General features: G+C 45.1%; 38 protein-coding genes, 1 other RNA gene and 7 pseudogenes. 16 read left to right on the top strand and 30 right to left on the bottom strand.

Annotation, left to right across the window (positions count from 1 at the left end; translation table 11 throughout):
- From eno to rlmD, 5 genes are all read right to left on the bottom strand, one after another.
- Positions 1-1,272: phosphopyruvate hydratase (gene eno, locus BLO31_RS18805; RefSeq protein ID WP_070970434.1), on the bottom strand; the 1,272-nt coding region annotated here is incomplete at its 3' end.
- A 77-nt stretch (positions 1,273-1,349) separates the two neighbouring features.
- A complete protein-coding gene (locus BLO31_RS18800) occupies positions 1,350-2,987 on the bottom strand; it encodes a CTP synthase (protein ID WP_070970431.1) in 1,638 nt (545 codons plus the stop codon).
- A gap of 198 nt (positions 2,988-3,185) precedes the next feature.
- Positions 3,186-3,998 (bottom strand): nucleoside triphosphate pyrophosphohydrolase, encoded by an 813-nt coding sequence (gene mazG / locus BLO31_RS18795; RefSeq protein ID WP_070970428.1) that lies wholly within the window; start codon positions 3,996-3,998, stop codon positions 3,186-3,188.
- A gap of 74 nt (positions 3,999-4,072) precedes the next feature.
- Positions 4,073-6,292 carry a GTP diphosphokinase gene (gene relA / locus BLO31_RS18790; RefSeq protein WP_070970424.1) on the bottom strand — a complete coding sequence of 740 codons (2,220 nt, stop codon included), beginning with the start codon at positions 6,290-6,292 and terminating at the stop codon, positions 4,073-4,075.
- A gap of 83 nt (positions 6,293-6,375) precedes the next feature.
- The gene (gene rlmD, locus BLO31_RS18785) at positions 6,376-7,692 is read right to left on the bottom strand and encodes a 23S rRNA (uracil(1939)-C(5))-methyltransferase RlmD (protein WP_070970437.1); all 1,317 of its coding nucleotides are present in this window, start codon (positions 7,690-7,692) and stop codon (positions 6,376-6,378) included.
- Between the two features lie 158 nt (positions 7,693-7,850).
- Between rlmD and barA the strand changes: the two genes are divergently transcribed.
- Positions 7,851-10,652 carry a two-component sensor histidine kinase BarA gene (gene barA, locus BLO31_RS18780; protein ID WP_070970421.1) on the top strand — a complete coding sequence of 934 codons (2,802 nt, stop codon included), beginning with the start codon at positions 7,851-7,853 and terminating at the stop codon, positions 10,650-10,652.
- 45 nt (positions 10,653-10,697) lie between these two features.
- Here the strand turns inward: barA and BLO31_RS18775 are convergent, their stop codons facing one another.
- Positions 10,698-11,585 carry a LysR family transcriptional regulator gene (locus BLO31_RS18775; RefSeq protein WP_070970418.1) on the bottom strand — a complete coding sequence of 296 codons (888 nt, stop codon included), beginning with the start codon at positions 11,583-11,585 and terminating at the stop codon, positions 10,698-10,700.
- Positions 11,586-11,709: 124 nt separating this feature from the next.
- Between BLO31_RS18775 and BLO31_RS18770 the strand changes: the two genes are divergently transcribed.
- On the top strand, positions 11,710-12,378 hold the full coding sequence (locus tag BLO31_RS18770; protein ID WP_070970415.1) for an NADPH-dependent F420 reductase: 669 nt from the start codon (positions 11,710-11,712) through the stop codon (positions 12,376-12,378).
- Between the two features lie 40 nt (positions 12,379-12,418).
- On the opposite strand, the gene acpS is transcribed toward BLO31_RS18770, so the two are convergent.
- The 11 genes and pseudogenes from acpS to rpoE form a co-directional block, all read right to left on the bottom strand.
- Positions 12,419-12,805, bottom strand: a complete 387-nt coding sequence (gene acpS / locus BLO31_RS18765) for a holo-ACP synthase (protein WP_070970412.1) — start codon at positions 12,803-12,805, stop codon at positions 12,419-12,421.
- Positions 12,805-13,536: a pyridoxine 5'-phosphate synthase gene (gene pdxJ, locus BLO31_RS18760; protein ID WP_070970409.1), complete on the bottom strand. Its 732-nt coding sequence runs from the start codon at positions 13,534-13,536 to the stop codon at positions 12,805-12,807. Before pdxJ ends, acpS begins: the two co-directional genes overlap by 1 nt.
- Positions 13,533-14,260 (bottom strand): annotated as a pseudogene (recO, locus tag BLO31_RS18755) (DNA repair protein RecO). Before recO ends, pdxJ begins: the two are co-directional and overlap by 4 nt.
- A 73-nt stretch (positions 14,261-14,333) precedes the next feature.
- Positions 14,334-15,308 carry a GTPase Era gene (gene era, locus BLO31_RS18750; protein ID WP_070970404.1) on the bottom strand — a complete coding sequence of 325 codons (975 nt, stop codon included), beginning with the start codon at positions 15,306-15,308 and terminating at the stop codon, positions 14,334-14,336.
- Positions 15,301-15,978 (bottom strand): ribonuclease III, encoded by a 678-nt coding sequence (gene rnc, locus BLO31_RS18745; RefSeq protein WP_070970398.1) that lies wholly within the window; start codon positions 15,976-15,978, stop codon positions 15,301-15,303. Before rnc ends, era begins: the two co-directional genes overlap by 8 nt.
- Before the next feature lie 15 nt (positions 15,979-15,993).
- Positions 15,994-16,890 (bottom strand): signal peptidase I, encoded by an 897-nt coding sequence (gene lepB / locus BLO31_RS18740; RefSeq protein WP_070970394.1) that lies wholly within the window; start codon positions 16,888-16,890, stop codon positions 15,994-15,996.
- 84 nt (positions 16,891-16,974) lie between these two features.
- Entirely contained in the window at positions 16,975-18,768 is a 1,794-nt protein-coding gene (gene lepA, locus BLO31_RS18735) for a translation elongation factor 4 (RefSeq protein WP_070970391.1), read from the bottom strand.
- A gap of 102 nt (positions 18,769-18,870) precedes the next feature.
- Positions 18,871-19,341 (bottom strand): SoxR reducing system RseC family protein, encoded by a 471-nt coding sequence (locus BLO31_RS18730; RefSeq protein ID WP_070970382.1) that lies wholly within the window; start codon positions 19,339-19,341, stop codon positions 18,871-18,873.
- Positions 19,341-20,300 carry a sigma-E factor regulatory protein RseB gene (gene rseB, locus BLO31_RS18725; RefSeq protein ID WP_070970379.1) on the bottom strand — a complete coding sequence of 320 codons (960 nt, stop codon included), beginning with the start codon at positions 20,298-20,300 and terminating at the stop codon, positions 19,341-19,343. Before rseB ends, BLO31_RS18730 begins: the two co-directional genes overlap by 1 nt.
- Positions 20,297-20,914 (bottom strand): sigma-E factor negative regulatory protein, encoded by a 618-nt coding sequence (locus tag BLO31_RS18720; protein ID WP_070970373.1) that lies wholly within the window; start codon positions 20,912-20,914, stop codon positions 20,297-20,299. The genes rseB and BLO31_RS18720 overlap by 4 nt, the downstream gene beginning before the upstream one ends.
- Positions 20,915-20,941: 27 nt before the next feature.
- A pseudogene (gene rpoE, locus BLO31_RS18715) lies at positions 20,942-21,519 on the bottom strand (RNA polymerase sigma factor RpoE).
- 346 nt (positions 21,520-21,865) lie between these two features.
- Here rpoE and nadB point away from each other — a divergent pair.
- Positions 21,866-23,475, top strand: a pseudogene (gene nadB, locus BLO31_RS18710) (L-aspartate oxidase).
- Positions 23,476-23,887: 412 nt separating this feature from the next.
- Here the strand turns inward: nadB and BLO31_RS18705 are convergent.
- Positions 23,888-24,148 (bottom strand): FAD assembly factor SdhE, encoded by a 261-nt coding sequence (locus BLO31_RS18705; RefSeq protein ID WP_070970369.1) that lies wholly within the window; start codon positions 24,146-24,148, stop codon positions 23,888-23,890.
- A 181-nt stretch (positions 24,149-24,329) separates the two neighbouring features.
- Here BLO31_RS18705 and ygfZ point away from each other — a divergent pair, with 181 nt between their 5' ends.
- The 3 genes from ygfZ to BLO31_RS18690 all read left to right on the top strand — a co-directional run bounded on the left by ygfZ (position 24,330) and on the right by BLO31_RS18690 (position 26,557).
- Positions 24,330-25,301 (top strand): tRNA-modifying protein YgfZ, encoded by a 972-nt coding sequence (ygfZ, locus tag BLO31_RS18700; protein WP_070970366.1) that lies wholly within the window; start codon positions 24,330-24,332, stop codon positions 25,299-25,301.
- Positions 25,298-25,765, top strand: coding sequence for an aminoacyl-tRNA deacylase (locus BLO31_RS18695; protein ID WP_070970362.1), 468 nt, complete (start codon positions 25,298-25,300; stop codon positions 25,763-25,765). The genes ygfZ and BLO31_RS18695 overlap by 4 nt, the downstream gene beginning before the upstream one ends.
- Before the next feature lie 585 nt (positions 25,766-26,350).
- Positions 26,351-26,557 (top strand): DUF1107 domain-containing protein, encoded by a 207-nt coding sequence (locus tag BLO31_RS18690; RefSeq protein WP_070970359.1) that lies wholly within the window; start codon positions 26,351-26,353, stop codon positions 26,555-26,557.
- A 45-nt stretch (positions 26,558-26,602) separates the two neighbouring features.
- Here the strand turns inward: BLO31_RS18690 and BLO31_RS18685 are convergent.
- The 3 genes and pseudogenes from BLO31_RS18685 to BLO31_RS18675 all read right to left on the bottom strand — a co-directional run bounded on the left by BLO31_RS18685 (position 26,603) and on the right by BLO31_RS18675 (position 29,604).
- Positions 26,603-27,816, bottom strand: a pseudogene (locus BLO31_RS18685) (FAD-dependent 2-octaprenylphenol hydroxylase).
- A 19-nt stretch (positions 27,817-27,835) separates the two neighbouring features.
- On the bottom strand, positions 27,836-29,014 hold the full coding sequence (gene ubiH / locus BLO31_RS18680; RefSeq protein WP_070970356.1) for a 2-octaprenyl-6-methoxyphenyl hydroxylase: 1,179 nt from the start codon (positions 29,012-29,014) through the stop codon (positions 27,836-27,838).
- 14 nt (positions 29,015-29,028) lie between these two features.
- Positions 29,029-29,604 (bottom strand): YecA/YgfB family protein, encoded by a 576-nt coding sequence (locus BLO31_RS18675; RefSeq protein ID WP_070970353.1) that lies wholly within the window; start codon positions 29,602-29,604, stop codon positions 29,029-29,031.
- Positions 29,605-29,927: 323 nt separating this feature from the next.
- Here BLO31_RS18675 and BLO31_RS18670 point away from each other — a divergent pair, with 323 nt between their 5' ends.
- The 5 genes and pseudogenes from BLO31_RS18670 to serA all read left to right on the top strand — a co-directional run bounded on the left by BLO31_RS18670 (position 29,928) and on the right by serA (position 33,276).
- Positions 29,928-30,236 carry a cell division protein ZapA gene (locus BLO31_RS18670; RefSeq protein ID WP_070970352.1) on the top strand — a complete coding sequence of 103 codons (309 nt, stop codon included), beginning with the start codon at positions 29,928-29,930 and terminating at the stop codon, positions 30,234-30,236.
- A gap of 20 nt (positions 30,237-30,256) precedes the next feature.
- Positions 30,257-30,439, top strand: a non-coding RNA gene (gene ssrS, locus BLO31_RS18665) — 6S RNA.
- A gap of 37 nt (positions 30,440-30,476) precedes the next feature.
- Positions 30,477-31,066, top strand: a pseudogene (locus BLO31_RS18660) (5-formyltetrahydrofolate cyclo-ligase).
- A gap of 61 nt (positions 31,067-31,127) precedes the next feature.
- On the top strand, positions 31,128-31,784 hold the full coding sequence (gene rpiA, locus BLO31_RS18655) for a ribose-5-phosphate isomerase RpiA (protein WP_070970349.1): 657 nt from the start codon (positions 31,128-31,130) through the stop codon (positions 31,782-31,784).
- A gap of 262 nt (positions 31,785-32,046) precedes the next feature.
- Positions 32,047-33,276 carry a phosphoglycerate dehydrogenase gene (gene serA, locus BLO31_RS18650; protein ID WP_070970346.1) on the top strand — a complete coding sequence of 410 codons (1,230 nt, stop codon included), beginning with the start codon at positions 32,047-32,049 and terminating at the stop codon, positions 33,274-33,276.
- Between the two features lie 65 nt (positions 33,277-33,341).
- On the opposite strand, the gene ilvN is transcribed toward serA, so the two are convergent.
- The 9 genes and pseudogenes from ilvN to BLO31_RS18605 form a co-directional block, all read right to left on the bottom strand.
- Positions 33,342-33,836, bottom strand: a complete 495-nt coding sequence (gene ilvN / locus BLO31_RS18645) for an acetolactate synthase small subunit (RefSeq protein ID WP_070970344.1) — start codon at positions 33,834-33,836, stop codon at positions 33,342-33,344.
- Positions 33,837-33,838: 2 nt separating this feature from the next.
- Positions 33,839-35,563 carry an acetolactate synthase 3 large subunit gene (locus BLO31_RS18640; protein ID WP_070970341.1) on the bottom strand — a complete coding sequence of 575 codons (1,725 nt, stop codon included), beginning with the start codon at positions 35,561-35,563 and terminating at the stop codon, positions 33,839-33,841.
- A 449-nt stretch (positions 35,564-36,012) separates the two neighbouring features.
- Positions 36,013-37,818 (bottom strand): AMP-dependent synthetase/ligase, encoded by a 1,806-nt coding sequence (locus BLO31_RS18635; RefSeq protein ID WP_070970338.1) that lies wholly within the window; start codon positions 37,816-37,818, stop codon positions 36,013-36,015.
- 166 nt (positions 37,819-37,984) lie between these two features.
- Positions 37,985-38,944, bottom strand: a complete 960-nt coding sequence (leuO, locus tag BLO31_RS18630; RefSeq protein ID WP_070970336.1) for a transcriptional regulator LeuO — start codon at positions 38,942-38,944, stop codon at positions 37,985-37,987.
- Positions 38,945-39,287: 343 nt separating this feature from the next.
- Positions 39,288-40,331: an MJ1255/VC2487 family glycosyltransferase gene (locus BLO31_RS18625; RefSeq protein ID WP_070970333.1), complete on the bottom strand. Its 1,044-nt coding sequence runs from the start codon at positions 40,329-40,331 to the stop codon at positions 39,288-39,290.
- Position 40,332: 1 nt separating this feature from the next.
- Positions 40,333-40,863, bottom strand: a complete 531-nt coding sequence (locus tag BLO31_RS18620) for a phosphatase PAP2 family protein (protein WP_070970330.1) — start codon at positions 40,861-40,863, stop codon at positions 40,333-40,335.
- Positions 40,864-41,004: 141 nt separating this feature from the next.
- Positions 41,005-44,111, bottom strand: a pseudogene (locus BLO31_RS18615) (efflux RND transporter permease subunit).
- Positions 44,108-45,418 carry an efflux RND transporter periplasmic adaptor subunit gene (locus BLO31_RS18610; RefSeq protein WP_070970327.1) on the bottom strand — a complete coding sequence of 437 codons (1,311 nt, stop codon included), beginning with the start codon at positions 45,416-45,418 and terminating at the stop codon, positions 44,108-44,110. Before BLO31_RS18610 ends, BLO31_RS18615 begins: the two are co-directional and overlap by 4 nt.
- The gene (locus BLO31_RS18605; RefSeq protein WP_070970324.1) at positions 45,415-46,071 is read right to left on the bottom strand and encodes a TetR/AcrR family transcriptional regulator; all 657 of its coding nucleotides are present in this window, start codon (positions 46,069-46,071) and stop codon (positions 45,415-45,417) included. Before BLO31_RS18605 ends, BLO31_RS18610 begins: the two co-directional genes overlap by 4 nt.
- A gap of 399 nt (positions 46,072-46,470) precedes the next feature.
- Between BLO31_RS18605 and leuA the strand changes: the two genes are divergently transcribed.
- The 5 genes and pseudogenes from leuA to BLO31_RS18580 all read left to right on the top strand — a co-directional run bounded on the left by leuA (position 46,471) and on the right by BLO31_RS18580 (position 52,159).
- Positions 46,471-48,018, top strand: a complete 1,548-nt coding sequence (leuA, locus tag BLO31_RS18600; protein ID WP_070970322.1) for a 2-isopropylmalate synthase — start codon at positions 46,471-46,473, stop codon at positions 48,016-48,018.
- Between the two features lie 86 nt (positions 48,019-48,104).
- A complete protein-coding gene (leuB, locus tag BLO31_RS18595) occupies positions 48,105-49,196 on the top strand; it encodes a 3-isopropylmalate dehydrogenase (protein ID WP_070970319.1) in 1,092 nt (363 codons plus the stop codon).
- Between the two features lie 71 nt (positions 49,197-49,267).
- Positions 49,268-50,667 (top strand): annotated as a pseudogene (gene leuC, locus BLO31_RS18590) (3-isopropylmalate dehydratase large subunit).
- Positions 50,668-50,677: 10 nt separating this feature from the next.
- A complete protein-coding gene (gene leuD, locus BLO31_RS18585; protein ID WP_070970316.1) occupies positions 50,678-51,280 on the top strand; it encodes a 3-isopropylmalate dehydratase small subunit in 603 nt (200 codons plus the stop codon).
- Between the two features lie 93 nt (positions 51,281-51,373).
- Positions 51,374-52,159 carry a DUF547 domain-containing protein gene (locus BLO31_RS18580; protein WP_070970313.1) on the top strand — a complete coding sequence of 262 codons (786 nt, stop codon included), beginning with the start codon at positions 51,374-51,376 and terminating at the stop codon, positions 52,157-52,159.
- The last annotated feature ends 210 nt before the right edge of the window (positions 52,160-52,369 follow it).

Genomic DNA, 52,369 nt, shown 5'->3' with positions numbered 1-52,369 from the left:
ATTGTAAGGTGCACGTTCACCTAGCGCTTCCTCGATACGGATTAGCTGGTTGTACTTAGCAACACGGTCAGAACGGCTCATAGAACCAGTCTTGATTTGGCCTGCAGCTGTACCTACCGCTAGGTCAGCGATAGTTGCATCTTCAGTTTCACCACTACGGTGAGAGATAACAGCAGTGTAACCAGCGTCTTTAGCCATCTTGATTGCAGCTAGAGTTTCAGTTAGAGAACCGATCTGGTTGAACTTGATAAGGATAGAGTTAGCAACGCCTTTCTCGATACCTTCAGCTAGGATCTTAGTGTTAGTAACGAATAGATCGTCACCAACTAGCTGGATCTTACCGCCTAGAAGTTCAGTCTGGTGCTTGAAGCCATCCCAGTCAGACTCGTCTAGACCGTCTTCGATAGAAACGATTGGGTACTGCTCAACTAGACCTGCTAGGTAGTGGTTAAACTCTTCAGAAGAGAATACTTTACCTTCGCCTTTCATGTTGTAGTTGCCAGCTTCTTTGTCGAAGAACTCAGATGCAGCACAGTCCATCGCTAGAGTAACGTCTTTACCTAGCTCGTAACCTGCTAGCTCAACTGCTTCTTTGATTGCAGCTAGTGCAGCAGCGTTAGATTCTAGGTTAGGAGCGAAACCACCTTCGTCACCAACTGCAGTGCTCATACCTTTGCCTTTTAGTACTTTAGCAAGGTTATGGAATACTTCAGCACCTACACGTAGACCTTCTTTAAGAGTCTTAGCACCAACTGGTTGGATCATGAACTCTTGGATGTCAACGTTGTTGTCTGCGTGCTCACCACCGTTGATGATGTTCATCATTGGTAGAGGCATAGAGAATTGACCTGGAGTGCCGTTTAGCTCAGCAATGTGCTCGTATAGAGGCATGCCTTTAGCAGCAGCTGCTGCTTTAGCGTTTGCTAGAGAAACTGCTAGGATTGCGTTAGCACCGAACTTAGATTTGTTGTCAGTACCGTCTAGGTCAATCATTACTGCGTCGATGTCAGCTTGAGCTTTAGCGTCTTTACCTACTAGAGCTTCAGCGATTTCGCCGTTTACTGCTTCAACAGCTTTAAGAACACCTTTACCTAGGAAACGTGCTTTGTCACCATCACGTAGCTCAAGAGCTTCGCGAGAACCAGTAGATGCGCCTGATGGTGCAGCTGCCATACCTACGAAACCGCCTTCTAGGTGTACTTCAGCTTCTACAGTTGGGTTACCACGTGAGTCGATGATTTCACGACCTAGAACTTTAACGATCTTAGACATTAATGTTTCCTCTCGTTCAAATATAAATGTCAAATTTAAAGGGCAGCCGCACTAGATTGGCAACTGCCCGTATCCTTTTACTTCAGTTCGCCGCGGGCGTTCTCACCTGCTGCTTTCACAAAACCCGAAAACAGTGGGTGGCCGTCGCGTGGCGTTGAAGTGAACTCTGGGTGGAACTGAGCTGCAACAAACCAAGGGTGGTCTGGGTTCTCAATCATCTCAACCAACTTCTTGTCCGCTGACAGACCAGATACTTTTAAGCCTGCTTTTTCAACTTTTGGACGAAGAATGTTGTTCACTTCGTAGCGGTGGCGGTGACGTTCATGAATCGTCGCGCTACCGTATAGCTCACGAGCTTTAGTGCCCTTTTCTAGGTGACACAATTGTGACCCTAGACGCATAGTACCACCAAGATCTGACATTTCGGTACGTTCTTCAACCTTACCTTCTTCGTCAACCCACTCGGTAATTAATCCTACCACTGGGAACTTGGTGTCTTTGTTAAATTCTGTTGAATGTGCACCTTCCATGCCCGCTACATTACGCGCATATTCAATCAGTGCAACCTGCATACCTAAGCAAATACCTAGATATGGAATTTTGTTTTCACGCGCGTGTTGTGCCGCGAGAATTTTACCTTCGATACCGCGGTCGCCAAAGCCACCAGGTACCAAAATTGCGTCAAGTCCTTGAAGTGCTTCAGCACCTTTTGATTCAACGTCTTGTGAGTCTACATATTTAATGGTGACGCTCAAGCGGTTTTTCAAGCCTGCATGTTTAAGCGCTTCATTTACTGACTTATATGCATCTGGAAGCTCGATGTATTTACCAACCATTCCGATAACCACTTCACCGGTTGGGTTCGCTTCTTCATAGATAACCTGCTCCCACTCAGACAAGTTAGCTTCAGGTGCAGTAATGCTAAAACGATCACAAACGAGATCATCCAAACCTTGCGATTTGATCAACTGAGGGATCTTGTAGATAGAATCTACGTCCTTCATTGAAATAACCGCTTTCTCAGGTACGTTACAGAAAAGAGAAATCTTCTTGCGTTCATTTGCCGGTATCGTGCGATCACTACGACAAACAAGAATATCTGGCTGAATACCGATCGATAGCAACTCTTTCACCGAGTGCTGAGTCGGTTTAGTTTTCACTTCACCTGCGGCTGCAAGATAAGGAACTAGAGTAAGGTGCATAAACATTGCACGCTCACGGCCAAGCTCTGCTGCTAGCTGACGAATCGCTTCCATAAATGGTAAAGATTCGATATCACCAACCGTACCACCGACTTCAACAATAGCAACATCATGGCCTTCACCACCGGCAATGACACGATCTTTGATCGAGTTAGTGATGTGCGGAATAACCTGAATCGTTGCTCCTAGGTAATCACCACGACGCTCTTTGCGCAGTACATCTGCGTATACGCGACCAGCTGTAAAGTTATTACGCTTAGTCATCTTGGTGCGAATGAAACGCTCATAGTGACCTAAGTCTAAGTCAGTTTCTGCACCATCTTCAGTCACGAATACTTCACCGTGCTGAGTCGGGCTCATTGTACCCGGGTCAACGTTGATGTATGGGTCAAGCTTCATGATGGTCACTTTAAGACCACGAGCTTCTAGAATCGCTGCAAGTGATGCTGCTGCAATACCTTTACCTAGAGAGGATACAACCCCGCCAGTAACAAAAATGTAATTTGTCGTCATGTTTAACCTGAAATTGGTTGAATGAGGGAAAAGGAGTTCTTCTGGACGGGACGTAAATATACCAGAAGACCCTTACCGTCACAACGTGAAATCTATCACACTGCGATTTTTTATTTTTTGCTTCAAATCAAACTGCAACCGACCAGTTGCAGAGATCACATTTTCACTAGAGTCAAAAGTGACTCAATCAACAGGGCGCTAACCTTGTTCTTTTTTTACCTGCTCCCAGAACTGATCCAACTGAGGCAAAGTGTAATCTTTCAGGGCCTTACCCTGATCACTCGCTTTTTTCTCCACCCCTTTAAATCGGCGGGAAAACTTGAGGTTAGCCTTACTTAAAGCCACTTCGGGGTCTTTGCCTAAATGTCTGGCTAAATTGACAGTGGCAAACAGTAAATCCCCCAGCTCTGACTCAACTTTGTCTTCATCCACTTCGACTTGAAGTGCCTCTTGCATGACTTCTTCCACTTCTTCTTGTACTTTCTCGACCACTGGCCCTAAGGAGTCCCAATCGAAGCCGTGCTTAGCCACTTTTTTCTGGATCTTTGTAGCACGCGAAAGCGCAGGTAAAGAATTTGGTATTGAGTCTAGAATACTTTGTTCAACTTTTCCTGCCGCCGCTTTCTCTTTGGCTTTTTCTCGTTCCCAATTGGCATGAAGCTCTTGTTCAGTGATGCTGTCATCACTTTCAAATACGTGTGGATGACGGCGAACGAGTTTCTCATTTACCGCCTCGACTACCTCTTCAAAATCAAAGAGGTCCTGCTCTTTGGCAATTTGACTGTAGAAAATAACTTGGAAAAGCAGGTCTCCCAGTTCTTCTTTTAAGTTACTCCAATCGCGGTTTTGAATTGCATCGACCACTTCATAGGTTTCTTCAATGGTATAAGGCACAATGGTATCGAAATCTTGCTTTTTGTCCCAAGGGCAACCTGTTAAGGGATCTCTGAGACGAGACATGATCTGTTGCAACTCTTCAATTGGGTGAGTTTGGCTTTTCTCTTCTGACATCATTGTTTCCTTAAATCTCAATAAACAAAGCGAGGCCACTGGACCTCGCTTTACTCTAGATAATTGTTGATGAGTTAACCCAGTCGTTTTACCGACATTACGTCTTTAATCTGCTCGACGCGCTTCATGATCCGGCTTAACACTTCGACATTCGTCACTTCTAAATCAAAGTCTAGGATAGAAAGCTGACTGCGATAATCGACACGGCTCTTCATACTGGTGACTTTGAGTTTTTCATTGGCGAACAAGGTGGTGATATCTTTTAAAAGTCCGCCACGCTCCATTGCCTCTACGCGTACAGTAAGAATGTACGAACCAACAAAACCACTACCCCACACCGTATCTATGATTCTCTCCGGCGCGTGGTGGCGCAGCTCTTCTAACTGCTCACAATCACTTCGGTGAACTGAGATACCACGCCCTTGCGTAATGTAACCACAAATTTCGTCACCCGGAATCGGTTGGCAGCAACGGGCGAGGTGTGTCATCAGGTTGTCGACGCCTTCCACAACAACCGCATCTTTCTTCGGTCGGCTTTGCGCTGGGGCTTTATTCTCTGCTTCTTGCAGCTTTTCTAGGGCTTGCTGGTCTTCCTCTTCCGCGGTGGGTTTGTTCACCAATGCATTGATGTGATTAATGATCTGGTTGATCCTTAAATCACCACTGCCTACCCCGACAAACAACTCGTCAGCACTGTTGACATTAAAGCGTTTGAGCGCATAAGACTCGGCGTCTTTCAGTGTTGCACCGATTTTTGCAATTTCAGCTTCTAAAATTTCTCTGCCCGCTTCGAGGTTCTTTTCTCGGCTCTGCTTGCGGAACCAAGCATTAATTTTTGCCCTAGCTCGCCCTGAGTGAACAAAGCCCAAACTTGGGTTTAGCCAATCTCTAGATGGATTAGGTTCCTTAGAGGTGATGATTTCTACCTGATCGCCCATATGCAGCTTATGTGTAAATGGAACAATACGCCCAGCGACCTTAGCACCAATACAACGATGGCCCACTTCTGAGTGAATGTGGTAGGCAAAATCCAACGGCGTTGCCCCCATTGGCAAATCGACCACATCGCCGCGTGGGGTGAAGGCGTAAACCCGGTCATCAAATACCTGACTGCGCAGCTCATCCAGCATTTCACCAGAATCTGACATCTCTTCCTGCCAATCGAGCAGTTTGCGCAGCCAAGTGATCTTCTCGTCGTAACCACTTCGACCGCTGCCCCCTTCTTTATATTTCCAGTGGGCTGCGACCCCAAGCTCCGAATCCTCATGCATCTGTTTAGTACGGATCTGGATTTCAATCGTTTTACCTTCCGGACCAAGGATCACCGTATGTATGGATTGGTAGCCATTCGGCTTAGGGTTGGCGACATAGTCATCAAACTCATTGGGAAGGTGCTTATACTTGGTATGCACCACACCAAGCGCCGCATAACAGTCTTGCAGTTGATCGGCGATAATTCGCACTGCACGCACATCAAAAAGCTCATCAAACGCCAAGCTTTTCTTCTGCATCTTGCGCCAAATGCTGTAAATATGTTTGGGGCGACCACTGACTTCGGCATTAATGCCGCAGACTTGCATCTCATTAGTCAAATCGTCGACAAAATCGGTAATGTACTGTTCGCGAACAATGCGTCGCTCAGACAACTGCTTGGCAATCTGTTTGTAGGTCTCTGGTTGTTGGTAACGAAAAGCGTAATCTTCGATTTCCCACTTAAGCTGACCTATACCTAAACGGTTAGCGAGAGGAGCATAAATATTGGCACACTCTTTTGCCGCTGCTGCTCGCACTTCGTCTGAGGCTTTTTTTACTTCGATAAGGTTACAAATGCGCTCCGCCAGCTTGATAACAACACAACGGAAATCATCGACCATCGCCAACAACATACGGCGAACATTATCCACTTGAGCAGAAGCCGCACCACCAGCCATAGTGACATTGAGCTGTCCAATCGCCGCCATCTCTTCGACACCATCAATCAGTTTGATGATTTCTTTGCCGTAAGCTTCTTCTAATGCTTCTCTATCAAACAGGCCACTTGTCACAATAGGGAAAAGCTGAGCTGCAACGAGTGTTGCTTTATCCATCGACAGAGTCACTAAGATCTCTATCATTTCTCGGCCGCGCCACAACAAAACACCCGCGTCTTGATGATCGGCTAGTAAGGTTTCACATTGGCGGTATACTTTGCTTAATGCATTGGCAGTTTTGGGTTCTTGTTTTAATTCGCCAATCCATTTTTCTAGCTCAAACTGCTCGTCTTGATTCAAGTGTGCGCTTCGTACCGCAACCATGATTTTGCCCCGTTATTCTTTCATCTTCGGTTTTGCTCTAGCAAACTTCGTCTGCGCGAACAAAACCGCTTTACTATAAATTCTTAAGCCTTAGTAAATAGAGCCATCGATTCTAAATGGCTAGTGTGGGGGAACATATCCAGCATACCGAGTTTGCTCAAACTGTATCCTTGCTTTAGCAAACTTTGACTGTCTCTTGCTAATGTTGCTGGATTACAAGAAACGTAAAGCACTTGTTTTGCCCCCAAAGTGCTCATCTGCTCGATTATACCACTTGCTCCCGCTCTTGCGGGATCTAGAAGTACTTTATTAAACGTCTCTTTTATCCAAGGTTGCTCAATCAATGCCTGCTCTAGATTGGCGTGATAAAACTCGACGTTTTCGAGCTGGTTTAGTTTAGCGTTTGCTCTCGCGCTGACAACCATCTCGTCAATACCTTCTACACCGACCACATGTTGGGTCGCTTTGGCAAGCGGTAATGTGAAGTTGCCCAAACCACAAAACAGATCGAGTACTCGATCTTGTGGCACTAGCTCTAACCACTCTATGGCTTGCTCAACCATTTTTTGGTTCACTTTCTGGTTAACTTGAATAAAGTTTTCTGGCGTAAATGGAACTTGCACACCAATTTCTTGGTAATAAGGTGTCTCTCCGAATGCCTTAACGGCACCTTCACCATGGTTTAAAAACAGAGTGAGATTTTTTTGCTTAGCGAATGCTTCAATACGCTCTTTGTCGACACCTGACAGCGACGGGGTATGTCGCAGAAGCAATACTAGACCGTTATCTCCTTTCACCAACTCTACATGGCCAAGACTAGACAAAGGCTTAACGGTTTTCAGCAATTGGTATAGATCTGGAAGTAACTGATTGAGTTCGGGTTCCAATACTGGACAGTCGGTGATTTGGACAATTTGCTTGCTCTGTCTTTTTCTAAAACCGAATTGCAATGTCTGCGTTTTTTTATCTTGCAGTAAACTAAATCGCGCTCGGCGGCGATAACCCTTTTCTTGCTCTGAAATGGAAGAGTTAAGAGCGATTACATCCCCAGAGAATTTCTTCATCAACTCTGATAGAGATTGCTCTTTATACTCTATCTGACTCTGGTGATTGAGGTGCTGCATATTGCATCCTCCACATTCGCCAAAGTGCTGACAAAATGGGGTTTGTCGCTGCTTAGAAGGCTTTAACACCTTGATCAAGCGAGCTCGTGCATATTTGCTTTTGCTCTCAGTCAGCTGCGCTAAAACATCTTCTCCTATAAGAGCACCGTCTATAAATACAGGCTTTTTACCAGAGAATGCTATCCCAGCGCCGTGATGGTCAATTTTTTCAATTTTAAAGGCCTGATGTTTGGTATTCAGATCTGTTTTTTTCTTCGCTTGATAAAAGCGTGCCATTGTCTTGCTCTCAATTGCTGTCCAAGCTTCACCTTTTGTCGCTTGAATCATTGTATGAGCCGTGCGTCTTGATTATGCTTATCGTTTCGACGGCTATTGTATTTATACTTATATTAATGGTCATTTTCCCATATCCACACCGTGATGTTTAGATCAGAATGACAAGATATGGCTTAAGAGCCCGTGTAATTACTCTCACCTTAGCACCAACATTGATTATTGGTTTGCTATTAAGTGCCTTTTTCTCTTTTAATCGCTACCACGATCTTGAACGACAAGTTATCAATTCGGGAATGAGCATCATTGAGCCACTCGCTATCGCCAGTGAAGAGGGGCTTAAAAACAATAGCCGCGAATCGGTAAGACGCATCATTAGTTATGCCCACCGCAAGAATTCGAAATTCGTGCGCAGTATTGCGGTTTTCGATTACAAGCACGAACTGTTTGTTACCTCGAACTTTCACCCCAACTTTGAAGCGCTGACTTTTCCGCGCAATGAACCTATACCACTAAGTATTTCATCACACTTAGTAGACAATACACTCATCCTTAGAGCTCCTGTTATTGCCGAAAGCGGTTTAGTTGCGTCGCCTCAAGGACCTGCAACCAACCCTGCCATGGGGTATGTGGCGATTGAACTGGATCTCTCCTCCTTGCGACTCCAGCAATATCAAGAAATCTTTTCGGCGTGCTTAGTACTGTTAACGGGGCTGGGACTCTCCGCTGTCTTTGCGTTTCGATTAATGCACGACGTTACGCGCCCTATCTCTCATATGAAGAATATGGTGGATAGAATTCGCCGCGGTCACCTAGATGTTCGTATCGAAGGAAAAATGCATGGCGAGCTCGATTCGCTGAAAAACGGTATCAATGCAATGGCGGTTTCCCTGTCGGAATACCACGTTGAGATGCAGCACAGTATTGACCAAGCCACTTCGGATCTTCGTGAAACATTAGAACAGCTTGAAATCCAAAACGTCGAGCTAGATATCGCCAAAAAACGTGCTCAGGAAGCGGCTCGGGTAAAATCTGAGTTCTTGGCGAACATGTCCCACGAGCTGAGAACGCCATTAAACGGCGTCATTGGTTTTACTCGCCAGATGCTAAAAACCAAGTTAACTAATAGCCAGACGGACTATCTGCAAACCATAGAAAAATCCGCCAATAACTTACTCAATATTATTAATGACATCCTCGATTTTTCTAAGCTTGAGGCGGGCAAACTTGCCCTGGAAAATATCCCATTTGAGTTCCAAGAAACCTTAGAAGAGGTGGTCTCTCTTCAAGCCACTAGTGCCCATGAGAAAGGTCTAGAAATCACGCTAAAAGTCGACCCTAAGATCCCTACCGGTTTAGTTGGCGACCCACTTCGAATTCAGCAAGTACTTACTAACTTAGTTGGAAACTCAATTAAGTTTACTGAGCGAGGTAATATCGATATCAGCGTAGAGCTTCGCTCTCAAAAAGAAGATTCCGTCGAGCTTCAGTTTATGGTTCGCGATACTGGCATCGGGATTTCAGAGCGTCAGCAAGCACAGCTTTTCCAAGCCTTTAGTCAAGCCGATGCCAGCATATCGCGTCGATATGGCGGAACGGGGTTAGGTTTGGTTATTACCCAGAAACTGGTTAGCCAGATGGGAGGAGAGATTAGCTTAACCAGCCGCCTCCACCAAGGTTCCACCTTCTGGTTTACCATTAAGCTTCACGCGACTGATATGCCAGTAAGTGAACTTATCGAAGCTGCTTCTTTGGCTCAGCGCACGCTGATGTTGGTTGAACCTAATATGCAAGCCGCATCGGTAACTCAACAAATGCTGGTACAAGCTGGCTTAATTGTCACTTATCGCTCTTCAATTCCCGAAGAGCCAGAAGCGCACGACTATGTGCTGCTCAATCTCTCCCCTAACCGTTCTGAGGAGTACCAACTGGTTGAGGAGTGGGTAGTTAAAGCACAATCTTGCGCACCTCAAGTCGTAGTGGGTATGCCTAGCACCGCTTTGGCAATGTCAGATCACTTGATTCAGACGTTTGGGGTGGACTGCATCACCAAGCCACTTTCGCGCAGAAAGTTGTTGCAAACTCTTGCCTCTAACCAAGAGCACCTATCGTTACCAGAGGTAATAGAAGAAGTCGCTGAACACGAAAAACTGCCATTAACGGTTATGGCCGTCGATGACAATCCAGCTAACTTGAAGCTTATCAGCGCTCTTCTTCAAGAGCGCGTTGAACGAGTGGTCACTTGCACCAACGGTTTAGAAGCGGTGGAACAGGCGAGTAAAACGCACTTTGATATCATTCTTATGGATATTCAGATGCCGCATATGGATGGCGTCACGGCATGTAGAAAAATCAAAGCGGAGACTCTTAATAGCGAAACGCCGATTATCGCCGTTACCGCCCATGCGATGAGTGGTGAACGTGATCGCCTGTTAAGCGCGGGGATGGATGATTATCTGACTAAGCCGATAGAAGAGCACGTCTTACAGCAAGTTTTATTGCATTGGAGCCCCCAAGCCATCACCGGTGACGTTGAGAAACTTGATCTGCACAAGACACCTGAACCCATACTCCAGACTCAAGTCATTCCAGAAGAGCACAGCAATATCATTATTGATTGGCAAGCTGCTTTGAAGCAGTCGGCCAACAAAGAAGATCTTGCTAAGGATATGTTGCAGATGCTGGTCGATTCTATTCCAGAAGTCAGTTCGATTGTCGAGCAGGCTCTGGATCTAAATAATTTTGATATCGACACCCTTGTCCACCACATCCACAAGCTACACGGAAGTTGTTCATACTCTGGCGTGCCTAGGTTGAAAAAGGTGTGTGCAGAAGTCGAAAAAGCATTGCGCAGTGGCTCTGCTATCACTGATATAGAGCCAGAGCTGTTTGAGCTTCAAGATGAAATGGAAAAAGTAGCAGCCAGTGCTGAACCTTATCTAGATGGAAATCAAATTTCGTAGTCCCTATCACCCGCCTTTGATGCCGAGCGCTTCAAAGGTGGGGGTCTATCGATAGCGAGCAATAACGGCTTCAATAAAAGCAGACATGGTTGCCGTTTGAAAAGGGTCCTGGCGATAAACCAAGTTAAACTCTCTCGACAACGCTTCATACTCTGGTAAAACCTGAATCAAGTTTCCGGCAGCAAGCTCTCTGGCCACCATAAGTTCAGGCACCATAGCGATACCAAATCCGTTTAACACCGCCGCCAACATCGCTCGACTTTCATTCACTTTTAATCGAGAGTTCACCATAACTTTAAACGTCTCTTGCTCGCGATAGAACTTCCACACATTTAGATTAACCGATCCTTCAGAAAGATAGCCCAAACACTGATGTTCAATAAGTTCGTCAGGAGATTTCGGCGTACCAGAGCGCCTTAAATAGTCAGGAGATGCACAACAGATGATTTTGTAATCCATCAATTTTCTCGCTACTAACGATGAATCTTCTAACTTGCCAACTCGAAAAACCGCATCAAAGTCGCCACCTTGAACATCCACATATTCATCTGATAGGTGCACATCCACTTCAATCTCCGGGTAACGTTCGAGAAAATCGGTGAGAAAGTCAGTCAAACTAAAAGCACCAAAGGCTCTCGGCGCACTCACTTTGAGTTTTCCCGCTGGTGTATTTTTTAAGGTGTGGCTAAGCAGTTCTGCCACTTTGATATCCTGTAAAATCTGCTTACAGCGCTGATAATACACCTCTCCAAATGCTGTTAACTGGTGACTGCGGGTGGTTCGCTGAATTAAGGTTACCCCTAAGTGTTGCTCCAAGTTTGCTACTTGTTTTGCAACCATTTGCTGTGAGATACCCAGTTTTTTACTCGCTGAAGTAAACGATCCTCCGTCAACCGTTTGAACGAAGGTCGTCATTGCACTTAATTTATCCATATTTACAACTTTTAGTTGTTAGTGTTTAAATTTTTATGCCATTTAACAACAAAAGACATACCAATAACATTATCACACTGTTAATTGAGAGCGAAACGTTCTCCAAACTAGATAAGGTGTAAAAATGAAATTTGGAATTATTGGCGCGGGATTTGTCGGTAAAGCAGTGGCGGAACTATTGATTGCAAACAATCACGAGGTAACGATCGCCAACTCACGAGATCCAAAAACGCTATTTAGTTTGATGGGTAGTTTACCGCAAGCAAAACTCGGTACTGTTGAAGAAGCTTGTCAGTTTGCAGACGCAATAGTGGTTGCAATACCACTCTCTAACATTGATCAACTACCAAAGCAGTACTTTGCGGGTAAACTGATTCTCGATGCGAACAACTACTACCCCGATAGAGATGGCGCCATTGACGTACTAGATAGATTTGAATCGACCACTAGTGAGCTACTCGCTGCACATCTCACTCAATCAACCATTGTAAAAGTATTCAACAATATTATTGCCAGTCATATTAACCGCGATGCTAAGCCCAAGGGAGAACAAAAGCGCCGAGCGCTACCCGTAGCCAGTGACAATGAGCAGGCGAAAAAGCGCGTAATGGACTTAATTGATCAACTGGGATTTGATCCCGTAGACGGTGGTAAATTAGCGGATAGCTGGCGATTTGAAAGAAGTAAACCCGCTTACTGTTTTCCCCAAAATGTAAAAGAGATGGAAGAAGCGATGGCGAAAGCGACAAGAGAACAAGAGCTTCCATATAGTGCTTGGGCAGATGTTATCTAAGCGTTTTTAAATAATCCCTCGATCAGTTCGAGGGATTTTTCTATGGGGTAGCTTCATAAATCACCGTGGCTACCGCATAATGCCTTTCATCAGAAATCGTCAGATGGATACCGGTCACTTTGAGGGTTTCTGCTCTTTCTAAGGCTTTGTTCGATAGGCTTAGAACCGGGCGCCCAAGGTCGTCATTACTCACTTCAAAATCGTGAAACGTAATTCCCTGCGCAATGCCCGTTCCCAGTGCTTTTGAAGCGGCTTCTTTAGCCGCAAAGCGCTTTGCTAAGTATCGACTTTGCTGTTTAGTGGCGGAAAATTTTTGCATTTCACTGTCGGTAAGAATGCGTTTAGCAAAGCCTACTCCACTTCGATTGAGCGCTTTTTCTACTCGCTCTATCTCTGCAATATCCGTCCCTAAGCCTACAATTGCCATTAACGTCGAGCCGCTACCATCAGTGCTTTCATATCTGCCACCGCGCGTTCTAAGCCATCAAATACCGCACGCCCAATGATGGAGTGGCCAATGTTCAACTCGTATATTTCAGGTATAGCCGCAATAGGCGCGACATTGTGATAAGTCAGACCATGCCCAGCATTAACAGTAATACCTAGATCCGTGGCATAACTTGCACCAGCAGCGATCTTTTTCAGCTCGTCTTGCTGATCTTCTTCGGTTTTTGCGTCTGCATAATGACCGGTATGAAGCTCAATAAATGGAGCTCCACACGCTTTGGCCGCGTCAATTTGCTCGCGATCAGCATCAATGAAGAGCGACACTTTTATGCCTGCTTCCGTTAGCTTTTGGGTAGCAGCCTTAACCTTATCAAGTTGACCAACCACGTCCAAACCGCCTTCTGTAGTCAGTTCTTCGCGTTTTTCAGGCACTAGACAAACGTATTCTGGATTGGTGTTTAACGCGATCTCAACCATTTCATCTGTGACGGCCATTTCCAAGTTCATGCGGGTTTGGATAGTTTCGCGTAGAATGCGAACGTCGCGATCTAAAATATGACGTCGATCTTCCCGCAGGTGAATGGTAATACCGTCTGCACCTGCGCGCTCTGCAATCTCTGCCGCGTGCACCGGATCAGGGTATTTCGTACCACGTGCATTGCGTAAAGTGGCGATATGGTCGATATTCACACCAAGATAAATTGAGCTCATTTTCCAATACTCCGTGCTCTGGGAAAGCTTAATTGTGACAGGAACAGTTCCCTGCTTTTTAATGGTTTGCCGCCAAGATAAGGCTTTAAGGCTACTCGTGTAAAGCGTTTTGCCGCTTTCAATTGCGCTTTTGTGGTAAATCGTCGCTCGCTAATGGCGATCAGCTCATCACCTAAGAAAGTTAAGTTATCTTTTCTGACCGAAGCGATAAATCCTTTTTCTTCTCTATACCTATACGTCATTGTCGCTCTATCGGTTCACCAGTACCCGCGCAGTGCAAAAAGTCCACTCCGTATCCCATAGAAGATAACAACGCTAGCTCAAATCGGCGTAAGGCTGGCTCTGGGTTTTCACACTGCGCCAGTTCTGTCAGCGCATTGAGGTAGTCGTGAAACAGAGCAGGCACTGGCACCTCTGCTGCCAATACACGCCCAACTAACTCATTGACATACATAGCGGAATAGAGATTTATCCCTGTTAAAGGTAATCCTAAACTGATGGGTTCTGCTTGACGTAAGGTCTTCATTGAACCTTTCCCCGACCATTTTAACAACAGTGGTGTAAAAGGTTGCAAAGCGCCTTTCAGATTGGAACGCTTACTTCTTGCACCTTTAGACAATAGCGTCACGCGTCCATACTCCTCGCTAAAAACATCGAGGATTAAACTGGATTCGCTATATGGTCTGCGATGAAGCACAAAACAGCGTTGCAAGCCGTCGGTCATATTGAACCGTTCCTATTCATCAGTCAAAAAAGGAGCCAAATGGCTCCTTATATTAAATCTTGAGTCGACGGATTTACAAATCGTCAATGTAACCGAGTGAGCGAAGTGCGCGTTCGTCATCTGCCCAGCCGGATTTCACTTTAACCCAAGTTTCTAAGTACACCTTACGGCCAAACAGCTCTTCCATATCTAGGCGTGCTTCGCGACCAATAGTCTTGATCTTTTCTCCGCCTTTACCAATAACCATTTTCTTTTGACCATTGCGTTCGACAAGAATCAAAGCATTGATATGGAAACCATCGGTTTCTGGGTTGTAATCGAAGCGTTCGATCTCTACCGTCACCGAGTATGGAAGCTCTTCACCAGTAAAACGCATCAACTTTTCGCGTACAATTTCCGACGCCATAAAACGCTGAGAACGGTCGGTAACGTACTCTTCTGGGAAGTGGTGCGTCGCTTTGGGCAGATGTTCACGTACGTGCTTTTGTAGCACTTCGATATTCTTGCCGTGCTTGGCCGAAATAGGCACAACGTCAACAAATTCCATCTTCTTGGACATTTCCGACATATGCAGCATCACGTCATTGCGATCTTTTACGTTATCGACTTTGTTTACACAAAGTACTACTGGGAAGTTCGACTTCTGCAACTTAGTCAGAACCATCTCGTCATCTTTGGTCCACTGCGTACCATCGACCAAGAAGAAAACTAGGTTTACATCACTCAAAGACGAGTTTGCTGCGCGATTCATCAAACGGTTTATAGCGCGTTTTTCTTCGATATGAAGCCCAGGGGTATCCACGTAAATCGCTTGGTAATCACCGTCAGTATCAACACCCATAATGCGGTGACGAGTGGTTTGCGGCTTGCGCGAAGTAATCGAAATCTTCTGCCCTAAAATGCGATTCAATAGGGTGGACTTACCAACATTGGGACGCCCAACAATCGCGATAAAACCACAATGTTGGTTCTCAGGTGAACTGGCTTCACCGTGTGAGGCAAAGTAAGTGTCAATATCAAATTCGTTGTTGTCGTTAGACTCAGCCATTGCTTAGTTGCTCCAGAGCCAGTTCCGCAGCCGCCTGTTCTGCCTTGCGACGACTGGTACCTTTACCGATAACAGGCTCTCCGATGCCTGCCACTTCACACGAAACCGTAAACTGCTGGTTATGTGCTTCACCTTTAATATTAGTCACTGTATAGACTGGCAGTGGCTTTCTTCTACCCTGCAAAAATTCTTGCAGGCGAGTCTTGGGATCTTTTTGTGACGCGCCAGGCTTAATTGCTTCTAGGCGCTGCTGGTACCAGTTAAGGATGATAGTACGCACTTCCTCGATATCACTATCTAGATAAATCGCACCTATGATCGCTTCTACCGCATCCGCCAGGATGGAATCACGGCGGAAACCGCCACTTTTCAACTCACCTGGACCTAATTTTAAGTACTCTCCCAGCTCAAACTCTCGACCCAGCTCCGCAAGCGTATTCCCTCTAACTAAGGTAGCGCGCATGCGACTCATGTCCCCTTCATTGACTTTAGGGAAACGGTGGTACAAATCGTCTGCAATGACAAAACTTAAAATTGAATCGCCCAGAAACTCAAGACGCTCGTTGTGTTTACTATTGGCACTGCGGTGAGTCAGTGCCAAATGGATAAGCTGGCCATCCTTAAAGGTATAGCCAAGCTTTTTTTCCAATATACTAATTTGAGAAGTCATACACTCTCTATAAGGTTAATGTATTCCGCCAATGCGGTTAAAACGAACCCCTGTTGGGATCCATGAAGGCAGAACGCTATCTGCACCTCGTTCACGTTCGAAACTGATCCAAATACCGACAGCTTTGCCCACTAAGTTACTCTCAGGTACAAATCCCCAGTAGCGGCTGTCTAGACTGTTGTCGCGGTTATCACCCATCACAAAATAGTGGCCCTGCGGTACAACCCATTCATTGACGTTGCTGCGTGGGCGATATTCACTGGTGCGATCGCGTCGCAGTGGGTTAACCAAAACTTGGTGGGTTTCTTCACCCAATTTTTCATCGAGTTGAATCAGTGGAATTTTGCCTTGAACAAACGGGCTTTCTATCACGTTGGACAGCTTCACCGGTTCACATTTAGACGCACCCGCTTTTTGAATACACAGCTCTTTACGCGCACTGTAGCGAACTGTATCACCTGGCAAACCTATAACGCGTTTAATGTAGTCAATAGAAGGTTGCTGAGGGTATTTAAACACCGCGATATCCCCGCGTTCAGGCTTACCAGTTTCTACCAACTGTGTGCGCCACACTGGGTCTTTAAGCCCATAGGAAAACTTTTCAACCAAGATAAAGTCGCCAACCAGAAGGGTTGGCATCATGGAGCCCGATGGGATCTGAAACGGTTCATAGATAAAAGAACGCAGTACCAAGACAAATCCAATCACTGGGAAGATAGAGACACTGTTTTCGATCCACCACGGCTGCTTGTGTGCTTTTGCAATAACTGCAGCGTCGAGACCATTAGTATTTGCTTCAATTTCAGCTAGTTTTGCTTTGCGTTGCTTAGCCCAAACCAGTTTTTCAAATGCCCATACGATGCCTGTCACTAAGGTGATAATGACCAGAACCAGTGAAAATATACCTGCCATTGAGTTCCCTTATCTAAAAATACGAAAGTGAAAGAGCCGAGACCCTTTCACTTACTAAAACTCTTTGCTACTGCAAATGAGCAATTAATCTTTACCTACGTGAAGAATCGCTAGGAAGGCTTCTTGAGGCAGTTCTACGTTACCGATCTGCTTCATGCGCTTCTTACCTTCTTTCTGCTTCTTCAACAGTTTCTTCTTACGACTCACGTCACCACCGTAACATTTCGCGATTACGTTTTTACGCAACTGTTTAACGGTAGAGCGAGCGATAATGTGGTTGCCAATCGCCGCCTGAATAGCAATGTCAAACATCTGACGAGGAATGAACTCTTTCATTTTCTCTACAAGTTGACGGCCGCGAGTCTGAGACTGGTCTTTGTGAGTGATCATCGCCAATGCATCGACTTTATCGCCGTTTAACAGAACATCCACACGAACCATATCCGATGCTTCAAAACGCTGGAAGTTGTAATCCAGAGAAGCATAGCCGCGAGAAGTCGATTTCAGGCGGTCGAAGAAGTCGAGTACTACTTCAGCCATTGGAACGTCGTATGTCACTGCGACTTGGTTGCCGTGGTAAACCATATCTACCTGAACACCGCGTTTTTCGACACACAGTGTAATAACGTTACCCAAATAATCACTTGGTACAAGAATATTACAGCGTGCAATTGGCTCACGGATCTCTTCGACATCATTAATTGCCGGTAGTTTCGCAGGGCTATCTACATACAGCACTTCACCATCGGTTTTCTCTACTTCGTAAACTACCGTTGGTGCAGTAGTGATAAGGTCTAGGTCGTACTCACGCTCTAGACGCTCTTGGATGATTTCCATGTGTAGCATGCCAAGGAAGCCACAACGGAAACCAAAACCTAGCGCTGCTGAGTTTTCTGGTTCGTAGAAAAGCGACGCATCGTTCAGACTCAGTTTACCTAGAGCATCGCGGAAGCTTTCATAATCATCAGAAGAGACAGGGAATAGACCAGCGTAAACCTGAGGTTTTACTTTTTGGAAGCCCGGCAATTGCTCTTCGCTGCCGCCTTTTGCTAGCGTCAGCGTATCACCGACTGGCGCACCAAGGATGTCTTTAATACCACAAACTACCCAGCCTACTTCGCCAGTTTTTAGCTCGGTGGTATCAATCTGTTTTGGTGTAAAGATACCGATGCGATCAACGCCCCATACTTGGTCAGTACTCATCACCTTAATTTTGTCATTTTTCTTCAGAACGCCGTTTTTAATACGTACCAAAGAGACAACACCTAAATAGTTGTCGAACCAAGAGTCGATGATCAGCGCTTGTAATGGCGCTTCAGGGTCACCCTCTGGAGAAGGAATAGAAGTGACAATGTTTTCTAAAACGTCATCCACTCCCACACCGGTTTTTGCAGAGCATCGAGTTGCTTCCATCGCATCGATACCAACGATTTCTTCAATCTCTTCTGACACGCGCTCTGGATCGGCTGCAGGAAGGTCAATCTTGTTAAGAATTGGCACTACCTCAAGATCCATTTCGATCGCGGTGTAACAGTTGGCCAATGTTTGTGCTTCTACGCCCTGACCAGCATCAACAACTAACAGTGCACCTTCACATGCCGCAAGTGAACGCGATACTTCATAAGCAAAGTCTACGTGCCCTGGGGTGTCGATAAAGTTTAGCTGGTAGGTTTCACCATCTTTAGCTTTATAATCCAGTGTCACACTCTGAGCTTTGATCGTGATTCCACGCTCTCGCTCTAGATCCATAGAATCAAGAACTTGAGCTTCCATTTCACGCTCAGAAAGACCACCACAGACTTGGATCAGACGGTCAGATAGGGTCGACTTACCATGGTCGATGTGGGCGATAATCGAAAAGTTACGAATGTGCTTCATGATACGGTGTGACTAAACTCTTTAAACAGTGATATACAGACAGCATCAACATTGGCGCTGCAATAAGTTGGCAGATTCTACCCAATTTCTGGCGTCGACGCACTAGCTAATTGGATTTCCGAATTTGCGTAGTAGCACTACTTTGTGGGACGCTTCGGATTCAGCGTGGCTTGAAAGCTTCTTGGCTAGGCCGATCCCAGCCCATGTTGATAGTGCCGAACAAAGAATGATGGGTAGCTCTCCACCATTAATCATAGGCGAGATAATCCATTGACCAAACAGTGCACCTGCGATCATGGCAAAAAGTGGAACTAAATAAACAATAGAGGCTGATTTGAGCAAACTGCTCTCCGGTAAACCGATTTCTACAACTTGACCGGGGTTCATTTTTTCTTTCGTTTTTAACGTCCAGCGTAACGTTTTGTTACCAAGCACTTTCGATACGACGCCTGTCCCACAGCTTTGTTGAGAGCTACAACTAGAGCAGCTCGTCTGCTGCTGGCAAGAAAGCTCGACATTAAAGCCGAGCTTTTCTTTATGAACAGAGACCACGGTGGCCATGGCTGTCATCATTACTTACTAGCTCCGTTAAAACGCACCGATTGGGCGATGCGTTTCGCTGTAGCTGGTGGGATATCGCCGACTACGGAGATTTCCGCATCACCTTTAACAAAGGTATGCAAAGTTCTGCGGCCTTGTCGCACCACTTGGCCTTTTAGTGAATGTTCGTCTTTTCCAGCAATATATACAGAGAAACTAAATAGACCATCACTGTAAACCTGACTTTCTACTACTCGCTCAGTCACTACCATGCGGTAGCGATTGATATCTTTAGGCTCAAATCCTTTCGGAATCCAACCTACCATCCAACTGCTTTCCGTAACATTACCTTTATTGGGTAGAGAAAGAACCTGTGGTAGCTTGACTTGATTTAAACCACTCAATGCGTCGGCAATCTTGTCATTCACATTGTAAGAAATGGTTCTGTACTGCTCGATGATTTCTCCATCTCTATCCACTAAGTCTGCCCGTAGCGGAAGATTGGATTTTTCATCAATCCACAAAACGTATGAGTATCGCAATCCGTCTTTAGGCACGACTCTTAATACTTGGCACGCGGCACCCGCTTCTCTAGCTCGGCCGAGTTTAATGAAGTCGTAGTACTCTTCTAACTGAGTAACATCAGAGTGAAGTAGCGGAATCGTTGGCGCTACCATAGATGAAGACTCAATCGTAAACGGCTCTACTCCCGGCTCAATGTAACTTACCTCGTCCCCACGACGAATCACCTCGCGGTATGGTCCACTGAGGTACACTAGGTGGGAAAGCGGTCTCTCTTCACTGATAGCGTGGCGATACAGGATGGGCTCTATGCTATTTTTCTTAATGAGTATGTAAGAGAGCTCATAACTAAGTTGCTGACTTGCGTCGTTCATTTGAAGCAACAAAGCCTCTGCAGAGTCATCCTCTGCAAAGGCCATTGGTACATTCAAACTGAGCAGTGTCAGCGCACTGATCAGAATTTTTCTCATTCAATTACCGTTTCAGGGTCATCATTTAGATGTATGGAACTTTCGCTGTTAAGTCTAAGCTGTAATTCGTAATCTTGCAGCATTGCATTAATGCGACGACGTTGCTCTTGAACGTTCACTTCGCTTGCGTGTTCCACTTCTGGGCGTGCAAGACTAACGGGTTCAGCACTACCAGCAAAAGGTATAGTTTGTAAAACAGGAAGTTGATCGCTTTCTGGCTGAGTAGCGTCTAAACCAGACTGCTGAACACCGAGGATAACAGCTAAAGAAACACAAGCCGCTACCGCCACTTGACCAAATGGATTTAGCCAAGCTGGTAATCCTCTGCGCACCTCTGCAGGTTTAGGCTGAGATTCGATACGGAAATCATCTAGCTCAGTCACTTTTTGTCGGTCAAACGACGAGTGAGCTGGCTCACTATCCAATGCCAATGCAACACTTTCAGCGATATTCCACTCTTTCTGCGCAGGCGCTTCCCCACGCATTACGTCGCCTATAAGGTGGTAGTTTTCCCACGCTTTAAGACTGTCTTGATCAGACTCCAGCTCAGAAATCAAAGCTTTGTCGACCAATTCTCCATCCATGAGTGCTGAAAGTTTCTCTTTGTCAGCCATTTTTTATCACCATTGTTTGTAGTGGTATTAGCGTTGCAACAGAGGTTGAATTTTCTTTTCAACCGCTTCTCGTGCACGGAAGATACGCGAACGTACCGTCCCTACAGGACAATCCATTACTGCAGCAATCTCTTCATAACTCAAGCCATCGAGCTCGCGTAAGGTCATTGCAGTTTTTAAGTCGTCTGGCAGTGCTTCGATTGCACTGAAAACAACACGTTTCAATTCTTTGGACAACGTTAAGTTCTCAGGGTTCGAAATTTCTTTTAATGCGCCGCCATTTTCGTAATATTCAGCTTCTTCAGTATCCACATCTTGTGCGGGTGGGCGTCTGCCCTGCGCTACAATATGGTTTTTTGCCGTATTCACCGCGATGCGATACAACCAGGTATAAAAGGCGCTCTCTCCGCGAAAACTCGGTATCGCACGGTAGGCTTTTATAAAGCTTCTTGAGCCACATCTGGTACATCGCCTTGGTTACTGACGTAACGAGAGATAAGGTTACACACTTTGTTCTGGTAGCGGACAACCAACAGATTAAATGCTTGTTTATCTCCGTTCTGAACTCGCTCAATTAATACTTGATCGGTCAGTTGCTCGTTCATTCGAGCGCATACTCCTATTGTTCTTAGCTCCGATCTTCACAGATCTGAGTATTAATTATGCAAAATGTAGTATTGACACCACTGCGTACATGAGCACTATTGTGACCAAGACATAAAAAGAAAGTTCCAGCTTTCGCGTTATTTTTTCTCTTTTTTTTTTGAAGTGATGTGTCATCCACCCTCATACGTGGAATTCTGCGGATGATAAGGGGGAATTGCAATGGTAATTACCAAGAATTGCACTTGTTCTAATGATATCATTGAGCAAGGTTAGGTTATTTGTGAACAGGAAAGTCTGAACGTAATTCCGGACAGTTCCAGATTAATACGGGAATTTAAAAGTTTTATGAACGCAAACCGTGAACATCAGTGTGATGTATTAGTGTAGGTAGTGGCGCAGCAGGTCTATCTTTAGCGTTACGTGTCGCAGAACACGCAAAGGTCATTGTGTTGAGCAAAGGTCCCCGAAGTGAGGGGGCGACCTTTTATGCTCAAGGGGGTATTGCCGCTGTTTTTGATGAATCGGACAGTGTTGAATCCCATGTCGACGATACCCTTATCGCCGGTGCAGGCTTGTGCGAAAAAGAGACGGTCGAATTTATTGCAGAAAATGCCAAAGAGTGCGTCCAGTGGCTCATCGATGGAGGTGTACCCTTTGACCGAGAAGAGAACGACAGTGATGACGCCCCTCGTTATCACCTAACGCGAGAAGGCGGTCACAGCCATCGTCGAATTCTTCACGCAGCGGACGCCACTGGGATGGCGATGCAAACCTCGCTGCAAGACAATGTTCACAATCACCCTAACATTACGGTATTTGAGAGACACAACGCCCTCGATCTTATCACTGAAGACAAAGTAGGTGGACGCGCGGATAAGGTGATTGGTGCTTACATTTGGAACCGCAATGAAGAGCATGTAGAGACCGTAAAAGCCAAGTTTGTCGTTCTTGCGACAGGTGGCGCTTCTAAAGTGTATCAATACACTTCAAACCCCGACGTATCTTCTGGAGATGGTATTGCCATGGCTTGGCGTGCTGGGTGTCGTGTTGCCAACCTAGAATTCAATCAGTTCCATCCCACGTGCTTGTTCCACCCTGAAGCCAGAAACTTCTTACTGACTGAAGCGTTGCGCGGTGAAGGTGCATACTTGCGCAGACCGGATGGTTCGCGTTTTATGCCGGATTTTGACGAGCGTGAAGAACTGGCCCCTCGCGATATCGTCGCTCGCGCCATCGACTTTGAGATGAAAAGGCTAGGAGCTGACTGTATGTACTTGGACATCAGCCATAAACCCGCTGATTTTATCGAGAAGCACTTCCCAACCATTCACACGCGCCTCAAAGATCTTGGTATCGATATGACCAAGGAGCCAATCCCAGTGGTCCCTGCGGCCCATTACACATGTGGTGGTGTTATTGTTGGGCAAGATGGTCAGACCGATTTAGAGCAGCTATACGCAATTGGTGAGGTTAGCTACACTGGGCTACACGGCGCCAACCGTATGGCATCTAACTCGCTGCTGGAATGTGTAGTTTACGCATGGTCTGCAGCGAAAAATATCCTACAAAGACTACCAGAAGCAAGCCTTCCACAAGAAGTACCCCATTGGGATGAGAGCCAAGTTACCTGTTCAGATGAAGAGGTCGTTATCCAGCATAACTGGCATGAGCTTCGCCTCTTTATGTGGGACTACATGGGTATTGTTAGAACAGATAAACGCTTGGAACGTGCTTTGCGTCGAATCCAGTTGTTGCAGCAAGAAACTCATGAGTACTACAGCAACTTCCGAGTATCGAATAACCTGCTAGAGTTGCGAAACCTATTGCAAGTTGCTGAACTCATGGTTCGCTGTGCTATGCAACGCAAAGAGAGTCGAGGTCTGCATTACACCTTAGACTACCCTGATTTGCTAGAAGACAGTCAACCGACGATTCTTTCACCCGACGACATATAGTCAAGACGAAATAGGGAGCGCTTGCTCCCTATTTTTTGCTTCGTTACTACGTGGCAAGAGTTGTTATTGAAAATGCACCTGACGGAGAAAATGGCGATAATCGTCATCAGAAACACTGTCTCGCCACAACACTCTCCGCCCTATATTCTCAATTTCCACCACGATAAATCGATAGCGAAATAAAGCGTGAACCTTAGTTACGTGAAGGTGATTTGGCGATGAGGAAAACAAGGATAGTTGAACACTACCTAGCAAGGGTTTGGGGAAAAAGCTCTTACCCGCAATGAAAAAACTAAACAACAGTATTGGAACTGTGATAATCGAAAGTGGTAATAATACGAGAGCTAATGTGGCTACGATGACGACAAGGCCATTAGCCACATTTTGGAATTTGGAAGTTTGTACGCTGAGCTTAACGCACTTTACTGAGGTTATGGGCGACGATTTTGTCCACCATGGACGCATGACCTAAGTTCTCACTTCTTCCGTGCCCCATGATCCACGTAAACAGATCCGGGTCATCACATTCAAGTAATGACACAAAATCATCTTGTTCGTTATCATTCAGGCTATCAAAACACTCCTCAAAAAATGGCATGATAACCACGTCTAGTTCTAACATCCCTCGACGACATGCCCATTTAATACGCGCTTTTTGTTCTGCGGTATACATTATAATCCCTCACCTATTCGGTTGTTTTGGCCGAGTTTACCAATACAAACTCAGCAGGCATAGTAGCTCAGTCACACTACTAAACCCCACTGGTAAAAACTGGAAGATAAATGGGGTTGTTTCTCAAGGGCTATCGGCATTAACATTGTCTTATCTTCGATTTTATACAGGTTAATACGCCATGGAACTTCAACAGGATATGACAGAGCTATTATCTTCGACTCAAACTAAGCAGCCTTCATTACTGTTCTGCCCCCTTGATTCATGGGGTCTTATCGCAATGACAGGGGACGATAAAGTCTCCTACCTGCAAGGGCAGGTCACTTGCGACATCGTAACCTTAGATAAAGAAGCTTCTACCTTTGGTGCTCATTGCGATGCCAAAGGCAAAGTATGGAGCGCGTTTCGCCTTTTCCATCATCGAGATGGTTACGCTATGTTTCAACCAGAGTCAGCGATAGAAACCGAGCTGACTGAACTGAAAAAATACTCCGTGTTTTCTAAGGTAGAGTTTGAGCGCAGCCAAGACGTTATGATTGGCCTTATCGGTATCGAGTCCAACGACTGGATCGATCAAAATACCTCTGAAAAAGGGCAAGTTCGCACATTTTTAGGGGGGGCTGCGGTCCAAGTTGAAGACAATCGTTGGTTAATTGCCATTGACCAATCAGAAGCAGAGAAACTCATCAATGAGCACAAAGAAAAGTTAGCTGGCGAGGAATTTTGGACACTGGCCGATATCCGTGCTGGTTTCCCTATTGTTCACAAAGAACAGCAAAATACCCACATTCCTCAAGCACTAAACCTACAAGTACTAGACGGTATTAGCTTTACAAAAGGCTGCTATACCGGACAAGAAACCGTTGCCCGAGCAAAGTATCGCGGTATGAACAAGCGCGCTCTGTTTATTGTTCAAGGTGATACAACTACAACTCTCCCTGACGATACGCCAATAGAGATGGAACGAGCGGTAGGTGAAAACTGGCGCAGTGCAGGCCAATTATTGACTCATGTTGAGTTCAGTGACAATCAGGCTATTGGTTTGATTATCCTTCCAAAAGACTCCGAGAGCGATATGGCTTTGCGATTAAAATCTCAGCCTGAAACAAATTGGAAACTGCTGCCACTTCCATATTCTTTGGAAGAAGAATGATCACTCCCGTCATTTCTTACTTAAAGGAACAGCAAGTGAGCTATCGCTTGCTGCCTCATCAAACCCCAGCGGTCAGTATTACAGATGCGGCGCGGCAACGCGGTATTCGTCAAAGCCAAATGGTAAAGTCGATTTTACTGCGCGATATGAGTAATAGACTGGCGTTAGCTTGTGCTCCTGGCGATCGTTCCGTTGATCCTAAAAAGGTCCGAGCTTTGTTGCAATGGCGACGTATGACTTGCGTCGAGCAGGGCAAAATCATCTCTTTGACTGGGTACCATCCGGGAACGGTCACCCCTTTGCTTTTGCCTTCAGATATACCCATTATTTTTGATCCCAGCTTGCAGCTGGAACCTGAAGTAACCATAAGTAGTGGCTCAAACATGGCAGGTATCGCTCTGTCACTTAATGATTTAGTCAAATTGTGTCAGCCTACTTTTGCCAACATATGTCGAGATGAGTAATTTGCATAAAATTTCATTCTTAAGTGATTAGATACGCAATAAAAATGGAATTCTAATTAAATTATTATTCATACAAACCACATAAGTAGCCGTACGGTAACTTTTCGTTTATCCTTTCGATGTTGGTTGGTTTACGGCGAACCGCTGTAATTGTCTCACTCCCCTAAAATGGGTCACCCTTCAGGGCGCTGAGCTCCACCTTCGATAAAAAGTGAATCCATGCGAGCCATGTCATCCACTTTTTGTGTAATACATCTGTGACTATTCGCCCGCGCTTGTGCGGGCTTTTTTTTGATAAATTTTACATTTTCTTAACGCAAGCCACCCATTGTTGCACTATTCTTATAACTGTCATGTTTTCTGGGTTAAATAGGCCCTGTGAACTTCCCCTGATAACAGTTCCGCCTTTAGAATGTAAATGAGGTAAAAATCACACTGATTTGGATATTTATCCGTTTTTCTGCTTAGGGGAGCACAATTATCCAACTTGATTCATTTTAACTGCCTTTACCCAAACATAATCACATATTTGAAGGCATGTTTTTTTTATAATGCGCAGTGCTTGCTAATAATAAGGATTAATCTATGAGACTGTTTAAGCGCTATACACCAGGTATGATTGCTAAACACGTAAGTCGGCTGTTTAAAGGAAGAATATACATTTACGGCGTAGGTAAATTTGAGTTTGATAACGGAAAGTTGATACTGCCAGCAAGAGCAGAGAAAAGACACTATCAAGCCGTAAAAGAAGTAAATCAAGAAATTATGAGACTGCGTTGCGCTTACGCTTAGAGCAGCACAAATAGTTAAGGGTTGGCGATCGCCAACCCTTTTTAATTACCCTTCGCTTTTGGCTAAATCAGGTAAATCCCCTCTCAAACCAAGTGCTCTTTTCATTATCTCTTCTTTAGCACCTGGAAGAACACCCGCAATCGTCATACCTACACCGCGCAGTAACTTTTTAGCGGGATTATCGCCGTCAAACAGATCTTTAAAACCTTGCATTGCACCTATCATCTTGGCTGCTTCGGCTTTTCTCCAGCGCTCATAACCACGCAAGTTTCGCTTACTGCCAATATCTTCTCCGCGTTTCCACAATGACAACACTTCTTGTGCAAGGCTAGCGGCATCGAGCAAGCCAAGGTTTACACCCTGCCCCGCAAGTGGGTGAATGGTGTGGGCGGCGTCACCGACCAAAGCAACGCGTTCTACAACAAAGTCTCTGGCGTATCTCATCTTAAGCGGAAACGCAAAACGAGGGCCTTCAGTAACACAACGTCCTAACCGAGAGTCAAATTCCGCCGTTAACACTTTATCAAACTCATCAGCTGGAAGATCGATTAACCGCTCAGCTCGGCCGGGGTCGGTTGACCATACAATGGAACAAAGCGTCTCATCATTAAGAGGTAGGAAAGCCAGTGGACCATTGGGCGTAAAAATTTGTCTCGCCACTCGGTTGTGATGTTCTTGGGTTCTAACGTTTGCAACAATAGCACTGTGCCCATAATCCAATGTGTCAGCGGAATATCGACTTGTTGTCTCAGCCAAGAATTTGCACCATCAGCACCAACAACTAACTTGGCCGTTAGCGATTGCCCACTATCTAAAGTCAGCCAAGCTTCGCTCTCACCAATCGCTAAGCTTTGGCATTTGTCTGGCATAAATAGCGTAACATTATCCTGAAGCTTAACTTGTTCCAGTAGGGCAAGTTGAATAACTCGATTCTCTACGATATGTCCTAAATCCGGCTGTGCCATCTGCTGAGCAGAGAAATCGATGCGGGCAAAGCTGTCTTGCTCCCACACTTCCATCGCGTCATAGGGTGACGCCCGACGTTGCTCTATACCCTGCCAAGCCCCTAAACGACGAAGTATGGTTTCACTTGAACGACTTAGCGCTGAAACGCGAACATCTGGTAAAGTCTTTAACTCTACCTCGGGCTCTTTGGCTTCTATAACTGCCACTCTTAATTCCGAGTCTTTCAATGCTGCGGCAACGGCTAGCCCAACCATTCCACCACCAATAATGGCAATATCGACACTTTGCATCATGATATTTTCCTTACGTACTCTAGCGAGTCACTATGCCCAATGTTCGTTTTAACACTGGAGATTTAAGCAGAGGTAACGAGTCCATCGCCGCTAAACCTAGGTTGCGTCCAATCCTCAGCGACAAATAATCATTTGAAAATAGATGAACTAAACTCGATGTCAGCTCTATGGTTGCCCGGCGATCTCCTTCACGCCGTTTACTGTAACAAGACAGTACTGGATAAGCCCCCGCGTCGTCCAACTGAGTGCTGATTTCTTCACTTAATGTCATTACATCTCGGATCCCAAGATTAAAGCCTTGACCGGCAATCGGGTGAAGTGTCTGTGCAGCGTTACCCACAATCGCAAAGCGGTGCGACGTATTTTGCTCTCTAAATCTCAACAACAAGGGATAACTGGCTCGCTTTCCTGCCTTTTCAATTTTTCCCAAACGCCAACCAAAAGCTTCTTGCAACTCTGAAACAAAGTTTGAGTCATCGAGCGCCATCATTTGCTTGGCTTTTTCAGGTCTTAAGCACCACACTAAGGACATTCGACCTTCACTCATTGGTAATAATGCCACTGGCCCCGACTCAGTAAAGCGTTCGAATGCTCTGCCTAAATGCGCTTCTTCAGTCGTGATATTCGCAATAACAGCGACTTGGTCGAAATCGTGCTCGTTTAGGGGTAGCCCTACTTGCTCGCAACAAGTGGAAATCGCGCCGTCGGCAGCCACCAACAACTTAGCTTGAATACTTTCACCGTTGTTTAGCGCGACCGTGACACTCTCCACTGAGCGTTCAACCGTTTCAACTTGAGCTGGACAATACTGAGTGATTGAAGCCGTGCCTTTCACTCTCTCTGCGTAGATACGCCCGATATCAGCTAACTCCACCACGTAACCAAGTGCGGGAACTCCGACTTCTTCACGAGCAATTTCCGTCATTCCGGCATGGCCGCGATCGGATACGTGGATATGCTCAATAGGGGTAGCCACATGAGAAATATCCTTCCAAAGTCCGATATTATTGAGGAGATCAACGGTGCCGTATGACAGCGCAATGGCGCGCGAGTCAAAACCTGGGTGCTCAATATTTTCGGCTTGATAGGCTTCCACGACGGCGACCTTCAGCCTTCCTTTACTGTGATGATGCAGGGCAAAAGCTAAAGTCATCCCAGCCATTGCACCACCAGCAATAATAATATCAAACTGCTTCATAGCATCCCTTTGTATTAATGGATCGTCTTAGGCTTAGTCTCTTCCGGCTTTTGGCCAAATTCTGCATGGATGATCAAGACGCACGCTTTAATATGCTCGATCACCTGTTCTAGTAATTGAGCCTGCTCTTCCATGTCATCGTCTTCATCGATACCTAGCTTAGAGATCTCTTCAAGATCTGCTATTGCTTCTTTCGATTCATCAGAAGCCTTAGTTAAATCAGCGCCGGCCAAGCCCACACCTGAAATAAAATGATTGACCCAATCTGCGACATTATCCGCCAAATCAAACAGCGAGGCATCCGCCGCCTCATCAGGTAACAGCAGAGTAACCTCCATTTCCGAACCGGTGAGTTCCAATGTGGTAAACTTCAATGTCGCTTCGGCCAGTTTCAAAGACTTACTTGGCCATCCCATTCCATCGTTGGTGTAATCGAACAGCAATGGTTGCCAACTTTGATCATTAAGGTTTAGTCCACCGCTTAGCATGCCCGCTAGTAAGCCGTGTAACTCAGCTGGATTAACAGCGATCCCAGCATCGCGAAGTTCAGTGGCTAAAACCAAGTAATCAGGAAGGGATGTTTCACTCATCGTCGTGCCTATAATAAGACTTAAAAATATGCTTAATCGTACCACCGATAGCTTAGTAACTTCAAAAACAAGTTCTCGAACCTTTCGGCTTTTACTCCTGAAAAATATAGACTAATCTACGCTAAGATCGTCCTGTATAGGCGGAGATTCACCGCAAAAACCAAATGTGAATAGCTTTTGCACAGATTGACCAAATACTGTGTCCTCACGCCGTCATTTTTGTCAGGAAACCGTGAAAAGCTTGAATCTTACAGGCGCATTTTTTATAGTTTCACCCTCAGCGGTGAATACTAGGTTCATCGCATTAAGGTGGCAGAACGGAAATGAGTAACCAAGCGGTAGAAATTGAAATTTTAGGGAAAGTGACTAGAGTAAACTGTCCTCCGGGGCAGGAAGAATCACTCCTTAAAGCCGCAAAAGATCTCGATCTACGTTTGAAAGAAATGCAGGCAAAAACTAAAGTAACTAATGAGGTACACCTGCTAACTATCGCCGCCCTAAACTGTTGTTATGAGCTGCAAACGAGCACGACAGCCCTATCGACAAAACAAGATTCAATCAATGAGCGGATGGAAAAGCTCTCGGTTTCACTCGACGAAGCCCTAAGTAAAGTAAAGCAAGGACAGCAATAACCTTTACAGCCCAACAAGCATTTACCCTGGAGTGCGCGTCAGGAGATTACGTCCCTGAGCCGATAAGCAATACTAAAGGGTTAGTACTTGGTAGCTATTGAGCAAGCTTGGCATGCACCGAGAAGCCTACGGTTATCATTGCTGATCCGCCTTGAACCAGCTGGTTCAAGGGTCAAAATCTTCAACGGCACTCTGGGGTATCCTTATCGATACCTGAAAGACAGACTCATCAGGTAAATTATGACGTTTTCCCGCAAAGAATTTCGCCAACTCATCAGGCAAAAACGCAATCAGTTATGTAGTGACACTCAGTATCAAGCTGGGTTGGATTTAGCTCAGCAGTTTCTGTCGATTGCGCAGTTGAAAAACGCCAAACGAATTGCGCTTTATATCAGTGCGGACGGTGAAATCGATACAACCCCTCTCATCAACGAACTGTGGAAACAAGGTAAAGAAACTTATTTACCTGTCTTACACCCCTTTTCATCTGGCCACTTACTCTTTCTCCATTACACACCCAATTCTAAGTTGACTTACAACAAGTACGGTATTGTTGAACCTGTATTAAACCAGACCTTGGTATGCCCCGTGAACCAGTTGGACATCATCTGTACTCCACTGGTCGGTTTTGATTCTCAAGGCCAGCGACTCGGCATGGGAGGCGGATACTACGATCGAACATTATCACGCTGGTACAACACAGGTCATGGGCCTTTGCCAGTAGCTTAGCACACGACTGTCAGCATGTTGATACACTACCTAGTCAGGAGTGGGATGTCCCACTACCTAAAATAGTGACGCCAAGCAAAATATGGCAATGGGAATTCTGATCAGCAAAGGCTATAATTCGCCGCAAATTCCCCGATACCAAGTTCACACTAGGAGAAGAGCATGACTCAAGATGAAATGAAAAAAGCAGCCGGTTGGGCCGCCCTACAATACGTAGAAAAAGGAAGTATTGTTGGTGTTGGTACAGGCTCAACAGTCAACCACTTCATCGATGCGCTTGGTTCTATTAAAGAAGATATTAAAGGTGCAGTATCCAGCTCTGTCGCTTCAACAGAAAAGCTTGAAGCCTTGGGTATTGAAGTGTTTGAGTGTAATGACGTAACCAAACTAGACGTATACGTTGACGGTGCTGACGAGATCAACCCAGCTCGAGAAATGATCAAAGGCGGTGGCGCCGCGTTAACACGTGAAAAGATCGTGGCTGCTATCTCTGATAAGTTTGTTTGCATTGTGGATGGAACAAAGGCAGTAGATGTACTTGGCCAATTCCCACTTCCAGTAGAAGTGATCCCTATGGCTCGTACCTATGTCGCTCGCGAGTTAACAAAACTTGGTGGTGAACCTGTATATCGCGAAGACGTTGTGACCGACAACGGCAATATCATTCTCGATGTTCACAATATGCAGATTACCAACCCGAAAGAACTTGAAGATAACATCAATGCAATCGCAGGTGTTGTCACCGTTGGCCTTTTCGCTCACCGCGGTGCTGACATCGTTATTACGGGAACACCTGAAGGTGCGAAAATCGAAGAGTAATTCTCTGCAAACAGCATAATTTCTGTTATTTGATTACAAACGGCACCCTTAGGTGCCGTTTTTTCTTTCTAATGACAGAAAAAGTATCTCTTATTCCGTAATTTTCTTACCCAAAGAGATTTTTTTTTGATAACTTAATGTACAGAAGACGCACAGGGAAAACGTTTGCGTACATGGCATAGTTGTCATTTACTCAGGTTTACTGGCTAATTCAGCGATGTGCGCCAATTTAGCCCACCTTCCCATTTTAAGGACGAGAATAATGGCCAAAGTTTCACTGGAAAAAGATAAGATTAAGATTCTGCTTCTAGAGGGTCTTCACCCATCAGCAGTAGAAGTGCTTCAGGCGGCTGGTTACAGCAATATTGAGTACCACAAGGGCTCACTACCTGAAGAAGAGCTAATCGAAGCGGTAAAAGATGTTCACTTTATCGGTATTCGTTCGCGCACCAACCTTTCTCAGAAAGTCATCGATGCTGCTGAAAAGCTGGTTGCTATCGGTTGTTTCTGTATCGGTACCAACCAAGTTAATCTAAGCGCTGCTGCAAAACGCGGTATTCCAGTGTTCAACGCGCCATTCTCAAACACTCGTAGTGTTGCAGAACTTGTACTAGGACAGATCTTACTACTGTTCCGCGGTATCCCTGAAAAGAATGCTTTGGCTCACCGTGGTATTTGGAAAAAGAGTGCAGACAACTCTTTTGAAGCCCGTGGTAAGCGACTAGGTATTATCGGTTACGGACATATCGGTACTCAACTTAGTATCATCGCTGAAAACCTTGGTATGCGTGTGTACTACTACGATATTGAGAACAAGCTTTCTTTGGGTAACGCTACGCAAGTACACACTATGAGTGAATTACTCAACAAGTGTGATGTAATCTCGCTTCACGTACCAGAAACTGACGGTACTAAAAACATGATGGGTGCTGAAGAGTTTGCCCGTATGAAGCCTGGTTCGATCTTTATCAACGCAGCCCGTGGTACCGTGGTTGATATCGAAGCATTGAGTCATGCCCTAGAATCTGGACACCTATCTGGTGCGGCAGTTGACGTATTCCCTGTCGAACCAAAAACCAATGCAGACCCGTTTGAGTCACCGTTGATGAAGTACGACAACTGTATTTTAACACCACACGTAGGCGGTTCGACCCAAGAAGCACAAGAAAACATCGGTGTAGAAGTAGCAGGTAAACTAGCGAAATACTCTGACAACGGTTCAACACTTTCAAGCGTGAACTTCCCAGAAGTATCTTTGCCAGAGCACCGCGAGTGTTCTCGTCTCCTTCACATTCACGAGAACCGTCCAGGTATCCTTACTCAAATCAACACCATCTTTGCTGAAGAAGGTATTAATATTGCTGGTCAGTACCTACAAACCAGTGCTGATATCGGTTATGTCGTTATCGACGTTGAGTCTGGTCGTTCTGAAGAAGCTCTAGCGAAGTTGAAGAGCATCGAAGGCACTTTGCGTGCTCGTATCCTTCATTAATCAACACTAAATACCAAAAAGGCCACGATAACGTGGCCTTTTTTCTTGCTTTTAACTCAACGGCTTTAAGCTTTAAGTGCGCGCTCTCCGCGGGCGATACCAACTACACCACTTCTCGCAACTTCGACGACTTCCGTCACTTCACTTACCGCAGTAACAAACGCATCCAGCTTTTCACTAGTGCCTGCTAGTTGTACCGTGTATTGCCCAGCCGTTACATCGACAATTTGTCCTCTAAAAATGTCGGCGGTGCGTTTTACCTCGGCGCGAGCAAACCCGTTTGCTTTAACCTTGATCAACATAAGCTCTCGCTCGATGTGTTCAAGCTCAGTCACTTCTTGAACCTTTAACACATCAATGAGTTTATGCAGCTGTTTTTGAATCTGCTCTAATTGCATCTCATCAGAAACGGTAGTGATGTTTAAACGAGATAAAGTTTCGTCGTCAGTCGGCGATACGTTTAGCGATTCAATGTTGTAACCGCGTTGGGAAAACAGTCCTACCACACGAGACAAGGCACCTGGCTGGTTTTCCATAAGTAGCGAAATGATATGTCTCATAATTAGGTTCTCTCCGTTTTGCTTAGCCACATCTTATCCATACCCTCACCTTTGATTTGCATCGGGTATACATGTTCAGTTTCATCAACATTGATGTCGACAAAGACCAAACGATCTTTCATCTCGAGAGCTTTTTTCAAGCCAGATTCTAGTTCGTCCGGTGTGGAGATACGGATACCAACATGACCATAAGCCTCTGCAATAGCGGCAAAGTCAGGGACAGAGCTCATATAAGAGTTAGAGTGACGGCCTTGATAAATAATATCCTGCCACTGTTTAACCATACCTAAGAAACGGTTGTTTAAGTTAATGATTTTCACTGGAATATCGTATTGCATCGCAGTAGACAGCTCTTGAATATTCATCTGAATACTGCCATCCCCCGTGACTACAACCACTTCTTCTTCTGGAAAAGCAAACTTAACACCCATACCAGCAGGTAAACCAAAGCCCATAGTGCCCAGTCCACCTGAGTTAATCCAACGGCGCGGTTTGTTAAACGGGTAATACAAGGCTGCAAACATCTGGTGCTGACCAACATCAGAAGCGACATAAGCATCGCCATTGGTCAATTTGTGCAGAGTCTCGATAACCTGTTGAGGCTTGATTCGCTCAGGTGACGTCTCGTAAGAGAGACACTTGCGTTCTCGCCACTCTGCGATGTCTTTCCACCAGCTATCGATCGCTTCCGCGTCGTTTTGCTTCTCTTGCTGATCCATCAACTCAGTCATGGTTTGCAAAACTTTCTCTGCCGAACCTACGATAGGCAGATCCACTGGCACATTTTTAGAGATCGAGGAAGGATCGATATCAATGTGCATGATCTTCGCGTTTGGACAGTACTTTTCTAGATTGTTCGTCGTACGATCGTCGAAGCGAACACCAATACCAAATATAAGATCGGCATTATGCATAGCCATATTCGCTTCATAGGTACCGTGCATACCCAGCATGCCAAGCGAGTTTTTATGGGTACCTGGGAATGCCCCTAGCCCCATCAGTGTACTCACCACTGGCAAGTTCAACGCGTCTGATAATTTGTAGATGTATTCATGAGCTTCAGAGATAACCGCACCACCTCCGACGTAAAGTACTGGTTTCTTCGCTTCAACCAGCGCTTTCAACGCTTTTTTAATCTGACCTTTATGTCCAGATGTGGTCGGTTTGTACGAACGCATGCTAATCGACTCAGGATACTCGTACGGCAACTTAATTTGCGGGTTCAAGACATCTTTTGGCAAGTCAATCACGACTGGGCCGGGTCTTCCTGTCGTAGCAATAAAGACGGCCTTCTTAATCGTCTCGGGAATGTCTTCTGCGTTCTTTACTAGGAAACTGTGTTTTACTACTGGGCGAGATACACCGACGATATCACACTCTTGAAAGGCATCGTTCCCGATTAAATTATTAGGAACGTTACCGGAAATTACGATCATTGGGATGGAGTCCATATAAGCTGTCGCAATACCAGTGATAGTATTAGTTGCTCCAGGCCCAGAACAAACAAGTACCACACCCGGCTTTCCGGTTGCCCGTGCATACCCATCTGCCATATGAGTGGCAGCTTGTTCATGACGAACCAGTACGTGTTTGATATTTTCAGTTTTTGCATGAAGTGCATCATAGATATCCAGAACGGAACCGCCTGGATAACCGAAGATTTGCTCTACGCCTTCTTCGATAAGAGATTGTACGACCATCTCAGCGCCGGACAACATTGCTGCCATATTTTTCTCCTTACCAATCCCATTCCATAAGGTCAACGAAATGCATTGGTTTCACATAGTCTAGGGCTTATTTGTAGCCTACTTAGGATTACTTCCAGTTTTTGCTCTATGTCCCCCGCTTGTCATAACAAAGCACGGGGTATCGCAACAAATGTAACGCTTTATTATCAATAGGTCTATGGCGAGCCAGTCAGCAATTTCTTAGATATGCTGTTGCACTTCCTAATTAAAGTTTAATCCACTACTTGCAAAACACTTTACCCATAGATGCTTACAGCCACTTGGAAATTACAGTGAAAAATATTGGAAGAAATTTGCAAAAAAATGGGGAGAACTCACACTGCCCCGCTTTACTAGCGTGCCAATGAGTATCGAATTCAAATCAAAAAAATCCCTTTAGGTGATTTGCACCTAAAGGGATTTTCTACAGTTTTATCAATGTAACCCTATCAATGACCTTTTTTGTCTTGATACATTTCTTCGATTTCGTCTTGATAGCGGTCGCTAATCACTTTACGTCGCAGTTTTTGCGTTGGCGTCAGCTCACCATCGTCCATAGAGAATGCTTTGGGCAGCAGTTTAAACTTCTTTACTTGCTCAAACTTCGCCAGCTCTTTTTGCAACTCTTCGAGACGAGACTCAAACATCTCAACCACTTGGTGGTGTTTGATCAACTCTAGGCGATCGTGGTACGCAATGTTCAACTCTTTTGCGTACTCTTCCAAACTATCAAAACAAGGCACAATAAGGGCAGATACAAACTTGCGAGTGTCCGCGATAACGGCGATTTGCTCGATAAAGTGATCTTTGCCAATAGCACCTTCAATCATTTGAGGCGCAATATACTTGCCTCCAGATGTCTTCATTAGCTCTTTGATGCGGTCCGTGATAAACAGATTGCCATTTTCATCGATATGACCAGCATCTCCTGTTTTTAAGAAGCCGTGTTCATCAAAGGTCTTTGCCGTTTCTTCTGGCATTTTGTAGTAACCGCGCATCACCATCGGCCCGCGCACCAAAATCTCATTGTCTTTGCCGATTTTAACCTGGGCACCAGGCATAGACATACCGATAGAGTCTGGGTTAAAGCACTTGTCATCCCAGCAAGAAACCGTCGCTGTCGTTTCTGTCATGCCGTAACCCAACTTTACATTGATCCCGATTGCGTGGAAAAAGCGGCCAATCGTTTCGTCGAGTTTGGCACCGCCACATGGCATAAAGTTGATACGGCCGCCCAACAGTGCTCTCAACTTGGATAGAACGAGTTTGTCAGCCAACTTGTAAGACTTTTTCAGCAATACTGAAGGCTCTCTTCCTTCTTGATGACACGCGGCAATCTTGGCTCCCATATTAACCGCCCAAGTGAATAAAACTTTGCGAATAAACGGAGCTTTGGAAACTTTTTCGTGAATGGCTGAGAAGATCTTTTCATAGAAACGCGGAACCGCACACATGACGGTGGGTTGTACATCACTCAGCGCATCCCTAACTTGCATAGTGTCTTGCAAGTAACAGTTAGTCGCTCCTTTGTAGAGCACATAAAACGTCCACGCTCGCTCAAATACATGAGATAGCGGAAGGAAACAGAGGGATACATCGTCACGGGATAAACTCAGCCTGCGGTCATGACCTTCTAGCTGGGAGCCTATATTGGCGTAATCCAACATCACGCCTTTTGGTTGTCCAGTCGTACCTGAGGTATAGATCAGCGTCAGCAAGTCATCTAAGTTAGCCTGAGAGAGACGCTCTTCAAGTATGGGCTGATGATCTTCGTTACCCAAAGCCACAAAATCTTTCCAAGACATCGCAAACTCGTAGTCAGAGATTTCAATATCTTCTGACATTGCAACCACCAGCTCTAACTGTTCACAGGTAGAAAAGATATCAACGGCCGCATCAAACTGCTCTTGCTCACCGACAAACAGAATCTTTACATCAGCATCGCGAACAATATACGCAGACTGTGCCGCTGTATTGGTTGGGTATATGGGGACTGTCACCCCTCTAACTTGCAAAGCAGCAATATCGGCAATCGTCCAACGAGGCATATTTGCTGAATAAATGCCAATTTTGTCTTGTATGCCTAGTCCTTTGGCCAACAGTGATTTGGAAACCGCATCCAGTTGCTCTCCAAATTCATTCCAACTAATTCCCTGCCATGAATTCTCGACTTTATGCTTAAGTGCTATTTTCTCTCGTCCGTTGGCAACCTGCTCTCGGATACGCTTTACAATATGAAAATCTGTATTGGCCATGACTCTTTACCTTAGGCTTACACCTGTAAGCTTATTTGAGCGAACAAGTGTACATTTAGGCGCAAAAAAGGCAACTGATGGCGGTCAAACTTGCCGACTAAAATAGTAAAAAACCTTAAACAGCGTGAACTATTTAAGGCTTTTTAATAAATATATTAGTAACCGATTATTTCAGGGCGACAACTTCACCACAAATCATCATCAACTGATCTCGCAACCAGATGTGACCTTTGTCTTTTTCACTGGATTCGTGCCAACTCAGATACCCGCTAATTTCCGCATTTTCAAATGGGAAATCTAAGATCTGCAACTGGTGCTTATTAGCTGCATTTTCTACCATCCAACGAGGTGCAATCGTTACAAGCTCTGATTGTCCTACCACATAAAGTACATTGCTAAGGCTGGTCCCCTCATAATACGCTTGGACATCCAGTTCGCGATAAGCCTGCTCAGAGAAACTGCGCTGACCGTGAATACGAGAGAGCTTGGCGTGTTTTTCTATGGTCAATTGTTCCGCTGAAACACTGCCTTGTACTCGTGAGTGGCTATTGGCTGCTACCACGACCAACTCATCTTTAAATATTTCGGTACTAGAAAAACCTTGATCGTCAAAACGCGCATAATCGATCACAAAGTCGATCTCTTGGTATCTCATACGTTCTGCTAGTCTGCGATCAAATTCAGCATCCAAATGAAGATTTACGTTTGGCGCTAAGTCGTGAACAGTCGTCATGATTTTTGGTGCAAAACGAATATCACACGGGCTGCAAATAGCGAGTTTAAACAAGCGCGTTGACGTTTCCGGAGAAAAGATCGAGCTTGGTAGTTCATTGCGAATTAACTGCAATGCTTGACGCACTGGGCCAAACAACTGTCTGGCGCGCTGTGTCGGTTGAATACCTCTACCTTGACGCATAAACAGTTCGTCGTTAAACATTACTTTCAGACGAGCGACAGCATTGCTCACGGCTGGTTGAGACATACCCAAATTGTGGGCAGCGCGCGTTATGTTTTGCTCTTGCATTACAGCGTCAAAAACGGTCAACAGGTTAAGATCTACACCGCGAAGCGTGCTCTCCATACGGTAGCTTGCAATCGCACTAATAGATTCATTTTTGTCTGTCATGGGTTACCCTCTAAGAATTCATCGATAATTATTTAAGCAGTACGAATAGAGAACCTGTTGCTATGAATCTTGTTATATTTGTTGTTTAGATGTGTTCTAGTCGACAGTAAATATCGCTGAATCAATTATTGATAATCAATAAGATTGACAATTAATCATTATTTTTTACTCACGACCAAGTAAAGTTCATAAAACTCAGCCACTTAGATCATTATAAAAAACTCTGAATTAGAAATATTTAGCATCTTTATATTTATTTATATAAACCTGACTTATTTCTTGGAGGGTAAATATAGAAAAACCAGCTAACTCACAGCTGGTTTATTAACCAAAACGAACAAGGTTAAGGAAGGTTGTAAGTTGGTATATCAACTTGCCGCCACAGTGAACTAGAAAGGGATTGCTGATCGTCCCACTTCTCGGACAACACCCATTCAACTAAGGCTTCAGATACATTAGGGTAACTCAGCTTTTCGGACTGTTCTTGCTCTAACCAGTCTCTCACTATGGATGGGTCAAGAAAATCCATGGCACTAGCTAATCCCAGAGACTCCAAAGTCGCGACGTTACTCATTTGCTCAAACTGCCCATTTAAAGGCTTGAGAAGGAGTTTTTTACCCACATTTAACGCTTCGGAAGGCAACTCGAAGCCGCCGTTTGTGATAACGCCATTACAACGACTAAGGCAGTGCTGAAATTTTTCGTGGTTCAATGGGTGCAACTGGATATTATCGATATTTTCTACTTCTTTTGCATCGGGATGAAAACAGACAAAAGGTTGATTTACAAAACGAAAAAGAAGCTCTATTACCTCAGCAAGACTTTCAAAAGGCAAGTAGACCAAAACAAACCCTTCTTGGCTAACTTGCTGATCAACCGAATGAACAATTGGCGGAAGTATAGGCTGATCAAAGTGGTACCAATGTAATCCAATATAGTAATTCGCCGGAGCGAAATATCGTACAACTTTTTTATCGAGCCAGCTCGCCCCTTTCAAAGGCACCGTATATCGAAATGCATTTTGATGACTAATGCTAATACAAGGGACCTTCTGTATTTTTGCCGCCCACGCAGTGATGGGTTCAAAATCGTTGATCACCAAGTCATAGGCCGACAAATCAAGCTCTCTAACCTCTTTAAAAAACTCGAAAACGTTATTGCTTATCGCCGTTTTGACGTAGCTAATCTTCCCTTTTTCAGTTGAGAAACTCAGCCCCTTTCGAGTCTGATACGCACCAAAAGGTTGCATTGAAAAGTATTTGTCTGGCTCGCGACCGGAAAACAAGAAATCAACGGATTGATTGGCCTTTTCGAAAGCGGAACTCATGGCTCTCGCTCGGGCAATATGGCCGTTTCCCGTTCCCTGAACCCCATATAGAATTTTCAACTTAGATGCCCCCTAACTGAGAGAGTGCCATTTGTGCGCAGCCATAGCCCAATACCGCACCCAATAGAACATCGGTCAGAAAGTGCACGCCCAGCAACACGCGTGAAAGTGCGATCAGCGCCGCCCATGCATAGGCTTGGTCACTCCATTGCGGATAGAAGTAACTGATAATTGTCGCCATAACAAAAGCTGCTGCTGTGTGCCCTGAAGGCAAACTATAGCGATCAGACGGAGTGATAAACGAAGGGAGAAGATCGCTAAACTCTTCTGGACGACGCCTTTTAAAACTATTTTTTAATACCCAATAGATGGGGAGTTCTATGGAAAAGGCCAATAACCCAGCATAGAGAAACTGCGTACCATACGTTGAATCTAGTACCCAGAGTAAAAGAGAAGTCACCACATATAAGTGACCGTCTCCACTACGGGATACCCATTTACTTAAGTTCGCCACTTGAAGATTAAATCGGTGCTGTAAGCAAAAACTAGAGACGGCTAAATCAAATCTAGCTATCGGCTCGACGGCTCGCATATCTCACTTCCCTATTTGTTTGAACTTCTATAACAAAATCTAGTGTTTAAAAGTGACAGAGAAGTGACGACCTGTTTGTATTTCGATGACAATAACATTGATAGAAAGAAACATTATTGCCATCGAAACGCTTGGCTTTATTTATACCGTGAGTGCTTGGTGTTTTTTAACCAAGCCAAAGTCAGCTAAAACGCATACGCCGATGGGATCATAAATAGCACTAGTAGTGTTGAAGCAAAGATACCGAACACTATAGAGATGACCAATGGCTGAATAACCTGAGCTTGTAAGCTTGTTTCCGTAAGCAGTGGCAGCAAGCCAGCAGCGGTAGTAAGGGAAGTAATAAACACTGCTCGAAAGCGCTCTCGGCTAGCTTTCACCACTGAGTTATGGATATCCTCACCTTCGTCTAAGTGATGTCGTATATATTGAACTAGCAATATTGAATCGTTAACCACAATCCCAGCCAATGAAACAAATCCCATCATGCTTGGCATACTGAGTGAGTGTCCGAGTAAAAGATGTCCCCAAACCACCCCGATAAACGCCAACGGGATTGCCAGCATTACCACAATGGGTTCCAAATAACTGCGGAATTGGTAACTTAAAATGGCAAAAACACCAAACAGCCCCAATAAGAACCCTTTACCCATTGAAGCCCCTGTCTTAGCTGCATCTTTTGCTTCTCCTTCAAAGTCAAACCTTAGGCCTGGGTATGTTTTGATGAGCTGTGGGGCGATTTCTCGTTGAAACTGATTCACGACCGCGGTTGAACTCACTCTAGTGTTATCAGTATCAGCGAACACACTGACTGTACGCATACCATTGATTCGTTGGATTCGTACATAGTTACGTTGAAATTCAAGAGAGGCGACACTTGCAAGTGGGATCTGAGTCCCGTTCGATAAAGTCACTGGAAAGTTTGCCAGTTGCTGAAGATCACCGGCCTGCTTCTTGTTGAGCCGAACTTCAATCGCAATGTTTTCGACACCAAGCTGTATTTCATCGGCCGTCTGCCCAAAGTAGGCTGCGCGCAGTTGGCTGGCGATCAACTGCCCATTTACTCCGAATGACTCCGCTCCCGGTAGCAGTTTAACCAACACCTCTTCTTTACCCATTCGCATATCATCTAGGACGCCATGTATGCCATCGAACTGCTTTAAGTACTCTTGAATATCGATCGAGGCTTGCTTTAGTTGGTCCAAATCACTATGCATCACTCGTATATCGATAGCCCGGCCTCCCGGGCCCATTGTAGGCTGTTTGAAAACCAAAGAGATTGGCGTCGCTAACTCTCCTACTTCCTCTCGCCACGCTGAAACAAACTGGTCAATTTCAGTGTTTCTCTCTTCCGCGCCAAGTAAGTCCAGCCTGACTGTCGCAATATGAGGGCCCGACTCGCTGGCATCAGCGTTAGCATTAAACTGGCTAGTTATATGCTCAACTAGAGTTCGTCCGTTTTCTTTCTCTTCACTCCATTGTTTGTTTAGCTTTTCAGCGGCTAACACTAGCTGATCAACAACCCGTTCCGTTTGGCTCAAAGAAGAGCCTGGAGGTAGGATCACTCTTACTTCTGCAATGTCGCCGTCTAGCTCAGGAAATGGTTGAAACTTAAGTACCCCGCCAACCAACATAGAAACCGAAATCAACAAGAGAGAAAAAATGGCCCCTAAAAACCCGTAACGATATTTAACTACCCTATCCACCGCTGTGACTAACTGGTTGTTTCTAAAATTTTCAAACCGTGCAAGCAGCTCCGTCTTAAATTTCCAAGCTGGTTTATCAGACTGATTCTTGTGCAGTGAATGGGACAAATGATTAGGAAGAATTAAGAAGGCTTCTACAAGGCTAAGGGTCAAAACCAATATCAGTACTTGGGGCACTGCTTTAAGTACAGCCCCCATCTCCCCTTCCAAAAAGAGCAGGCTGCCAAATATACACACTGTAGTTAAAAATGAAGAGATAACGCCAGGAAGGACCTTCTTAACACCATTTATTACCGCTTCATCTATCTCTTCTCCTCGCTCAAGATGAGCGGCGATGGATTCTGCAATAACAATTGCATCGTCCATCATTATACCGATCGCCATTAACAGACCGACTAAAGACATAATGTTAATCGACAATCCCAACTGGGCCATTAAGAAGAGTCCACCTAAGAATGCAACCGGTAAACCCGCAGCCACCCAAAAAGAATAGCGAAAGCTAAAAAACAGCCACATAGTCGCAAACACCAACACTATCCCTTGCCAGCCGTTGCGAAGCATCATAGTGAGTCGATCCCACAGTACGGAAGAGAGGTCATTAGTCAGTGCTAATGTGACGCCATCTGGGACTAAAGCCAACTGATCTTGCACAAACTCACTGACCTGAGCTTTGATCCTCAATGCATCATCTTGCTTGTTTTTACTCACTTTAAGGAGCGCTGAGGGTTTTCCATCAAAGAGGACTTTTTGCTCTTCCAACTCAAAACGATCGGTAATAGTGGCAATATCACCAAGCCTGATCACCGCTCCGTTAGAACTAGAGCCAATCACCATTTTTGCCAAACCATCAGGAGTGGTTTGTCTCCCATCAAAACGAATTAGAAAGTGTTTGTCAGGGGTTTCAATGTTTCCACTGGGCAGTTTGATGTTTTGTCGACCTATCTGCTGAGCAATGTCATTGACGCTAAGCCCTAGCTGACGTGTAGCGTGGATATCTAGCTCAACCAAATACTGATGGTCAGAGAATCCACTGACTTCAACCAAAGAAACCCCATAATCTCGCTTTAACGTCGATTTTAACTGTTCTGCGTAAGCTTTGAGCTCTGGCCAATTAAGGTCTGCGGTGATCGCCACATCGACAACTGGCTCATTCCAATCTAGCTCTTGAACCACTGGAGCATCGATTTCATCAGGAAAGTCACTTATGGCGTTGATTTGAGTCTGCACATCCACCAGCATTCTGCCAATATCGGCTTTTTCATCGAGTTTTAATATTAATCTGGCTGATCCTTCTTTTGCTTCACACTTGGTTTCCACTATGTTGGCCAGCCCATCTACAGCGTCTTCCATGCGAATACAAATACTCTCCTCGACTTCTTGGGGGGAAGCGCCGGGATAGCCTACACCAGCCATGACGTATGGTGGATCAAATTCAGGAAAAGTTTCGCGTTTGACAGAAGAGAGTGAAGACAACCCCAGAATCAACAACATCAGCATCATCAGATTGGCAGCAGTAGGGTGCTTAGTGAAAAATCGGATCATTCTCTGTGCTCCTTACTTTTCTCTTCGCGGAGCAACATACCAGGAATAGCAGGTAATAAATCGTGTAAAATCAGCCGTTGGCCTTTGTGTAAATCTCCCTCAACCACCACTTGATTATCACGGCGGTAACGCACTGCGACTTCCTGAATTTCTAATCGGTTATCTTCTCCCATTAAATAGATGCGATTGCCGTGCAAAGCCCCTTGAGGAATGACCCAACTGAGATTTTCAAAGCCTTGGATCTCCGCAGTGACAAACATCCCCTTAACCAAAGGTGGACCAGAATTGGGGTTTAACCTTCTGACATCCTGAGTTACTTCTAAGATCACACCTGCCGTCGCCTGCGCAGGATCGACGGTTTCACTGATTCGCGCGACTTTTGCCATCCACTCATTGGTGATAGAACCGCTATTGAGCAAAACCTTTGCAGGAGAAAATGTCATATCCGCTCTGGGAGCACCGGATTCGTCGAGTGCAAACTGTTCGAAGCTAGATGCTAAAATTTGCATATCGTGAATCGATAGCTGCGCTTCGACTTCCATTACCGTTAGTTCGTGAGCAGTGACCAATGATTGCTGCATGTTGACCACCTGATCCAACTCGACGTTCACCTCAGCAATACGCATCTCTTGAGGAAGATAGAGCGTTGTTTTATCCAAAGCTCGCAGCGCTTCTGCCACCTTGGCCTCATTTATCTTGACCTTTGCTTTTGCCACTTGTTTTTCATCAGGTAACAAAGCAATTTGATTGCGTATTTCTTGCACCAGCTTCTTTTGCGTCAAAACACTTTGCAGCTGTGTTTCTACGTCAGACTCGGAAGTCAGCCCCTTTTTTCTCAGGTTCTGTTTGCGCTTGTATTCTTTGTCAGCAATGGCAAGGCGCCTAACTTCAATATTGAGCGTTTGTTCCAAGTTTGTTTGCTGTTGATCAAGCTTAGCTAAAGAGGTTTCACTAGAGTTTAAGTCCGCTTTTGCTTGAGCAAGCTTTAGCTCATAATCTAGGGGATCAATTTGCAGGATCTTTGTGCCTGACGGCAACAATTGCCCTTTTTCTAATCTCGGATGGCGATAAACTAACTTTCCCGTCACTTCCGAAATTGCTTGCCACTCAACTTTGGGTGAAGCTTTGCCGTAACCAATCGCTAACGGAGCCATCATTACAGGCTCCAACATCATAGTTTTCACCACTCGCGCGTTGTCTTTTGCTGGGTTAGTGGGGAGATCGGATTTACTATTTACGGCCCAAAAAAGAACGATCACTCCACACGCCAAAGCCGGGATAAACAGCCACTTTTTGTTCTTTATCATGAAGTCACCTCACCTTGTGGTTGTGGGTTCAATATGCCTGACGTCATCAACTTAATGTTATGGTCAAATAGACGTTCTAAAAAAGGCTCGCTTAGTTCAATACCGTGAATGGACAACAAGGCTGGAGGAGCCATAAATGGAAAGACCATCAAACTGATAAATGAAATTCGACACAAATTTGGATCGACACCCGGTTGCAAAAGTCCTCCAGCTTCCAATCGATCAAAAATCAGTTCCTGCATTGGCTTACTGACATCGAGAAACACTTTCTCCATCAACTTGCGTTGGATATCGGAAGGCGACATGTACATCACTTGACTGATCAATCTTGGGAACTGTGGCACTTTTATCATCTCTCGATAATAGGTGCGCATTAGATCAGTTAAGTTTTTATGAGTATTCTCTTTTACCAATTGATTCATCACTACTTGCATCGGGGCTAAGGTCTCTCGAATCATAGTTTCAAAAAGCCCTTCCTTATTGGCAAAGTAGTAACGGATCAAAGCGCTGTTTACACCAGCTTTCTTTGCAATGAGTCGAGTGGACACCTTGTCGTACGGCATCACAACAAAAAGCTCCTTGGCACTCTGTATCAGTTTTTCCCTTGCGTGGGTCGATTTACTAGGGCGTCCTACACTTCTTACTTCGCTCATCGAACTCTCTCTTTAATATTCATCATTTGGTTAATTATAGATGGACTATTTTTTATACAAAATCTATTTAATTCATCGTATTTTAATCAATTGATTAATTATTTTTTCGAACAATTCGAGTCAGTAACTCATCGGATATGAATAAAAAAGCAACTTTAGGGTTGACGGCCTGCTCTGAGTGCGGTACTAATTTGTTAACTTAATTTGTGGAATGTTGATAATAATGACACATCATTTTTCTCTCCTGCTGAGCCTCCTCCTTATCGTGACCAGATCGCGCGGGTAGCTAGTGGAAGAAAAATAAACCACAAGAGATAAACGAAACCCGCACTGAGATGCGGGTTTTTTTGTATGCAAACACCGGAAGAAAACGATACACATCGACAAAAGGAAGCGAACATGAACGATCAAGTGATTATATTCGACACCACATTACGTGATGGCGAACAAGCGTTGTCAGCGAGTTTGACGGTTAAAGAAAAACTGCAAATTGCCTACGCACTTGAGCGACTGGGCGTTGATGTGATCGAAGCTGGTTTTCCCGTTTCTTCACCTGGCGATTTTGAGTCAGTGCAAACCATAGCTAAACATATAAAAAACAGCCGAGTTTGTGCACTTTCGCGAGCCGTTGCGAAAGATATCGATGCCGCTGGTGAAGCATTAAAAGTCGCAGAGCAGTTCCGTATTCACACCTTTATTTCGACTTCAACCATTCACGTTGAAGACAAACTTCGTCGCAGTTATGACGATGTAGTAGAGATGGCGGTGAAAGCGGTAAAACACGCGCGCAGATATACTGATGATGTAGAGTTTTCTTGTGAAGACGCAGGTCGAACGCCAATCGATAATCTATGTCGAATGGTTGAAGCGGCCATTGACGCAGGCGCAACTACAGTAAATATCCCTGACACTGTTGGCTACACCGTACCAAACGAGTTTGGCGGCATTATTCAGACCCTGTTTAACCGAGTACCTAACATCGATAAAGCGGTAATTTCAGTACACTGTCACGATGACCTAGGTATGTCTGTCGCCAACTCTATTGCTGCTGTTCAGGCTGGTGCTCGCCAGATCGAAGGAACCATCAACGGCATTGGTGAAAGAGCAGGTAACTGTGCACTAGAAGAGATCGCGATGATCTTGAAAACTCGTCAAGATCTAATCGGGGTTACGACTAACATTCAACATCAAGAAATTAGCCGCACCAGTAAGTTGGTTAGCAAGCTATGTAATATGCCTATCCAAGACAATAAAGCGATTGTTGGTGCTAATGCCTTTAGCCACTCTTCAGGCATCCACCAAGATGGGATGTTGAAAAATAAAAATACCTACGAAATTATCACTCCGGCGTCTATTGGCCTGAAAAACCAAGCTTTGAACCTAACAAGCCGTTCAGGTCGCGCCGCAGTGAAGAGCCATATGGATGCTATGGGCTACAAAGCAGAAGAGTACAACCTAGACGCTTTGTATGAAGACTTCCTTAAGCTAGCGGATAAAAAAGGTCAGGTATTTGATTACGACCTAGAAGCATTAATGCACTTCTCTAATCTACGTGACGAAGATGATTTCTTTAAGTTGAACTACCTAAGTGTTCAATCAGGCAGTGTAATGGCCACCACGAGTATCAAGCTTCAATGTGGCGATGAAGAGAAAAGTGAAGCCGCCGTTGGTAACGGACCAGTAGATGCTCTTTATCAATGTATCTACCGAGTCACTGGATATGATATTGTATTGGACAAGTTTGACCTAACCGCTGCAGGTGAAGGTGAAGATGGGCTAGGACAAGCCGATATCATCGCAAACTACAAAGGCCGAAAATATCATGGTACAGGCGTTTCTACGGACATTGTAGAAGCCTCTGGCCAAGCGCTATTACACGTGATCAATAGCATTCACCGCGCCGACCAAATTGCGGAAATAAAACAGAAAAAAATCGCAACCGTATAAAGCATCACCCTGGGCTAATACAGGGTCCAGGGATGATTTAGAAATTTGAGCACGCAAACACAGCTCAGTAAAAATAAAGGACTAACATGACAGACAAGACATACAAAATCGCCGTTCTTCCCGGTGATGGTATTGGGCCAGAAGTAATGGCTCAAGCGCATAAAGTACTCGATGCAATCGAATCTAAACACGGTATTCACTTTAGCAAACAAGAGCACGATGTCGGCGGTATCGCTATCGATAACCACGGTTGCCCACTTCCAGATAGCACTGTAAAAGCTTGTGAAGATTCTGATGCCGTTTTGTTTGGCTCTGTCGGTGGTCCAAAATGGGAACACCTACCACCTAATGACCAACCAGAACGCGGTGCACTGCTTCCATTGCGCAAGCACTTCCAATTGTTCTGTAACCTTCGCCCTGCCCAAATTCACCAAGGGCTAGAAGCGTTTTCACCATTGCGTGCAGACATTTCTGAGCGCGGTTTCGATATCGTTGTGGTTCGTGAACTAACTGGCGGTATCTACTTTGGCCAGCCTAAAGGGCGTGAAGGTGAAGGCGCTAACGAAAAAGCATTTGATACAGAGGTATACCACCGCTACGAAATTGAGCGTATTGCAAAAATTGCTTTTGAATCAGCTCGCCTACGCGACAAAAAAGTTTGCTCTATCGATAAAGCCAACGTTCTACAAAGCTCTATCCTTTGGCGTGAAGTGGTTGAAGAGGTCGCTAAAGATTACCCAGATGTCGAGCTATCACACATGTATATTGATAACGCAACAATGCAGCTTATCAAAGATCCGGCTCAATTCGATGTGATGCTTTGTTCAAACATCTTTGGTGACATCATCTCTGACGAATGCGCAATGATCACCGGTTCCATGGGAATGCTTCCTTCAGCAAGCCTAAACGAGAGCAAGTTTGGACTATACGAACCAGCAGGTGGCAGCGCCCCAGATATCGCGGGTAAAAACATTGCAAACCCGGTTGCACAAATTCTATCAGCGGCCCTAATGTTGCGATACAGCCTAGGCGAAGAAGCGGCAGCACAAGATATCGAGACAGCGGTATCTAAGGCACTATCAGCCGGCGAGCTAACTGGTGACCTAGCGGGAGATAACCCTGCCCTTTCTACTTCTGAGATGGGCGACAAAATTGCACAGTACATTCTGAACTCATAAATAATAATCAGATTAATCTTCAGGTTGTCCGAATTTAGTCGGCAACCTGAAGAACAAAGGAAGCAAGCACAATGGGCAAAACACTATATGAAAAAGTCTATGACGCGCACGTAGCAGTCGCGGCAGAAGGCGAAAACCCGATTTTGTATATCGACAGACACTTAGTTCACGAGGTGACATCTCCGCAAGCATTTGATGGTTTGAGAGAGAAAGGACGCAAGGTACGCCAACTGGGCAAAACGTTCGCAACCATGGACCATAACGTTTCCACTACAACGAAAGATATTAACGCTTCTGGTGAAATGGCGCGTATCCAGATGGAAACTCTCTCCAAAAACTGTGAAGAGTTTGGAGTAACCTTGTTTGACCTTAACCACAAATACCAAGGTATCGTGCACGTAATGGGGCCAGAGCTAGGTATTACCTACCGGGTATGACCATAGTATGTGGTGACTCACACACGGCAACTCATGGCGCATTTGGCTCTTTGGCTTTTGGTATTGGTACATCTGAAGTAGAACATGTTTTAGCGACACAAACGCTTAAACAAGCACGCGCTAAAACAATGAAAATTGACGTTCAAGGCAAAGTAGCACCGGGCATAACCGCAAAAGACATCGTTCTTGCTATCATCGGTGAAACAACAGCCGCAGGTGGTACAGGTTATGTCGTAGAGTTCTGTGGTCAAGCCATCCGAGACCTTTCTATGGAAGGCCGTATGACGGTGTGTAACATGGCAATCGAACTAGGTGCTAAAGCGGGTTTAATCGCCCCAGATCAGACCACGTTCGATTACATCAAAGATCGTAAATTCGCACCAAAAGGCGCTGACTGGGACGCAGCCGTAGAGTACTGGAGCACATTAAAAACGGATGATGATGCTAAGTTTGATGCGGTCGTTACTTTAGACGCCACTCAGATTAAGCCTCAAGTGACTTGGGGAACAAACCCAGGACAAGTTATCGCCGTTGATCAACCGATCCCAGCGCCAGACAGTTTTTCCGATCCGGTAGAGAAAGCCTCTGCGGAAAAAGCACTAGCATACATGGGATTGGAAGCGGGTAAATCGCTATCTGACTACTCAGTAGATAAAGTATTTGTCGGCTCTTGCACTAACTCTCGTATCGAGGATATGCGAGCGGCGGCCGACGTAGCTAAAGGACGTAAAGTCGCTTCTCACGTTCAAGCACTTATCGTTCCGGGGTCGGAGCAAGTGAAAGCGCAGGCAGAAGAAGAAGGTTTGGACAAAATCTTTATCGAAGCTGGCTTTGAATGGCGTCTACCGGGATGCTCTATGTGTTTGGCAATGAACAATGACCGCCTTGGACCACACGAACGTTGTGCATCAACTTCAAACCGTAACTTTGAAGGTCGTCAAGGCCGTGATGGGCGAACTCATCTAGTGAGTCCAGCGATGGCCGCTGCGGCAGCGATAGCTGGCCGATTCATTGATATCAGAGAACTAGGTTAAGGAGCACAATATGTCAGGTTTTAAACAGCATACTGGTTTGGTTGTGCCTTTAGATGCCGCCAACGTTGATACAGACGCTATTATCCCAAAACAATTTCTACAAAAAGTATCTCGTCTGGGTTTTGGAAAACACCTTTTTCACGATTGGCGCTTTCTAGATGACGCGGGTGAGAAGCCAAATCCAGAATTTGTAATGAATGCACCTCGCTACCAAGGCGCATCTATTCTGCTCGCCCGTGAAAACTTCGGTTGTGGTTCTTCACGTGAACACGCACCGTGGGCACTTGCTGACTATGGCATAAAAGCCATGATCGCACCGAGTTTTGCGGACATATTCTACGGCAACTCTATCAACAACCAGATGGTACCTGTTCGACTTACTGAGCAAGAAGTGGATGAGATATTCCAGTTTGTAGAGGCCAATGAAGGCGCACAAGTCGAAGTAGATTTAGAAGCAATGAAAGTAATCGCAAACGGCAAAGAGTACTCATTCGAAATCGATGAGTTCCGTCGTCACTGCTTGTTAAACGGCCTAGATAACATAGGCTTAACGCTTCAACATGAAGACAAAATCTCTGCTTATGAGCAGCAGATACCAAACTTCTTACGTTAATACTGAAAAGCCGGCGAAAGCCGGCTTTTTGTTGAAATTAGTTAATCAAAAGTAAGGTCTATTAAAACAACTCACTATTCTTAGGACAATCGTATGAAGCGACTCTTAGTACTAGCGCTAGCTTTCTTCTCCTTCACAACTCTTGCCGCTCCCAAAAGTGAGCTTTGGTCATATTGGCAAAAAAGTAACGAGTCCAACTCAACAATTGTATCCCATCAAACATGGCAAAACCTATTAGATGCTTATTTAGTTAAGGAAGAAGAACACGCTCTATTTCAATACGCTAAGGTTTCGGACCAAGACAAGAGTTTATTAAAAGCGTATATCACACAGCTAGAGGATGTCGACCCCTTAATATTAAACAGAGCAGAGCAATACGCCTACTGGGTCAACCTCTACAACGCCGTGACCGTAGATTTGATATTGGATGCTTACCCAATAAAGTCCATCACCAAGCTCGGTGGACTATTTACCTTTGGACCTTGGGGAGAAGATGTCGTTGTGGTTAATGGCAAAGACCTCACACTCAACGATATCGAACATAGAATATTAAGGCCGATTTGGAATGATCCTAGAACCCATTATGCCGTCAACTGCGCCAGTTTAGGATGTCCTAACCTTCAGAGGGACGCCTTCACGGCTCAGAACACCGAAATGCTACTAGAAGACGCAGCGAAACAGTTTATCAATAGTGACAAGGGCGTCCTTGTACACGACAGTAAAGTTCTACTTTCCTCAATCTACGACTGGTTTAGCGACGATTTTGGCAGTACTGAACAACAGCTTTTTGAACATTTATCGCGTTATAGACCAGAGCTAAAAAACTATTCAGGCAAAGTGACTTACGACTACGACTGGAACCTCAATGAAAAACGATAAATCAGCTAACGCGACTCAAACCTAAAGAGAACGAAGCTAAATCCACACCTTTCCAAATTAGTCATCAACAAATGCAAGAACGCCCCAGCGTATCTGCTAGGGCGTCGGAATAAAAGCCTGATAATGTCCTACTCTCACATGGGCGGTGCGGCGATCCGCAAGACACGCACACCTTTCCAAAATGGTTATCGGCAGATGTAAAAACGCCCT

Source organism: Vibrio sonorensis, assembly GCF_001854765.1.
Classification (GTDB): Bacteria; Pseudomonadota; Gammaproteobacteria; order Enterobacterales; family Vibrionaceae; genus Vibrio; species Vibrio sonorensis.
This window is presented reverse-complemented; position numbering and strand designations above follow the sequence as displayed.

Excerpts from the sequence above, each read along its gene's own strand:
- BLO31_RS18800 (WP_070970431.1), bottom strand. The coding sequence starts at position 2,987 with ATGACGACAAATTACATTTTTGTTACTGGCGGGGTTGTATCCTCTCTA.
- mazG (WP_070970428.1), bottom strand. The coding sequence starts at position 3,998 with ATGTCAGAAGAGAAAAGCCAAACTCACCCAATTGAAGAGTTGCAACAG.
- relA (WP_070970424.1), bottom strand. The coding sequence starts at position 6,292 with ATGGTTGCGGTACGAAGCGCACACTTGAATCAAGACGAGCAGTTTGAG.
- rlmD (WP_070970437.1), bottom strand. The coding sequence starts at position 7,692 with ATGGCACGCTTTTATCAAGCGAAGAAAAAAACAGATCTGAATACCAAA.
- barA (WP_070970421.1), top strand. The coding sequence starts at position 7,851 with ATGACAAGATATGGCTTAAGAGCCCGTGTAATTACTCTCACCTTAGCA.
- BLO31_RS18775 (WP_070970418.1), bottom strand. The coding sequence starts at position 11,585 with ATGGATAAATTAAGTGCAATGACGACCTTCGTTCAAACGGTTGACGGA.
- BLO31_RS18770 (WP_070970415.1), top strand. The coding sequence starts at position 11,710 with ATGAAATTTGGAATTATTGGCGCGGGATTTGTCGGTAAAGCAGTGGCG.
- acpS (WP_070970412.1), bottom strand. The coding sequence starts at position 12,805 with ATGGCAATTGTAGGCTTAGGGACGGATATTGCAGAGATAGAGCGAGTA.
- pdxJ (WP_070970409.1), bottom strand. The coding sequence starts at position 13,536 with ATGAGCTCAATTTATCTTGGTGTGAATATCGACCATATCGCCACTTTA.
- era (WP_070970404.1), bottom strand. The coding sequence starts at position 15,308 with ATGGCTGAGTCTAACGACAACAACGAATTTGATATTGACACTTACTTT.
- rnc (WP_070970398.1), bottom strand. The coding sequence starts at position 15,978 with ATGACTTCTCAAATTAGTATATTGGAAAAAAAGCTTGGCTATACCTTT.
- lepB (WP_070970394.1), bottom strand. The coding sequence starts at position 16,890 with ATGGCAGGTATATTTTCACTGGTTCTGGTCATTATCACCTTAGTGACA.
- lepA (WP_070970391.1), bottom strand. The coding sequence starts at position 18,768 with ATGAAGCACATTCGTAACTTTTCGATTATCGCCCACATCGACCATGGT.
- BLO31_RS18730 (WP_070970382.1), bottom strand. The coding sequence starts at position 19,341 with ATGATGACAGCCATGGCCACCGTGGTCTCTGTTCATAAAGAAAAGCTC.
- rseB (WP_070970379.1), bottom strand. The coding sequence starts at position 20,300 with ATGAGAAAAATTCTGATCAGTGCGCTGACACTGCTCAGTTTGAATGTA.
- BLO31_RS18720 (WP_070970373.1), bottom strand. The coding sequence starts at position 20,914 with ATGGCTGACAAAGAGAAACTTTCAGCACTCATGGATGGAGAATTGGTC.
- BLO31_RS18705 (WP_070970369.1), bottom strand. The coding sequence starts at position 24,148 with ATGTATACCGCAGAACAAAAAGCGCGTATTAAATGGGCATGTCGTCGA.
- ygfZ (WP_070970366.1), top strand. The coding sequence starts at position 24,330 with ATGGAACTTCAACAGGATATGACAGAGCTATTATCTTCGACTCAAACT.
- BLO31_RS18695 (WP_070970362.1), top strand. The coding sequence starts at position 25,298 with ATGATCACTCCCGTCATTTCTTACTTAAAGGAACAGCAAGTGAGCTAT.
- BLO31_RS18690 (WP_070970359.1), top strand. The coding sequence starts at position 26,351 with ATGAGACTGTTTAAGCGCTATACACCAGGTATGATTGCTAAACACGTA.
- ubiH (WP_070970356.1), bottom strand. The coding sequence starts at position 29,014 with ATGAAGCAGTTTGATATTATTATTGCTGGTGGTGCAATGGCTGGGATG.
- BLO31_RS18675 (WP_070970353.1), bottom strand. The coding sequence starts at position 29,604 with ATGAGTGAAACATCCCTTCCTGATTACTTGGTTTTAGCCACTGAACTT.
- BLO31_RS18670 (WP_070970352.1), top strand. The coding sequence starts at position 29,928 with ATGAGTAACCAAGCGGTAGAAATTGAAATTTTAGGGAAAGTGACTAGA.
- rpiA (WP_070970349.1), top strand. The coding sequence starts at position 31,128 with ATGACTCAAGATGAAATGAAAAAAGCAGCCGGTTGGGCCGCCCTACAA.
- serA (WP_070970346.1), top strand. The coding sequence starts at position 32,047 with ATGGCCAAAGTTTCACTGGAAAAAGATAAGATTAAGATTCTGCTTCTA.
- ilvN (WP_070970344.1), bottom strand. The coding sequence starts at position 33,836 with ATGAGACATATCATTTCGCTACTTATGGAAAACCAGCCAGGTGCCTTG.
- BLO31_RS18640 (WP_070970341.1), bottom strand. The coding sequence starts at position 35,563 with ATGGCAGCAATGTTGTCCGGCGCTGAGATGGTCGTACAATCTCTTATC.
- BLO31_RS18635 (WP_070970338.1), bottom strand. The coding sequence starts at position 37,818 with ATGGCCAATACAGATTTTCATATTGTAAAGCGTATCCGAGAGCAGGTT.
- leuO (WP_070970336.1), bottom strand. The coding sequence starts at position 38,944 with ATGACAGACAAAAATGAATCTATTAGTGCGATTGCAAGCTACCGTATG.
- BLO31_RS18620 (WP_070970330.1), bottom strand. The coding sequence starts at position 40,863 with ATGCGAGCCGTCGAGCCGATAGCTAGATTTGATTTAGCCGTCTCTAGT.
- BLO31_RS18610 (WP_070970327.1), bottom strand. The coding sequence starts at position 45,418 with ATGATAAAGAACAAAAAGTGGCTGTTTATCCCGGCTTTGGCGTGTGGA.
- BLO31_RS18605 (WP_070970324.1), bottom strand. The coding sequence starts at position 46,071 with ATGAGCGAAGTAAGAAGTGTAGGACGCCCTAGTAAATCGACCCACGCA.
- leuA (WP_070970322.1), top strand. The coding sequence starts at position 46,471 with ATGAACGATCAAGTGATTATATTCGACACCACATTACGTGATGGCGAA.
- leuB (WP_070970319.1), top strand. The coding sequence starts at position 48,105 with ATGACAGACAAGACATACAAAATCGCCGTTCTTCCCGGTGATGGTATT.
- leuD (WP_070970316.1), top strand. The coding sequence starts at position 50,678 with ATGTCAGGTTTTAAACAGCATACTGGTTTGGTTGTGCCTTTAGATGCC.
- BLO31_RS18580 (WP_070970313.1), top strand. The coding sequence starts at position 51,374 with ATGAAGCGACTCTTAGTACTAGCGCTAGCTTTCTTCTCCTTCACAACT.